General features: G+C 59.9%; 52 protein-coding genes, 1 tRNA gene and 3 pseudogenes (1 of these 56 only partly in view). 21 read left to right on the top strand and 35 right to left on the bottom strand.

Annotated features, from left to right (window positions below):
* Positions 1-1,112 carry the 5' portion of an ABC transporter substrate-binding protein gene (locus EFD56_RS21700; protein WP_037140327.1) on the bottom strand. Its footprint begins 148 nt before the window's first position, so the window shows 1,112 of its 1,260 coding nt (coding positions 1-1,112); the start codon lies at positions 1,110-1,112; the stop codon falls past the left edge of the window.
* Positions 1,113-1,642: 530 nt separating this feature from the next.
* Here EFD56_RS21700 and EFD56_RS21695 point away from each other — a divergent pair.
* Positions 1,643-2,527 carry a glucosamine kinase nucleotide-binding domain-containing protein gene (locus EFD56_RS21695; protein ID WP_064818659.1) on the top strand — a complete coding sequence of 295 codons (885 nt, stop codon included), beginning with the start codon at positions 1,643-1,645 and terminating at the stop codon, positions 2,525-2,527.
* Positions 2,524-3,288 (top strand): GntR family transcriptional regulator, encoded by a 765-nt coding sequence (locus EFD56_RS21690; RefSeq protein ID WP_037140330.1) that lies wholly within the window; start codon positions 2,524-2,526, stop codon positions 3,286-3,288. Before EFD56_RS21695 ends, EFD56_RS21690 begins: the two co-directional genes overlap by 4 nt.
* A 2-nt stretch (positions 3,289-3,290) precedes the next feature.
* Here EFD56_RS21690 and EFD56_RS21685 read toward each other — a convergent pair whose 3' ends face one another.
* From EFD56_RS21685 to metH, 3 genes are all read right to left on the bottom strand, one after another.
* A complete protein-coding gene (locus tag EFD56_RS21685) occupies positions 3,291-3,692 on the bottom strand; it encodes a type II toxin-antitoxin system VapC family toxin (RefSeq protein WP_064828083.1) in 402 nt (133 codons plus the stop codon).
* A complete protein-coding gene (locus EFD56_RS21680) occupies positions 3,689-3,922 on the bottom strand; it encodes a type II toxin-antitoxin system Phd/YefM family antitoxin (RefSeq protein ID WP_085742912.1) in 234 nt (77 codons plus the stop codon). Before EFD56_RS21680 ends, EFD56_RS21685 begins: the two co-directional genes overlap by 4 nt.
* A gap of 197 nt (positions 3,923-4,119) precedes the next feature.
* Complete coding sequence (metH, locus tag EFD56_RS21675) at positions 4,120-7,893, bottom strand: methionine synthase (protein ID WP_085742913.1); 3,774 nt, start codon at positions 7,891-7,893, stop codon at positions 4,120-4,122.
* A gap of 169 nt (positions 7,894-8,062) precedes the next feature.
* Between metH and EFD56_RS21670 the strand changes: the two genes are divergently transcribed.
* On the top strand, positions 8,063-9,322 hold the full coding sequence (locus EFD56_RS21670) for an AGE family epimerase/isomerase (RefSeq protein ID WP_126906252.1): 1,260 nt from the start codon (positions 8,063-8,065) through the stop codon (positions 9,320-9,322).
* 105 nt (positions 9,323-9,427) lie between these two features.
* On the opposite strand, the gene EFD56_RS21665 is transcribed toward EFD56_RS21670, so the two are convergent.
* The 8 genes from EFD56_RS21665 to EFD56_RS21630 form a co-directional block, all read right to left on the bottom strand.
* On the bottom strand, positions 9,428-10,051 hold the full coding sequence (locus EFD56_RS21665) for a DUF2799 domain-containing protein (RefSeq protein ID WP_126906251.1): 624 nt from the start codon (positions 10,049-10,051) through the stop codon (positions 9,428-9,430).
* 135 nt (positions 10,052-10,186) lie between these two features.
* Positions 10,187-10,681, bottom strand: a complete 495-nt coding sequence (locus EFD56_RS21660) for a heme-degrading domain-containing protein (RefSeq protein WP_004678211.1) — start codon at positions 10,679-10,681, stop codon at positions 10,187-10,189.
* A gap of 394 nt (positions 10,682-11,075) precedes the next feature.
* Entirely contained in the window at positions 11,076-11,687 is a 612-nt protein-coding gene (locus tag EFD56_RS21655; protein WP_126906250.1) for a flavin reductase family protein, read from the bottom strand.
* A 3-nt stretch (positions 11,688-11,690) separates the two neighbouring features.
* Entirely contained in the window at positions 11,691-12,434 is a 744-nt protein-coding gene (locus EFD56_RS21650; protein ID WP_126906249.1) for an aspartate/glutamate racemase family protein, read from the bottom strand.
* A 1-nt stretch (position 12,435) separates the two neighbouring features.
* Positions 12,436-13,257, bottom strand: a complete 822-nt coding sequence (locus EFD56_RS21645) for an ABC transporter permease (RefSeq protein WP_097602314.1) — start codon at positions 13,255-13,257, stop codon at positions 12,436-12,438.
* A 1-nt stretch (position 13,258) separates the two neighbouring features.
* On the bottom strand, positions 13,259-14,164 hold the full coding sequence (locus tag EFD56_RS21640) for an ABC transporter permease (RefSeq protein WP_126906248.1): 906 nt from the start codon (positions 14,162-14,164) through the stop codon (positions 13,259-13,261).
* 341 nt (positions 14,165-14,505) lie between these two features.
* Positions 14,506-15,804, bottom strand: coding sequence for an ABC transporter substrate-binding protein (locus EFD56_RS21635; RefSeq protein WP_012484556.1), 1,299 nt, complete (start codon positions 15,802-15,804; stop codon positions 14,506-14,508).
* Positions 15,805-15,855: 51 nt separating this feature from the next.
* Positions 15,856-16,944, bottom strand: a complete 1,089-nt coding sequence (locus tag EFD56_RS21630; RefSeq protein ID WP_126906247.1) for an ABC transporter ATP-binding protein — start codon at positions 16,942-16,944, stop codon at positions 15,856-15,858.
* A gap of 268 nt (positions 16,945-17,212) precedes the next feature.
* Here EFD56_RS21630 and EFD56_RS21625 point away from each other — a divergent pair, with 268 nt between their 5' ends.
* Complete coding sequence (locus EFD56_RS21625; RefSeq protein WP_004674445.1) at positions 17,213-17,923, top strand: GntR family transcriptional regulator; 711 nt, start codon at positions 17,213-17,215, stop codon at positions 17,921-17,923.
* Between the two features lie 42 nt (positions 17,924-17,965).
* Here EFD56_RS21625 and EFD56_RS21620 read toward each other — a convergent pair whose 3' ends face one another.
* Positions 17,966-18,379, bottom strand: a complete 414-nt coding sequence (locus EFD56_RS21620) for a DUF4174 domain-containing protein (protein WP_041683705.1) — start codon at positions 18,377-18,379, stop codon at positions 17,966-17,968.
* A gap of 216 nt (positions 18,380-18,595) precedes the next feature.
* Positions 18,596-18,979, bottom strand: coding sequence for a BRA0787 family protein (locus tag EFD56_RS21615; RefSeq protein ID WP_126906246.1), 384 nt, complete (start codon positions 18,977-18,979; stop codon positions 18,596-18,598).
* Positions 18,980-19,329: 350 nt separating this feature from the next.
* Between EFD56_RS21615 and EFD56_RS21610 the strand changes: the two genes are divergently transcribed.
* The 3 genes from EFD56_RS21610 (at position 19,330) to EFD56_RS21600 (ending at position 20,293) form a co-directional block, all read left to right on the top strand.
* Positions 19,330-19,536 carry a hypothetical protein gene (locus EFD56_RS21610; RefSeq protein ID WP_004674439.1) on the top strand — a complete coding sequence of 69 codons (207 nt, stop codon included), beginning with the start codon at positions 19,330-19,332 and terminating at the stop codon, positions 19,534-19,536.
* 26 nt (positions 19,537-19,562) lie between these two features.
* Positions 19,563-19,802, top strand: a complete 240-nt coding sequence (locus EFD56_RS21605) for a DUF2934 domain-containing protein (RefSeq protein ID WP_126906245.1) — start codon at positions 19,563-19,565, stop codon at positions 19,800-19,802.
* Between the two features lie 194 nt (positions 19,803-19,996).
* The gene (locus EFD56_RS21600) at positions 19,997-20,293 is read left to right on the top strand and encodes a GIY-YIG nuclease family protein (protein WP_037140358.1); all 297 of its coding nucleotides are present in this window, start codon (positions 19,997-19,999) and stop codon (positions 20,291-20,293) included.
* Positions 20,294-20,932: 639 nt separating this feature from the next.
* Here the strand turns inward: EFD56_RS21600 and EFD56_RS21595 are convergent.
* A complete protein-coding gene (locus EFD56_RS21595; protein ID WP_126906244.1) occupies positions 20,933-21,127 on the bottom strand; it encodes a hypothetical protein in 195 nt (64 codons plus the stop codon).
* A gap of 121 nt (positions 21,128-21,248) precedes the next feature.
* Between EFD56_RS21595 and EFD56_RS21590 the strand changes: the two genes are divergently transcribed.
* The 3 genes from EFD56_RS21590 (at position 21,249) to EFD56_RS21580 (ending at position 23,050) form a co-directional block, all read left to right on the top strand.
* Positions 21,249-21,974, top strand: a complete 726-nt coding sequence (locus tag EFD56_RS21590) for a LuxR family transcriptional regulator (RefSeq protein WP_126906243.1) — start codon at positions 21,249-21,251, stop codon at positions 21,972-21,974.
* A gap of 222 nt (positions 21,975-22,196) precedes the next feature.
* Positions 22,197-22,862 carry an acyl-homoserine-lactone synthase gene (locus EFD56_RS21585; RefSeq protein ID WP_097602317.1) on the top strand — a complete coding sequence of 222 codons (666 nt, stop codon included), beginning with the start codon at positions 22,197-22,199 and terminating at the stop codon, positions 22,860-22,862.
* The gene (locus EFD56_RS21580; RefSeq protein WP_004677735.1) at positions 22,859-23,050 is read left to right on the top strand and encodes a hypothetical protein; all 192 of its coding nucleotides are present in this window, start codon (positions 22,859-22,861) and stop codon (positions 23,048-23,050) included. Before EFD56_RS21585 ends, EFD56_RS21580 begins: the two co-directional genes overlap by 4 nt.
* A gap of 120 nt (positions 23,051-23,170) precedes the next feature.
* Here the strand turns inward: EFD56_RS21580 and EFD56_RS21575 are convergent, their stop codons facing one another.
* Complete coding sequence (locus EFD56_RS21575) at positions 23,171-23,539, bottom strand: response regulator (RefSeq protein ID WP_037140362.1); 369 nt, start codon at positions 23,537-23,539, stop codon at positions 23,171-23,173.
* Positions 23,540-23,738: 199 nt separating this feature from the next.
* On the opposite strand from EFD56_RS21575, the gene EFD56_RS21570 reads away from it, so the two are divergent.
* Together EFD56_RS21570 and EFD56_RS21565 are read left to right on the top strand one after the other, a co-directional pair.
* A tRNA-Ile gene (locus tag EFD56_RS21570) sits at positions 23,739-23,814 on the top strand.
* A 1,065-nt stretch (positions 23,815-24,879) separates the two neighbouring features.
* The gene (locus tag EFD56_RS21565; protein WP_126906242.1) at positions 24,880-28,281 is read left to right on the top strand and encodes a TM0106 family RecB-like putative nuclease; all 3,402 of its coding nucleotides are present in this window, start codon (positions 24,880-24,882) and stop codon (positions 28,279-28,281) included.
* 304 nt (positions 28,282-28,585) lie between these two features.
* Here the strand turns inward: EFD56_RS21565 and EFD56_RS21560 are convergent, their stop codons facing one another.
* Both EFD56_RS21560 and EFD56_RS33225 read right to left on the bottom strand, forming a co-directional pair.
* The gene (locus tag EFD56_RS21560) at positions 28,586-28,780 is read right to left on the bottom strand and encodes a hypothetical protein (protein ID WP_126906241.1); all 195 of its coding nucleotides are present in this window, start codon (positions 28,778-28,780) and stop codon (positions 28,586-28,588) included.
* Positions 28,781-29,252: 472 nt separating this feature from the next.
* Positions 29,253-29,792: a hypothetical protein gene (locus EFD56_RS33225; protein WP_245440630.1), complete on the bottom strand. Its 540-nt coding sequence runs from the start codon at positions 29,790-29,792 to the stop codon at positions 29,253-29,255.
* 405 nt (positions 29,793-30,197) lie between these two features.
* Between EFD56_RS33225 and EFD56_RS21550 the strand changes: the two genes are divergently transcribed.
* The gene (locus tag EFD56_RS21550; RefSeq protein WP_126906240.1) at positions 30,198-31,001 is read left to right on the top strand and encodes a hypothetical protein; all 804 of its coding nucleotides are present in this window, start codon (positions 30,198-30,200) and stop codon (positions 30,999-31,001) included.
* Positions 31,002-31,086: 85 nt separating this feature from the next.
* Here the strand turns inward: EFD56_RS21550 and EFD56_RS32955 are convergent, their stop codons facing one another.
* The 7 genes and pseudogenes from EFD56_RS32955 to EFD56_RS33480 all read right to left on the bottom strand — a co-directional run.
* On the bottom strand, positions 31,087-31,638 hold the full coding sequence (locus tag EFD56_RS32955) for an ImmA/IrrE family metallo-endopeptidase (protein ID WP_206513422.1): 552 nt from the start codon (positions 31,636-31,638) through the stop codon (positions 31,087-31,089).
* Positions 31,639-31,724: 86 nt separating this feature from the next.
* Complete coding sequence (locus EFD56_RS21540) at positions 31,725-32,492, bottom strand: competence protein CoiA (protein ID WP_126906239.1); 768 nt, start codon at positions 32,490-32,492, stop codon at positions 31,725-31,727.
* 708 nt (positions 32,493-33,200) lie between these two features.
* Positions 33,201-34,751: an aminoacyl--tRNA ligase-related protein gene (locus EFD56_RS21535; RefSeq protein WP_126906238.1), complete on the bottom strand. Its 1,551-nt coding sequence runs from the start codon at positions 34,749-34,751 to the stop codon at positions 33,201-33,203.
* Between the two features lie 97 nt (positions 34,752-34,848).
* Positions 34,849-35,274, bottom strand: a complete 426-nt coding sequence (locus EFD56_RS21530) for a pyridoxamine 5'-phosphate oxidase family protein (protein WP_126906237.1) — start codon at positions 35,272-35,274, stop codon at positions 34,849-34,851.
* Between the two features lie 232 nt (positions 35,275-35,506).
* A complete protein-coding gene (locus EFD56_RS21525; RefSeq protein ID WP_126906236.1) occupies positions 35,507-36,670 on the bottom strand; it encodes a helix-turn-helix transcriptional regulator in 1,164 nt (387 codons plus the stop codon).
* A 274-nt stretch (positions 36,671-36,944) separates the two neighbouring features.
* Positions 36,945-37,460: an aminotransferase class I/II-fold pyridoxal phosphate-dependent enzyme gene (locus tag EFD56_RS33485; protein WP_126906235.1), complete on the bottom strand. Its 516-nt coding sequence runs from the start codon at positions 37,458-37,460 to the stop codon at positions 36,945-36,947.
* A gap of 109 nt (positions 37,461-37,569) precedes the next feature.
* Positions 37,570-38,172 (bottom strand): annotated as a pseudogene (locus EFD56_RS33480) (aminotransferase class I/II-fold pyridoxal phosphate-dependent enzyme); the annotation flags it as partial.
* Between the two features lie 209 nt (positions 38,173-38,381).
* Here EFD56_RS33480 and EFD56_RS21510 point away from each other — a divergent pair.
* Together EFD56_RS21510 and EFD56_RS21505 are read left to right on the top strand one after the other, a co-directional pair.
* On the top strand, positions 38,382-38,882 hold the full coding sequence (locus EFD56_RS21510; RefSeq protein WP_126906234.1) for a DUF995 domain-containing protein: 501 nt from the start codon (positions 38,382-38,384) through the stop codon (positions 38,880-38,882).
* A gap of 91 nt (positions 38,883-38,973) precedes the next feature.
* Positions 38,974-40,302 (top strand): aminotransferase class I/II-fold pyridoxal phosphate-dependent enzyme, encoded by a 1,329-nt coding sequence (locus tag EFD56_RS21505; RefSeq protein ID WP_126906233.1) that lies wholly within the window; start codon positions 38,974-38,976, stop codon positions 40,300-40,302.
* Between the two features lie 56 nt (positions 40,303-40,358).
* On the opposite strand, the gene EFD56_RS21500 is transcribed toward EFD56_RS21505, so the two are convergent.
* Together EFD56_RS21500 and EFD56_RS21495 are read right to left on the bottom strand one after the other, a co-directional pair.
* The gene (locus EFD56_RS21500; RefSeq protein WP_126906232.1) at positions 40,359-41,090 is read right to left on the bottom strand and encodes a phosphotransferase; all 732 of its coding nucleotides are present in this window, start codon (positions 41,088-41,090) and stop codon (positions 40,359-40,361) included.
* A 111-nt stretch (positions 41,091-41,201) separates the two neighbouring features.
* A complete protein-coding gene (locus EFD56_RS21495; protein WP_126906231.1) occupies positions 41,202-41,483 on the bottom strand; it encodes a DUF982 domain-containing protein in 282 nt (93 codons plus the stop codon).
* A 279-nt stretch (positions 41,484-41,762) separates the two neighbouring features.
* Between EFD56_RS21495 and EFD56_RS21490 the strand changes: the two genes are divergently transcribed.
* The gene (locus tag EFD56_RS21490; RefSeq protein ID WP_126906230.1) at positions 41,763-42,701 is read left to right on the top strand and encodes a sialate O-acetylesterase; all 939 of its coding nucleotides are present in this window, start codon (positions 41,763-41,765) and stop codon (positions 42,699-42,701) included.
* Between the two features lie 178 nt (positions 42,702-42,879).
* Here EFD56_RS21490 and EFD56_RS21485 read toward each other — a convergent pair whose 3' ends face one another.
* Positions 42,880-43,614 (bottom strand): SOS response-associated peptidase, encoded by a 735-nt coding sequence (locus EFD56_RS21485; RefSeq protein WP_126906229.1) that lies wholly within the window; start codon positions 43,612-43,614, stop codon positions 42,880-42,882.
* 238 nt (positions 43,615-43,852) lie between these two features.
* Here EFD56_RS21485 and EFD56_RS21480 point away from each other — a divergent pair, with 238 nt between their 5' ends.
* The 3 genes from EFD56_RS21480 (at position 43,853) to EFD56_RS21470 (ending at position 45,486) form a co-directional block, all read left to right on the top strand.
* Entirely contained in the window at positions 43,853-44,119 is a 267-nt protein-coding gene (locus EFD56_RS21480; protein WP_126906228.1) for a BON domain-containing protein, read from the top strand.
* A gap of 140 nt (positions 44,120-44,259) precedes the next feature.
* The gene (locus EFD56_RS21475) at positions 44,260-44,559 is read left to right on the top strand and encodes a DUF1236 domain-containing protein (RefSeq protein WP_126906227.1); all 300 of its coding nucleotides are present in this window, start codon (positions 44,260-44,262) and stop codon (positions 44,557-44,559) included.
* Between the two features lie 99 nt (positions 44,560-44,658).
* Positions 44,659-45,486, top strand: a complete 828-nt coding sequence (locus tag EFD56_RS21470) for a DUF1236 domain-containing protein (protein WP_126906226.1) — start codon at positions 44,659-44,661, stop codon at positions 45,484-45,486.
* A 310-nt stretch (positions 45,487-45,796) separates the two neighbouring features.
* Here the strand turns inward: EFD56_RS21470 and EFD56_RS21460 are convergent, their stop codons facing one another.
* Positions 45,797-46,531: a metallophosphoesterase gene (locus EFD56_RS21460; protein ID WP_126906224.1), complete on the bottom strand. Its 735-nt coding sequence runs from the start codon at positions 46,529-46,531 to the stop codon at positions 45,797-45,799.
* Between the two features lie 172 nt (positions 46,532-46,703).
* Positions 46,704-47,279: pseudogene (locus EFD56_RS21455) on the bottom strand (protein kinase family protein); the annotation flags it as partial.
* On the opposite strand from EFD56_RS21455, the pseudogene EFD56_RS33725 reads away from it, so the two are divergent.
* Positions 47,280-47,406: pseudogene (locus tag EFD56_RS33725) on the top strand (DUF982 domain-containing protein); the annotation flags it as partial.
* Between the two features lie 316 nt (positions 47,407-47,722).
* Here the strand turns inward: EFD56_RS33725 and EFD56_RS21445 are convergent.
* Together EFD56_RS21445 and EFD56_RS21440 are read right to left on the bottom strand one after the other, a co-directional pair.
* Positions 47,723-48,037, bottom strand: a complete 315-nt coding sequence (locus EFD56_RS21445; RefSeq protein ID WP_126906222.1) for a hypothetical protein — start codon at positions 48,035-48,037, stop codon at positions 47,723-47,725.
* Positions 48,038-48,437: 400 nt separating this feature from the next.
* The gene (locus EFD56_RS21440) at positions 48,438-49,211 is read right to left on the bottom strand and encodes an SOS response-associated peptidase family protein (RefSeq protein ID WP_126906221.1); all 774 of its coding nucleotides are present in this window, start codon (positions 49,209-49,211) and stop codon (positions 48,438-48,440) included.
* Positions 49,212-49,525: 314 nt separating this feature from the next.
* On the opposite strand from EFD56_RS21440, the gene EFD56_RS21435 reads away from it, so the two are divergent.
* The gene (locus EFD56_RS21435) at positions 49,526-50,083 is read left to right on the top strand and encodes a dihydrofolate reductase family protein (protein ID WP_206513424.1); all 558 of its coding nucleotides are present in this window, start codon (positions 49,526-49,528) and stop codon (positions 50,081-50,083) included.
* A gap of 226 nt (positions 50,084-50,309) precedes the next feature.
* Here the strand turns inward: EFD56_RS21435 and EFD56_RS21430 are convergent, their stop codons facing one another.
* From EFD56_RS21430 to EFD56_RS21420, 3 genes are read right to left on the bottom strand one after another with little or no spacing between them, the layout of a single operon-like run.
* A complete protein-coding gene (locus EFD56_RS21430) occupies positions 50,310-53,573 on the bottom strand; it encodes an error-prone DNA polymerase (RefSeq protein ID WP_126906219.1) in 3,264 nt (1,087 codons plus the stop codon).
* A complete protein-coding gene (locus EFD56_RS21425; RefSeq protein ID WP_126906218.1) occupies positions 53,570-55,084 on the bottom strand; it encodes a Y-family DNA polymerase in 1,515 nt (504 codons plus the stop codon). Before EFD56_RS21425 ends, EFD56_RS21430 begins: the two co-directional genes overlap by 4 nt.
* Positions 55,005-55,760: an ImuA family protein gene (locus EFD56_RS21420; protein WP_126906217.1), complete on the bottom strand. Its 756-nt coding sequence runs from the start codon at positions 55,758-55,760 to the stop codon at positions 55,005-55,007. The genes EFD56_RS21425 and EFD56_RS21420 overlap by 80 nt, the downstream gene beginning before the upstream one ends.
* Positions 55,761-56,005: the final 245 nt, after the last annotated feature.

The following is a 56,005-nucleotide window of genomic DNA, read 5'->3' as shown; positions in this document are numbered from 1 at the left end:
GTCGAGCGCACGGTCGACTTGTACGGGCCGCGCCAGGAAACGAATTCCTGAGCGAGCGGATCGGACATCTTGACCGGGTTGGAGTTCAGGCTGAAGAAGCCCGGCAGCGCATTAGCGTATATATCGGCGAATTCAGGCGAAGCGACCCAGCTGAGGAACTTCTTGGCTTCCTCGGCATGCGTGCTCTTCGCGTTCAGGGCGACGCCGATATCGGGATGGTCGGAGATGTAGCCCGTGTCGCCGGCCTTCGGAACCGGCGGCGGGAAGGCGCCCATCTTGAACTGCGCCTGCGTGTTGAAGAGCGCGATTTCCCAGGAACCGGCCGGATAGATCGCGGCGCGGCCGAGCGTGAAGAGGTTCTGGCTGTCCGAGTAGGTCTGGGCTTCGAAACCGTCGCCGAGATAGGGCTTCCACTTGGCAAGTTCTTCGTAGGGCTTTACCCATTCCGGATCGGTCAGCTTCTGCTTGCCGGCGATCAGGGCTTCGCGGCCCTCTTCACCCTTCCAGTAGTTCGGGCCGATGTTCTGGTAGCCCATGGTCGCGGCTTCCCAGAGGTCTTTCGTGCCCATGGCAAGCGGAATGTAGGTGCCGTCGGCCTTGATCTTGTCGAGCGCTGCGAAGAACTCGTCTTCCGTCTTCGGCACCGAGATGCCGAGCTTGTCGAAGGCATCCTTGTTGTAGATGAAGCCGTGAATGACTGAGGCCATCGGTACGCAGAAGGTCGACTTGCCGTCGTCGGTGGTCCAGGCGGCCTTGGCGACGGCTGAGAAATTCTCCATGCCCGGCAGGCTGGTGATGTCGACGAGCTGCTTCTTGTTGAAGAGTTCCAGCGAAGCGTCGAACGGACGGCAGGTGATGATGTCGCCTGCGGAGCCGGCATCGAGCTTGGCGTTCAGCGAGGCATTGTATTCGGTCGGCGCGGTCGGCGAGAAGACGATCTTGATGCCCGGGTTCTTCGCTTCGAAGGCCGGAATGATCTTCTCCTGCCAGATCTGCAGGTCGTCGTTACGCCAGCTTTCGACCGTCAGCGTGACGTCGGCGGCATGCACGAGACCGGCTGACGTCAGCAGGCTGGAGGCAAGCAGCAAGCTTTTCAGAGCAGTGTTTTTCATTTCCCTCTCCTGTGTTTTGAGCGCCGCAAGGCGCTGTTTTCGATCTGAAACAAGCAATTGGTGTGCTTGAGGAAACACCCAACGCCTCTTGGAGGGCCGCCAGCACCTGCCGGCCCCGAAAGCTCGACGGACGCAAAGGCGGATCGCTTGCGGCCGGACTGCGCACTGCCCCATGACCGGCATCGGGCGCGGCAAAATTGATCGGGAAAAGCCGATGGATGCCGAATTTTGCCACCAGCCTGACAGGCGGCGGGTCGTTCTCTCGATCATCCTCGAAGCGGTTCCGGCTTGGCTTTGCTGCCGGTTTTCGCGGGCTTCGATGTGCTGTTCCCTTTTGCCGAATTAAGGCCAAAAAAATACCAATTGTCCAGTCTATTTTAACTTTTCGGCCTTCAAAAATTCATTAAAAAATTTTATCCAGCAAAATCAATTAGATAAAAAGCCGAATTTTCTCAACCATTCCCACTTGGTAAATGGTATTTTTTTGGTATTGTAATAAAAACACAGGGAACGGCGTATTCGGAGGCCCGATGACGGAGCTTGCAATCGGCATAGACGGCGGCGGAACGAGCTGCCGCGCCGCGGTCGCAGACAGAAACGGAAATATCATCGGCCGCGGCAAAGCGGGCCCGGCCAATATCCTGTCCGACCTGGAAAACTCTCTTCTCAACATCGTCGAATCTGCCCGGCAGGCGCTGCGCGATGCCGGGCTTGCAGATGAAACAATCTCCTCTGTCGCTGCTGTCGTCGGTGTCGCCGGCGCCAATGTCACGGATTACGGCGAGCGAATCGAAAAGGCCCTGCCCTTTGCCGAAGGCCGGGTCGTCACCGATGCGCTGATTGCCCTGCAGGGTGCGCTTGGCGACGACGACGGCATCGTCGGCGCCTTCGGCACCGGCTCGGTTTATAATGCCCGCAGGAATGGCCGGCTGAACGGCATCGGCGGCTGGGGCTTCGTCGTCGGCGACCAGGCAAGCGGCGCCCGCCTCGGCCGCGACCTCATGGAACGCTCGCTGCTTGCCCATGATGGCGTGCACCCGGCTTCTGCGATCACCGAAGCGCTGATGACCGAATATGGCGACGACCCTGAGCGCATCGTTGAATTCGCGCATTCGGCAAGACCGACGGATTTTGCTCGCTATGCGCCTGTTGTCTTCGAATATGCGGCCAAGGGCGATGCCGTCGCGGTAGGTATCGTCACGGATGCGGCAACGGCGATCGGCGAAAGCCTCGACGCACTGCTCTGGCCCGAATGCTCGTCGATCTGCCTGCTCGGAGGCCTGGCCGGAGCCTATGAGCCGTGGCTTTCCGAACGTTACAGATCGCGGCTTGCCAGTCCCAAGGGCGATGCCCTGCAGGGTGCGGTGGAACTTGCCGTCAAGCTTTTGAACGACCGGCAGAGAGGTGCGGCATGACTGACGACCTCGCTACCCTTCTTTCCCTGCAACGCCTGCAGGCAGCCGGCACCGGCCCGCTCTACGTCAAACTTCGCCGCACGCTCGAAGAGGCCGTACGCACCGGCACGCTCGGCCACGGCGATGCGCTGCCGCCGGAACGCGACATCGCCGAATTCGCCGCTGTCAGCCGTGTCACCGTGCGCAAGGCGATCGACGAACTCGTTGCCGACGGCCTCTTGGTGCGCCGCCATGGCTCCGGCACCTTCGTCGCCAAACCGGTTTCCAAGGTCGAGCAGCGCCTGTCGCAGCTCACCTCCTTCACCGAGGACATGGCGCGGCGCGGCATGTCTTCCCGCTCCGAATGGCTGCACAAGGGTGTCCACACCCCCTCGCCCGACGAGATGATGATCCTCGGTCTCGGCACCGACGTGAAAGTTTCGCGCCTGTCGCGCCTGCGCATTGCCGACGACCAGCCGCTGGCGATCGAGAATGCCAGCGTCTCCGGTGAATTCCTGCCCGATCCGTCCGTCGTCACCAATTCGCTCTACGCCGAACTGGAACGCCTCCAGGTCCGCCCGGTGCGCGCCGTGCAGCGCATTTCCGCAACCAATATGAAGGAAGCCGACGCCCAGCTTCTCGGCGTCCCCGTCGGCGCCGCCGGCCTGTCGATCGAGCGCATCTCTTATCTCGGCTCCGGCCGCGCCGTGGAATTCACCCGCTCGCTCTATCGCGGCGATGCCTATGACTTCGTCGCGGAGCTGACGATCGCGGTGACCTGAGCCTACCAGAAGCGGGCGATCCAAAGCTGGTTTCCGGCGAGTTCGTCGAAGATCGCATCGGCGGAGATAATCGGTATCCCATTCTGCATGGCGGTCGCCGCAAGAAGCCGGTCGAACGGATCGCGATGCGTCCAGTCCATCATGGCTGCAGCCAGACAGATTTCCGGTGTCAGGCCCGCGGTAATGCCACCCTGTTCCTGCAGCAGTTCCGGCAGCCGGCCGATGAAAGGCTCCATCTCTGGCCATTTGCCGAGACGGACCTTCTGCCCGATTTCAAAAAGGGATATCGGGCTGACGAGAATAGTCTCCGCCTTTTCGACCAGAGCGACCGCCTTGCCCGAAAGCCGCTCGTCGCCGGTCAGCGACCATGCCCAGGCATGCGTGTCGAGCAGAAGCGAATTCACTCGATCCCTTCCCAGGCAGCAAGATCGCTTTCATCCATGGGCTGGAAAAAGTCCGGCCCATTTCCAGCAACCTGTCCCTTGAGTAGTCCGATCTTGAAGGAAGATTGCGCAATCGGAATGATCTTCACGACAGGCTTGTGCCCTTTGGCGATCACCACTTCCTCACCGGAAAGGGCGGCGTCGATCAACTTCGACAGATTGGTCTTCGCGGCATGAATGGTAACCTGCATCGCAGCCCTCATTAGCTAAGTTAGCTAATCATATCATCTCACCGTGAATTCCGCTAGCGAATTCGAAAAGCCAAAATGCGGATGATTATTGAACTATATCAAAAGCATAAAGCCGGAAAGTGAATCACTTCCCGGCTTTCATTCATTGAATCAGTTCCTGAACGCGCCGCCTCAAGCGCCTGCGAAGACTCGCCAAATCAGGCCGCGTCCTCGATCTCCTCGTCCGCCTTGCGCGGCACGTAGTTCAGCACCGGTCCGAGCCAGCGCTCGACTTCGGAAACCTCCATGCCCTTGCGCTTGGCATAGTCTTCCACCTGATCGCGCTCCACCTTGGCGACGCCGAAATAATAGGAGTCGGGGTGGCCGATATAGAGACCCGAGACGGATGAGCCGGGCCACATCGCGTAGCTTTCCGTCAGCTTCACGCCCGCGTTATGTTCCGCATCGAGCAGCTTGAAGAGGGTCTTCTTCTCCGTGTGATCAGGCTGAGCGGGGTATCCGGGCGCCGGACGGATGCCGGCATAGGCCTCGGTGATGAGATCCTCGTTGCTGAGCTGCTCATCCCTCGCATAACCCCAATATTCGCGCCGCACCTGCTCGTGCATGCGCTCGGCGAAAGCTTCGGCGAAGCGGTCGGCCAGCGCCTTGACGAGGATCGAGGAATAGTCGTCGTTCGCCCGCTCAAACCGTTCGGCGATGGCGATCTCCTCGATGCCGGCCGTCACCACGAAGCCGCCGACATAGTCCTGCACGCCGCTTGTGACAGGCGCCACGAAATCCGAGAGCGCCACATTCGCCCGCCCATCGCGCTTCGAAAGCTGCTGGCGCAAGGTGTAGAAGGTGGCAAGCTCCTCGCTGCGGCTTTCATCGGTGAACAGCCGAATGTCGTCGCCGACGGCGCCGGCCGGCCAGAAGCCGATGACGGCGCGCGGCCGGAACCACTTCTCGTCGACGATCTTCTTGAGCATCGCCTGGGCGTCGGCCCAGAGCGACCGCGCTGCCTCGCCCTGCTTCTCGTCTTCGAGAATGGCCGGGAAACGGCCGCGCAGTTCCCAGGTCTGGAAGAACGGCGTCCAGTCGATATACCGTGCAAGCTCGGCCAGATCGTAATCTTCGAACACCCGGGTGCCGAAGAACTGCGGCTTCGTCGGCTTGTAGGCCGGCCAGTCAATCTTGTGCGCATTTTCGCGGGCCCGCGGCAGCGGCAGACGCACCTTCTCGGCTTCGCTGCGGGCATGAGCGGCCGCCACCTTGGCATATTCGGCTCTGACGTCATCGACATAGCCCTGCCGCGTTTCCGGCGACAGCAGCGCCGAGACGACGCCGACAGCGCGGCTCGCATCGGTGACGTAGATCGCCTGGCCCCTGTTGTAGCCGGGATGGATCTTGACCGCCGTGTGCACACGGCTGGTCGTCGCCCCACCGATCAGCAGCGGGATGTCGAAACCCTGCCGTTCCATTTCGGCCGCGACATGCACCATCTCGTCGAGCGACGGCGTGATCAGGCCGGAAAGGCCGATGACGTCGACCTTTTCGGCAATCGCCGTTTCCAAAATCTTCGTCGCCGGCACCATGACGCCGAGGTCGACGATCTCGTAATTGTTGCAGGCAAGCACGACACCGACGATGTTCTTGCCGATATCGTGCACGTCACCCTTGACCGTCGCCATCAGGATCTTGCCGGCCGACTGGCGATCGTCGCCGCCTGTGAGGCGCTTTTCCTCTTCCATGTAGGGCAGCAGCACGGCGACCGCCTGCTTCATGACGCGCGCCGACTTGACCACCTGCGGCAGGAACATCTTGCCCGAACCGAAGAGATCGCCGACCACGTTCATGCCGGCCATCAGCGGCCCTTCGATGACATGCAGCGGCCGGGCGGCCTGCTGGCGCGCCTCCTCGGTATCGGCTTCGATATACTCTGTAATACCGTTGACCAGCGCATGCTCAAGGCGCTTCTCTACGCTCCATTCGCGCCAGGAAAGGTCCTGGATCCGGCCCTCCTTGGCTCCGGCGCCGCGGAAACGCTCGGCCACTTCCAGCAGTCGCTCGGTGCTGTCGGGACGGCGGTTCAGCACCACGTCTTCGCAGGCCTCGCGCAATTCGGGGTCGATGTTGTCGTAGACGGCAAGCTGACCGGCATTGACGATGCCCATGTCCATGCCCGCCTGGATGGCGTGATAGAGGAACACGGCGTGCATCGCCTCGCGCACCGGCTCGTTGCCGCGGAACGAGAAGGACAGGTTCGAAACGCCGCCTGATATATGGACGAGCGGCATGCGCTCGCGGATCGTCCGCGTCGCCTCGATGAAGTCGACGCCGTAATTATTGTGTTCTTCGATGCCGGTGGCGACCGCGAAGATGTTCGGGTCGAAGATGATGTCCTCGGGCGGGAAGCCGATCTTTTCCGTCAAAAGCTTATAGGCGCGGGTGCAGATTTCCACCTTGCGCTGATAATTGTCGGCCTGCCCCGTCTCGTCGAAGGCCATGACGACGACGGCGGCGCCGTAATTGCGCAGGAGCCTCGCCTGGGCGAGGAAATTCTCCTCGCCTTCCTTCAGCGAGATCGAGTTGACGATCGGCTTGCCCTGGACGCGCTTCAGGCCGGATTCGATGATCGAGAATTTCGAACTGTCGATCATCACGGGTACGCGGGCGATATCGGGCTCGGCGGCGATCAGGTTGAGGAACTCGACCATTGCCTTTTCGGAATCGATCAGGCCCTCGTCCATGTTGATGTCGATCACCTGGGCGCCGTTCTCGACCTGGTCGCGCGCGACATCGAGCGCTGCCGTGTAATCGGCATTGGTGATCAGCTTGCGGAACTTCGCCGAGCCGGTGACGTTGGTGCGCTCGCCGACATTGACGAAGGGAATGTCCTTGGTCAGTTCGAAGGGCTCGAGGCCCGACAGCGACATGAAGGGGCGGTGTTCGGGAAGCGGCCGCGGCTTGTACTTGGCGACGGTCTCGGCAATCGCCCGGATGTGCTCCGGCGTCGAGCCACAGCAGCCGCCGACGATATTAACCAGGCCTTCGCGAGCGAAGCTGTCGATCTGCGCCGCCATCAGCTCCGGCGTCTCGTCATACTGGCCGAACTCGTTCGGCAGGCCGGCATTCGGATAGGCGCAGATGAAGGTGTCGGCAACACCCGAAAGCTCCTGCAGATGCGGGCGCATCGCGTTGGCGCCAAGCGCGCAGTTGAGGCCGATCGTGAAGGGATTGGCGTGGCGCACCGAATTCCAGAAGGCCGACGGCGTCTGGCCGGACAGCGTGCGACCGGAAAGGTCGGTGATCGTGCCGGAGATCATCACCGGCAGGCGCACGCCCTTGGCCTCGAAGCGCTCCTCGCAGGCGAAGATCGCCGCCTTGGCGTTCAGCGTGTCGAAGATCGTCTCGATCAGAATGATGTCGGCGCCGCCGTCGATCAGGCCGTCGATCTGCTCGCCATAGGCAGAGCGCAGATCATCGAAGGTGACGGCGCGGAAACCGGGATTGTTGACATCGGGCGAGATCGAGGCGGTGCGGTTGGTCGGGCCGATGGCGCCGGCGACGAAGCGGCGGCGGCCGTCCTCGCGCTCGGCGCGCAGTGCCGCGCGGCGGACGATCTCCGCACCTTCCTTGTTGAGGTCGTAGACCGCATTTTCCATCTCGTAATCGGCTTGGGCGATGCGGGTCGAGGAGAAGGTGTTGGTCTCGAGAATATCGGCGCCGGCCTTGGCGTATTTGTAATGGATCTCTTCGATCGCATCCGGCTGGGTCAGGATCAGAAGGTCGTTATTGCCCTTCTGGTGGCAGGCGCAGCCGATGAAGCGGGTGCCGCGGAACTGGTCTTCGTCATAACCCAGCCCCTGGATCTGCGTGCCCATGGCGCCGTCAAGGACGAGGATGCGCTCGCTGGCGGCTTTGCGCAGCGCTGCGAAAACTTCACTGCCGTCACGTTTGCCCGTTTCCGGACCAAAGAGAGTATCAAACACGGGAGGGCTCCTTGACGTCATAAGACCAGACATCCAAATCACATAAAGATATCTTTATGTCAATATATGCCTGTCGATTTCGTGCTTTGCAAGCCTCGCCAGATGACAGGCTTGAACGGCCTCTATATAGGCAATTGACACGCATTGCCCACCAAATCGGAGGAGTATCATGGCACCCGCAACCGGCAACGCCGCGCTTGGCAACTGGACGAGCCGCGCCTATCACCGCGACTGGCTGCTGGCCCAGGCAAACGGCCTTTTCGATTTCTTCCAGCACAATTCGGTCAACCCGAGGGGCGGCTTCTACGATCTCGACGATAGCGGCGAGCCGCTCGACGCCGAGGGCCAGGTCCGCAACATCCATATCGCCGCGCGCGCCGTGCATTGCTTCGCCATCGGCGCCCTGCTCGGCCGTCCGGGTGCTGCCGACGTCGTCGACCACGGCATGGACTATCTCTGGAACCACCACCGCGACCGCAAGAATGGCGGCTATTTCTGGTCGCTCGACAAGAATGGTCCGGTCGACAGCAACAAGCAGGGCTACGGCCACGCCTTCGTGCTGTTGGCCGCCGCCTCCGCCAAGACCATCGGCCATCCGCTCGCCGACGGCATGCTTGATGACATCACCCAGATTCTCAACACGAAGTTCTGGGAACCGCGCCACGGCGCGATCGCCGAGGAATTCACCGCCGACTGGCAGCCGCTCGACGGCGGCGCCTATCGCGGCCAGAACTCCAACATGCACCTGACCGAAGCACTGATGGCCGCCTTCGAAGCGACCGGCGACAAGGAATACCTCAGCAAGGCCGAAAGCATCGCCGATCTCGTCATCCGCCGCGCCGCCGGCTCGGTCGACTGGCGCGTCGGCGAACATTTCGACGCCGAATGGAAGCTCGACAAGCAATACTATCATCCGAACGAAATGTTCCGCCCGGCCGGCACGACGCCCGGCCACTGGCTGGAATGGGCCCGCCTCATCCTGCAGCTCTGGGTGCTCGGCGGCAAACGCATCGAATGGATGCCGGATGCGGCCAAAGCCCTCTTCGAGCAATCGATGGCGCTCGGCTGGGACAGTGACAAGGGCGGCTTCTTCTATACGCTCGACTGGAACGACAAGCCCGCCAAGCGCAACAAGCTCTGGTGGCCGGCCTGCGAGGGCGCTGCCGCCGCGCATTTCCTCAATGAACATCTGCCGAGCGACTACCACGAGGCATGCTACCGCAAGATCTGGAACGTGATCGAACGCGCCTTCATCGACCACAAGAACGGCGGCTGGCACGAGGAACTGACGGAGGACCTCGTTCCCTCGCATTCGCTGTTCCCCGGCAAGGGCGACATCTATCACGCCCTGCAGGCCTGCCTCATTCCGCTCTTCCCGGCAACCGGCAGCCTGACAAAGGGCATTGCCGAGGCTGGCGGCAGGCTCTAAAGCGTGTCGCGATCTTTCGGATTCGCTTGTCCGCTTTAGGTCATTGTGTGCGCATGTCTTTATCGCAAAAACCGCTGCACACTTTTGCGAGACATGCTCTGAGCGTCAGTAACCCGGCGCCCGCAGTTCGGCAGCCGGGTTGCGCTGGAACCACTCGACATCCTCGTTGACGCGATCGAGATCGTCCTGCACGTCACGCTGGTCGCGGCGAATATCGTGCATGTCGTCCTCCAGATCCTCGATCCGCCGCCGCAGTTCGGACCGGTCGCCATCCTTGGCGTCCTTCAACCTGTCGGAAAGCTCGTCGATCTCAGCCTCCTTAGAGCTGTAATCGTTCTGCATCGAATTGAGGCGCTCCTGCAGGCCGTGCTGCTTTGCTCCGAGATTGAAGCCGCGCAGGAAACCCGAGGCGGCTTCAGGCGGGCAGACATTGGCGTAGCCGCTGCCCGCCTGGCCGCGCGCCAGGCCGCTGAGCGGCGTGCAGTAGCGCACCAGGCCGGTCTGGTATCCCTGGAACCAGATCGTCTGGTCGGGCACGATTTTCACCCGCTCGCAGGATTTCGCATGGGCAGCGAAACGCTGCTGCGGCTCATAGCCGGAAGCGCCATCGCTCTCGCCGATCACCCGCCAGTCGGCGGCGACACATTCCTCCTTGGAGAGCGTGTTGCAAGAGGCAAGGAGAAGGCCGAAGCCGATGGCAGCGGCAAGCGCAAGGAAGAGGCGGATCATGGCGTCCCGGAGGAGTTAAGGAAGGCGATGGCGCACCTTAACCGCAGGATCCGCCCGCGTCACCCGAGCGGCGACGCGAATTTGCAATTTTCATGGCTTTTTTCTGTCAAAATTACGGCAACTCGGAAGGCCCTCTCAGAGCGGCGCCAGCCGCAGCGTATCCAGATCCTTCGCCAGCATCAGCGCCAGGGCCTCGACCACAAGATTATGGTCGTCGCGCTGCGGCAGGCCGGAAACGGTGACGGCGCCGATGCAGCCGGTGCCCTTGACGTTGATCGGGAAACTGCCGCCATGCGGCGCGTAATCGTCGCCGGAAAGGCCGTTGTCCTCGACGGTCTTGCCGTCCTTTTTCAGCTTCAGGCCCGAGGCATAGCTGCTGCGGAAATAGCGGAACACCATATTGCGCTTGCGGCGGACCCAGTTGACGTTGTCGGGCGTCACGCCGGGCAGCGCCGCGTAGAAGACCGGCATCGAGTGCAGGGTCACGTCGATGGCGATGCCGAGGCCGCGCTCGGTGGCGAGTTCCTGCAGCAGTTTGCCGAGCTGCCATGCCGTCGCCAGGTCGAAGGCATCGAAGCTCAGCGCTTTTTCCTGCTCCGCGATCCGGTTGAGATCGTCGTCGAGTGTCATGATAGGGCGCTCCTCTGCCGCAATGATCCGTTGCAGACCATTCTCGCCAGAGGCAAAAAAGTAAAGCAAAACTTGGATCTGTCCGAGAGCCTTTCCTGGTTAGATTGAAGCATTCTGCCGGAGCAGGTTTTCGTCAGGGCAGAGGCGATTGGCGATGGGCATACCCCAAGGTACGTCTGACCCGATCGCCTCTGATCCTGGCGGAAAGATGCCCGGCCCACCGGCCGCACCGCTTCGCCGAGGCGAAGCGATCAGTGCGTCCGGCGCTTCCCAAGTCTTGCAGATTTGCTTGGCAAATCTGCGGGAGGGTTGGCTGAAACGGGCCGCCTGCTCGACCGGCCGACTCCGTTTGAGCCAACAGAATGCTTCAATCTAACCAGGAAAGGCTCTGAGATCAGAGCTTCGGCGTCAGCATCTCGAAACGGTCGCGTATTGTGGCGCAGGTATCGCCGCCGAGCCGCGCGATGGCATCGACCGCGGCCGGATCGACATGCAGCCGCTCCGGATCGACGACGCCGTCGCGGTAATGTGCATAGACGATCTCGCCCATGACGATCTGCCGCGAGCGACCGAGTTCCAGCGTCACATGCCGCCGGCATTCGAAGGCGGCCGGCGCCTCGGCGATATACGGCGAAGCCACCTTCTCGCCTGATATCGCCGTCAAGCCTGCCTCCCTCAACTCGTCGACGCCGCGCGGATATTTGGCGCCGCAGACATGCATGGCCTCGGCAATCGCGAAGGAGACGATGTTGACGGTAAAAACCTCGGTCATGCGGATATTGTGGCCGGTGTCCTTGAACGACATGTCGGCATTGTTCTCGACCCCGATCGCGAGAATCGGCGGATCGGCCGACAGGCAGTTGAAGAAGCTGAAGGGGGCGGCGTTGATCCGGCCGTGTTCATCGACCGTCGTCACCAGCGCGATCGGCCGCGGAATGATCGTGCCGATCATCAGCTTGTAACGCTCGCGCTCGGAAAGCTCTTTGAAGTCGAAGGAAACGGCCATGGCTCAGCCGTGCTTCCCGGCCGGCGAGAAGGCGCTCATCGCGCCGGTGAAGGGTTTCGGCAACGGCGAGGCATAGGAGCCACGCTTGCTGGTGGAAAGCCCGAGCGAGACCAGCGCCTCGGCCTGCTTGACGGCGGCCGAGACACCGTCGACGACGGGCACGCCGTAAAAATCCTGCAGTTGACGCGCCAGATCGGTCATGCCGGCGCAGCCGAGCACGATCGCCTCGGCGCCGTCTTCTTCAAGCGCTCGCTCGATCTCTGCCCTGAGCTTGCCGATCGCGCCCGATGCCGCATCTTCGAGCTCCAGCACCGGAATGTCGGAGGCGCGCACCTTGGCGCGCGCGCCCATGCCGTAGCGGCGCACCAGATTGTCGATCAACACCCGCGAGCGTTCCAGCGTTGTCACCACGGTAAAGCGCTGCGCCAGGAAACCCGCCGTCGCGACGGCGGATTCGCAAAGCCCGAGGATCGGGACCTCGGCGAAACTCCGCGCCGCTTCGAGCCCGGTATCGTCGAAGCAGGCGATGACAGCTGCGTCGTAGCCGGCCGCCTGCCGTTCCTTCAGTTCGGCAAGCAGGCCCGGGATCGCCAGCGCCCCGTCATAATGGCCCTCGATGGAGACAGGCCCCATGCGTGAGGTGGCGGCGATGATCTCGGTGCCGGATGCGGCCACCGCGCGCGCGGCGGTCGCCGCCTTCTCGGTCATGGAGGCGGTGGTATTGGGATTGACGATGAGAATGCGCATGTCAGTTGATCTTTGCCTGTCGCCGGCTGAGCATGGTCATGATGCCGAGCGCAATGAGAATGATGGTGAAGGAAAACAGTGTCGTCACCGTGCCGAGCGCATAGAGCACCGGCGTCGTGACATTCGTCGTCATGCCGTAGATTTCGAGCGGCAGCGTATTGTAAGTGCCCGACGTCATCAACGTCCGGGCGAACTCGTCATAGGAGAGCGTGAAGCCGAACAGGCCGACGCCGATCAGGCTCGGCGCGATCATCGGCAGCACGACATGGCGGAAGGTCTGCCAGGATGTGGCGCCGAGGTCGCGAGCCGCCTCCTCATAGGCCGGCGAGAAACGGTTGAAGACGGCGAACATGATCAGCACGCCGAAGGGCAGCGTCCAGGTGAGATGCGCGCCGAAGGCCGAGGAATACCAGGCGGGTTTGAGCCCGCCCTCCTGGAAGACGACGCCGATGCCGAGCGAGACGATGATCGACGGCACGACCAGGCTGGCGACGGTGGCATAGAACAACACGGTCGAACCGCGGAAACGGCGGCGGAAGGCAAGCCCGGCAAGCAGCGACACGATGACGGTCACGACCATGACCATCAGCCCGAGCGAAAAGGAGCGCCGGAAGGAGGCGCCGAAATCGCCGACCGCCTGCTTTTCGAACAGGTTGAAGAACCAGTGCGTGGAGACGCCGTTCATCGGGAAGGTCAGGCCGCCGTCCGGTCCCTGGAAGGAGAGGATCAGGATCGCCGAGAGCGGGCCGTAAAGGAACAGCACGAAGACGACGAAGAAGATCGCCAGCAGATAGAATTCGAGGCCGCGTTTTTCGTGGTTCATCTCAAAGCTCCTTGCGGATATCGACGACGCGCAGGATCGCCGCGACCATCAGCAGCACGACGGCAAGCAGCACGACGGCATTGGCCGCCGCCGCCGGATATTGCAGCAGCGACATCTGGTTCTTCATCATCAGCGCCACCGAGGCGCTCTGGCCGCCGGACATCACCTGCACCGTCGAGAAATCGGCCATGACGAGCGTGACGACGAAGATCGTGCCGATCGCCATGCCGGGTTTGGCAAGCGGAATGACGACATTCCACAGCACCTGCCAGCCGGATGCGCCGGCATCGCGCGCCGCCTCGAACAGCGATCGGTCGATGCGCATCAGCGTGTTGAAGATCGGCGTCACCATGAACAGCGTGTAGAGATGCACCATGGCGAGCACGACAGCGAAATCGGAATAGAGCAGCCATTCGATCGGCTGCGGGATGATGCCCATCTCGATCAGCGTCGAATTGACCAGGCCGTTGCGCCCGAGCACCGGGATCCACGAGATCATGCGGATGATGTTCGAGGTCATGAACGGCACAGTGCAGACGAGAAAGAGGATCATCTGCGTCGAGGTCTTGCGGATGTGGAAGGCCAGGAAATAGGCGGCCCAAAAGCCGATGACGAGCGTCAGCGCCCAAACGATGGCGGTGAATTTCAGCGTGTTGAGATAGGTCTTCCAGGTTACCCACGAACCGAGCGTATCGGTGTAGTTCATCGTCAGGAAGTCGGGATAGAGGCCGGCGAAGTCGTAATCCCAGAAGCTGACGACCGCGATCATAGCGATCGGCAGCAGGAAGAAGAAGCCGAGAATGGCGATCAGCGGCGTCGCCTGGAGATAGGAGATGGCTGAGGGGGAGAGGCGGAAGGCGCGGCTGCGGCGGCTGTGCTCTTCCGTGTCTATTGCGATAGTTGCCATATCCCGTTCTCCGTTCTGATTACGTCAGGTTGGACGAAGGCGCGTGCCGCCCCCTCATCCGCCTGCCGGCACCTTTACCTGGGTCGAGCCGCTGGTCTCGACCCGTCCTCCGGACCCCCGCTGGGGAGAAGAGAATCGTGGCAGCGTCCCGGCCACCGCGAACCTTGCTTTCGAATGGGAAGGTTCAAAGACCCCTCCCCAACCCTCCCCACATTGCCGCACCCTCGCCGGGCTCCCCCTTCTCCCCAGCGGGGAGAAGATGCCGGAAGGGCAGATGAGGGGGCGGAGCGAAGCGACGTCTTGAGCGTCAGCGAAAGACAAGGCTGCCCCGCCCTGAAACATCAGGCAGCGATGAACTCGTTCCAGCGGCGGACCATGTAGCGGTCTTCGTCCATCACCGAGTTCCAGCAGGCAACCGCACCCATGCGGGCTTCGAAGGCGCCGCCGTCGCGCACGGCTCCGGCCTTTTCCATGACCTTGCCCTCGGGCGACAGGATATCGCCCTGCGCCGGCTTGCCCTCGATCCAGTATCCCCACTCGTCTGCCGTCATGAAGTTCTTGGCGGTTTCCATGCAGGCGGAATAGTAGCCCTGGCGGTTGAGGTAGCCGCCGACCCAGCCCGACGTGTACCAGTTGATATATTCATAGGCCGCGTCGAGTTCGGCGCCCTTGAGGTGCGAGGCAAGGCCGAGGCCGCCGCCCCAGGCGCGGTAGCCTTCCTTGAGCGGCTGATACTTGCAGGCGATGCCCTTGGAGCGGACGGCGGCCACGGCCGGCGACCACATGGACTGGATGACGACTTCGCCCGAGGCCATCAGGTTGACCGACTCGTCGAAGCTCTTCCAGAAGGCGCGGAACTGACCGTCGCCCTTGGCCTTGATCAGGAATTCGATCGTCTTGTCGATCTCTTCCTTGGTCATGTTGCCCTTGTCGGCATATTTGATGTTGCCCATGGCTTCCATGATCATCGCCGCATCCATGATGCCGATCGACGGGATGTTGAGGATCGAGGTCTTGCCCTTGAACTTCGGGTCCATGATATCGGCCCAGCTGGTGATGTCGCGGCCGACGAGATCCGGGCGGATGCCGAGCGTATCGGCGTTGTAGATGGTCGGAACCATCGTCATCCACTGCGTCGGCTCCTTGGCGAACTTCTTGGAATCCTGCCCCTCGACGAAGCCGACCGTGTGCGGCGCGGTGCCCTGGGCGATGACGCTGTCCGGCTTCATCTTGCCGTTGATGAACAGCGGCACGATCTTGTCGTAATATTTGAGCTTCTTGACGTCCATCGGCTGCAGCACGCCCGTCGGGAACACCTTCTTGGCGATCCAGTATTCGATGTCGGCAATGTCGTAGCTGTCGGGCTGGGTGACGGCGCGCTGGGCGGCGGCGTCGGAATCGGTTGCCGTCATCTCCAGCGTGATGCCGAGATCGGCTTTGCACTTCTCGGCGATGGCATTGATATTCGAAACACCGGTGCCGAACTGGCGAAGCGTGATGTTGGTCTTCGCCCAAATGGTGGGAAAGCCGGTGAGAGCGCCGGAGCCGGCAATGGCGCCGACGGCGGCAGCACCCGTCTTCAACAGGGTGCGGCGGGAAAGACCATTCGCGGCCTTGGTCGATGTCGTTTCAGTCGTCATGTCAGTTCCCCTTTTTGTTGATGCGGAAGGCTGGTTGTTGATGGTGATGGTTCATGCGGAAGAGCGGCCGAGAAGCACGGCGTCATCGAGTTCCCAGCTGAGCGAGACCGCCTCGCCGACGGCCACCGGGCGGGCGAAATAGTCGCTGTCGTCTGATATGACGGTGAAGTCGTCGCTGCCGGCGCCGAGCACGGTGATCTTCACGGAGGAGCCGCGATATTCGACGTTGGAGACGATGCCGTTGAAGCCGAGCGTCCATTCGCTCGCCACCTGCAGGCGCACGCGGTCGGTGCGAATGCCGATATCGACAGCTTCGCCGACTGCCCTGCCCGCGCCGCGCACGGAAAAGCTCTGCCCCTCCGGCACGGTCATGACGAGCACGCCGTTGCCACTCGACGTCACCCGGCCGCTGAGCACATTGTGATCGCCCATGAAGCGGGCGACGAAGGCAGTCGCCGGCTTCTCGAAGACCTCGCGCGGGGCCGCCGCCTGCTCGATCCGGCCGTCATTCATGATGACCATGATGTCGGCCAGCGCCATCGCCTCTTCCTGGCTGTGGGTGACGTGCACGAAGGTGATGCCGAGCGACTTCTGCAGCTTCTTGAGTTCGGCGCGCATGCGGATCTTCAGGAACGGATCGAGCGCCGACAGCGGCTCGTCGAGCAGCAGCGCCTCCGGATCGGTGATCAGCGCACGCGCCAGCGCCACACGCTGCTGCTGGCCGCCGGAAAGCTGGGCCGGCCGCCTGTTGGCATAGGGCTCCATCTGCATCAGCTTCAGCATCTCGAGCGCCTTGGCCCGCCGCTCGGCCTTGTCGACGCCCTTCATCTTCAGGCTGAAGGCGACATTGTCGATGAGGTCGAGATGCGGAAACAGCGCATAGGACTGAAACATCATCGCCGTGCCGCGTTTGGCCGGCGGAAAATCGGTGACGACGGTATTGCCGAGCCGGATATCGCCGGACGAAATGCTCTCGTGGCCGGCGATCATGCGCAGCGTCGAGGTCTTGCCGCAGCCCGACGGACCGAGGAAGCAGCAATAGGAGCCGGCCGGAATCTTCAGGCTGATCCCATGGACGGCCGTCGTCGCCCCATAGACCTTCGAAACGGATACTATATCGATCTCTGCCGCTTTCGACATCATGCCTTCCCCTGTTCGAAGAAGATGATGCATCTGCCGTGCCAATCCGATTTCAGCAGCTCAAACCATTGTAAATAAATGAATTTGGCCAGAAGGAGCGTGCAAGAGCAAATTATGAGCATGGCATCGTCTGCACATGATTTAGGCTATTGTCTGCAATTTACGCAAAAAATCGTATACAATTTAGCTGCCGCTTCGGCCACAAATTCCGTTTAACTTTTGCCGCGAAGCCGGATATGGTTTGCCCGTCATCAGGGAACAGAATTTCATGAAATCCGCCGCCAAGGCTGCGCAAGCCGAAGACTCCGCCGAAACCGGCGCGCAGCAGATCCGCGACGCCATTCGCGAAGCGATCGTCGAGCGCAGGCTTTCTCCCGGCACCAAGCTTTCCGAGAGCGATGTCGGCAACCTGTTCAACGTCAGTCGCACGCTTGCCCGCGCGGCGCTGCAGGCGCTCTCCTATGAAGGTCTCGTCAGCGTCGAGAAGAACCGCGGCGCCTTCGTCGCCTATCCCTCCCCCGACGAGGCCCGCCAGATCTTCGCCGCCCGCCGCCTGGTCGAGCCGGGCATATTGCGCGAGGCAGCAGCGCGGATCACGCCCGGCGACATCGCCCAGTTGAGACAGCTGCTGCTCGAGGAAGGCCGGCTGATGAGCGAGCGCGGCCAGACGGCGCGGCGCGCCGAGATCAAGGCGTCGGGCGATTTCCATCTGATGTTGGCGGAAATCTCCGGCAATGCGATCATGCAGCGCTTCATGGAGGAGCTCGTCGCCCGCTCGTCGCTGGTGATCGCGCTCTACGGCCAGTCGACCGCCTCAAGCTGCGGCCATTCCGAACATGGCGATATCATCGCGGCGATCGAGAACGACGAACTCGACCGCGCCTGCCAGCTGATGCTGCATCACATCGCCCATATCGAGGCCGATCTCGATCTGCGTGAACGCAAGAGCCTCGGTCTCAAGGAAGCCTTCGAACTCTGACGGGAGCGCCGGCGCGGCTGCCTTTGCCACGCCGGGTCGCAGTCACCAGGGCGTCGTCTTCGGCAGGCTGTCCAGGGCCTCGAAAATCTCCTCCGCGGTGCGCGGTTCGCTGGAGCGCAGCTTCACCGTCCCGTCGCGGCCGATCAGGATCAGCCCGAACTCGCCCGACGGCGGTCCCTGCAGCCGCTCTCTGACATCGTCGGCATCAAGATCCCAGTCGTCGTCGAACAGCGAGAAGGCGCCGCCGCCGGCGATGATGAACACTTCGACATCTTCCTCAATGAGACGCATATGGGCGTTGCGCAACCATTCGTCTTGGATCACCGCGCGATCGTCCTGCGCATCGGCGAAGATGATCAGCACCCGCTTGCTGTCGCGAAACTGTTCGAGCGATTGCGGAAGTTCCGGCTCACGCCGCGGTGTGCCGATGATTTCTTGAACGATGGATTTCAGCATGGTGCTATTCCTCGCCCGTCATCATGCTACGGGCTGTGTCTGCGCATTCCAGCGCCTGCGCGCAAACGGCGCGGAGAACGCTGTAACGCGCTGAATGACTGAATAATTCCCAATCCGGTGCGAATTGGAAACATGGAAAGAAACGGCTGGGAATAAGGGAGGTTCCGCCGAAACAGAAAAGGATCGCAGCCCTAAAGCGCCGCGATCCTTCTCCTGTCAGTCACGGCTCTGGTCTTCGGCCAAATGCGAGGAAACGGCGACGAGATCCGCCGTGCCGTTGGCGAGAAGACGTTTGCGCACCAGCACGCGCATGACGCGTGCCGCCGTCGAGAAGGTCATCTGGTCGAGCGGACCTTCGCCTTCCCACGGCTTGGTCAGCCGCTCGGTGACGGCGCCGACGATATTCATCGGCACGATGTCGGTGCATTCGCGCATGGCTTCGAAAACGAAGCTGATCGGGATGACCCGGCCTTCGTGGGTCACGATCGGTTCGGTCAATTCACTGTCCCATTCCTCGAAGGCGTAAAGTGCCTCGCGAAACAGCTGCTGGAGGGTAAACGGCGCGTGGCCGTTATGAAGTGGCGGCAGGGCATTCATCATGTCTGTCTCCTCTTGATGGATTGAAGCCAAAGTCCTCCTGGATCGGTCGGCATCGACGCGGGGAACGCAGCTTTTTGCCCCTCGCAGACCGAATAACACGATTGATTCTATAGAGTAACACGCGAGGGATAAAGCCCATTTCTCCGCCGGAACGGAAGCCATTTGCTTAAGAGCATGAAATTCCTGCATGTTTTAGGCGAAATTTTCTCATCACACGCAGTTCTTGAAAATCCATGCCGGTCGCATCGCACTTGGGCAAAAGGCCGGAAAAACCGTGAAAAATCACGGAACTTTTGCGGCTGTAATCTGTTTTGTTCTCACTTTGCAAAAAGCAGATGGGGTTACCACCAATGACGCAAATCCGTGAACCGGAGCGGCGGACCAGGGTTCTGCGTGGCCGTCCATATAGTCTTGACGAATTCGCCTCCAAATATGGCCTGCGCAGCGAGCAGGCCGAAAGCCTGTTCACCCGTTTCGGGCCCTCCTCGATCGAACTCGACTTGCTGATGGCAGCCAAGCGCCGCGCGCCTGTGCCGCCGGACAGAATTGCCGAATAACGCCTTTTCACCAACGGAACGGACAAATGAGCGACAGACGCCACGATTGGATCAGCAAGCGAGCCTACGCAATCTGGGAAAAGCAGGGCCGCCCTGACGGCCGCGACGACGAACATTGGCGCCAGGCGGTCGCCGAGCGTGATGCCCTGGAGCGCACGCAGGCCTCGGTCGACGGCCGCGAGGTGCTGGTAAAATTCCGCCCGAAGCCGCCACGGCCGGAACTGCCGAGCCAGGACTGGATCAATCCGACGACAAAGGTCGGTTGAGGCGGCCGCGCGGCTTAACGATCAGCTCACCTGCCGGGCAGCACTCCGATCAGCCCTCATCCTGAGGTGCGCAGGCCGAAGGCCGGAGCCTCGAAGGACGAGGTCGGCCACCGCAGGCCCAAGACCGGTGGGTGGCTGGGCGATCCAACGCCGCCCGATTGCTGGCCGTTCACCCGCCATGCTAGCCTGCCGCCATGGAAGTCACCGTCTATATCCTCCGCTGCAGCGACGGCTCATACTATACCGGCCTCACCAAGCAGGAGATCGAGGCGCGTGTCTGGGAGCACAATGCCGGAACCTATGACGGCTACACCGCCAAGCGCCTCCCCGTCGAACTCGTCTTTACCGAAACCTATGACCGCATCATCGACGCCATTGCCCGCGAGCGGCAGATCAAGGGCTGGTCGCGCCGCAAGAAGGAGGCGTTGATCGCCTTGGATTACGAGGCCTTGCCGGAACTGTCGAAACGAGGACCGGTCAGGGCTGAGTGAGCGGGGTGGCCGACCCTCGTCCTTCGAGGCCCCTGCGGGGCACCTCAGGATGAGGGCGGAGAGAGGGCGCGGCCCGCTTCAACGGGAGGCGGAGCGGCAGGCCGATGACTCAGTCCGGATGCATGGCAGGTCGCGGTGGCGAGGATGAGGGCGAAGAGACCGATCAGCCCACCAGCCACACGGCACACCGATCAGCCCTCATCCTGAGGTGCGTAGGCCGCAGGCCGGAGCCTCGAAGGACGGGGGCGGGTGGCTCGGCGTTTCCAGCCGCATCCAGTGCCGAGGAGATACCGGTGGCCGACCCTCATCCTTCGAGGCCCCTGCGGGGCACCTCAGGATGAGGGCGGGGAGAGAGAATGCCCGTAATGGCACAGTGCAGCCGCCTCCCCGACCGCCGACTGTTCCGGCTCTAAACGCTTCATCAAGCATATTGGCACAAAGACGGGGATAAGGGCTATCCCCCTCCCCGCCGGCGACATTGTCGCTCGACACCCTCTTTGCAAAATCGGAAACGGTTGGACATGAAACCGGCTCGTGGGCGGAGCGCGGATTTCATTTCGCCGGGGGGCCGGGTTCGATGCCAGGCGATGCTGTTCATACTCAGGAAAAAGACGGAAATCGTCCGCCGGGGCAGACCTGTCAGAAAACCTTGTGTTCCTGGCAAAGCGCCCGATGGACCTCGGTCCAGAACAGCGCCAGCGGGCTGTCGCCGTTGCGTTCGGCAACGAGGGCGCGGATCAACGCTTCGGAACCTGCCATGTCCTGCCAGCTGGATTTGAGGCCGTTGGCGGCCTGTTGGCATTCGGCAATCTCGAATGGTCTCTTGCTGTCCATATGAGGTCTCCTCATGAAGGCGCTAGCAGGTGGTGCCCGGATTGTCACTCCCGCATATGTGGGGATGCCTTGTATTTTAGACGGTCCTCACGGTAGGATTGAGCGAATTGGGACGATGGAAATGATTGAGAATGCTTACAGCGACAAGTTCGAACCCGCTTTCGAACAGATCAAGGCTGCGCCCAATGTGGATGCGGCCATTCGTATTCTCCAGGCGGAATATGGCCTCGATTTCGTCACCTACCATCTCGCCCAGACGATCGCGAGCAAGATCGATTCGCCCTTCGTTCGCACCACCTATCCCGATGCCTGGGTCTCCCGCTATCTTCTGAACAGCTATGTGAAGGTCGATCCGATCGTCAAGCAGGGCTTCGAACGCCAGCTGCCCTTCGACTGGAGCGAAGTCGAGCCGACGCCGGAGGCCTATGCCATGCTGGTCGACGCCCAGAAGCACGGCATCGGCGGCAACGGCTACTCCATTCCCGTTGCCGACAAGGCGCAGCGCCGGGCGCTGCTGTCGATGAACGCCCGCATCCCGGCCGACGACTGGGCCGAACTCGTGCGGCGCTGCCGCAACGAATGGATCGAGATCGCCCATCTGATCCATCAGAAGGCCGTCTACGAACTGTACGGCGAAAACGATCCGGTGCCGGCCTTGTCGCCGCGCGAGATCGAGTGCCTGCACTGGACCGCACTCGGCAAGGATTACAAGGATATCTCGGTGATCCTGGGAATTTCCGAGCACACCACCCGCGACTATCTGAAGACTGCCCGCTTCAAACTCGGCTGCGCCACGATTTCGGCCGCCGCCTCGCGGGCGGTGCAGCTGCGCATCATCAATCCATAGAGCATTTTTCGTTTTCTTCGATCCACGACCCTGTTTCGCAAGCCAGATTCAAGGCGCTGAAGCGTTGCCGCGCTTCAGCGCCTTGGTGTGTGCAGGGCATAACCCCAATCCTCATACTTTTGGGCTAATCCCCCCATCTGTGGGGGCCCATCTGAGGGAATTTCCGACGCGGCCTGCCTGAACCATTCTGCTCTCCACGAACTGCAAACGCTGGAGGGCAAAATGTTCGTTATCATTCAGGCACATGAGTATCAGAAATACGCTGCCGTACTCGATCAGATGTTCCGCCTGCGCAAGAAGGTCTTCGCCGACACGCTCGGCTGGGACGTTCCCGTCATCGGCCCCTACGAACGCGACAGCTATGATGCGCTCGCCCCGGCCTATCTCGTCTGGTGCAACGACAGCCGCACGCGCCTTTATGGCGGCATGCGCCTGATGCCGACGACCGGCCCGACCCTTCTCTACGACGTCTTCCGCGAGACGTTTCCCGCTGCCGCCGATCTCGTCGCACCAGGCATCTGGGAGGGCACGCGCATGTGCATCGACGAAGCGGCGATCGCCAAGGATTTCCCCAATATCGATGCCGGCCGCGCCTTTTCGATGATGCTGCTCGCGCTGTGCGAATGCGCGCTCGACCACGGCATCCATACGATGATTTCCAACTACGAACCCTATCTCAAGCGCGTCTACAAGCGCGCAGGCGCCGAAGTGGAAGAACTCGGCCGCGCAGACGGCTATGGCAAGTACCCCGTCTGCTGCGGCGCCTTCGAAGTGTCGGATCGCGTGCTGCGCAGGATGCGCGCCGCCCTCGGCCTGACCCTACCCCTTTATGTCAGACACGTTCCGACCCGCTCGGTCGTGACGCAATTCCTGGAGATGGCAGCATGAACCGCCTCGCTGAAACCACAACGCAGAAAGATATCAGCGCGCTCGAGCGCCACGTGCTCGCATCCCGCGACATCGCCACGCAGATAGGAGATCCCTTCCTCTCCTATCTGCTCTCGATGGCGCTGTTTACGATCTACGAGAAGAAGGCCCAGCACGAGAACGAGGCGCTGAAGAGCAGCTTCAGCTGAGGGCGCGGTTCCCCTCCGCCCGCCTGAAGGGGAGCATGTCTCCCGGCGCCTCGCGCGCAGCCGCAAAACTTGTCCCCGTTTTGCGGCTGCGCGCCCCTGTCTTGTCGCCAGGCCATCCGCTCACGCCATCAGGGAATCGATCGTCGAGATCAGCGTATCGTGCATGTATGGTTTCGGCAGGAAGGCTGCGTTGGCGGGCAGCGCCATCGGATCGAGCCGCACCATGCCCGAGGTGATGATGATGCCGATATTCGGCCGCATCGCCCTCACCCGCTTGGCAAGCTGGATGCCGTCCATCGAACCGGCCATGTTGACGTCGGTGAACAGGATATCGACATCCTGCCGGCCCTTCAGCACCACCAATGCCTCATCGGCATTCGCCGCCTCCAGCGCCACGTGCCCCACATCCTCCAGCACATCGAGGATATTGAACCGGATCAGCGGCTCATCCTCCACGATGAGCACCACGGCACTGTTCGAAGCGACCATCTGCAAACGCCCTTTTCATGCGGAATATGATTCGAATAAGTGTATCCCGCGCGGCAAGGTTCCAGTGCTTTTGCCCATGAAATATGCATCATCCACAGATGTTGCCCTGCCCGCTTGTGGCTCCCTGCAATTTGGGCTAGAGCGAACCGGTGCTGCGGGAACCATTGCCCCGGCATCACGGTGCCGATCTTCGGCGTCAGGGCCTGTAGCTCAATGGTTAGAGCCGGCGGCTCATAACCGCTTGGTTGGGGGTTCGAGTCCCTCCGGGCCCACCATCAATTTCCGGGGTTTACGCCGCCTTCGCCCGATTCGCGGACTTTCCCGGGCGACAGATCAAAGACTTTCATTGAGCCTTCCGTCGTCATAAATTATATCAAAAAGTGAGTTCGTTTCAACCAGTTACAGCAAAAATTCCTCGGGCGTCACTTCATCGGGGCGGCAGTCAAACCCGCGAGCAGACGGTTATCGGCCGAGGGGCAGCAGGTTTAGAGCGGATTTTTAAAGCGTGTAGCGGTGGCACATTTCATTGCGAAATCTTTATAGCTCCCCCGCGCGGGCAGCAATTCGGGCAGCAACGCCCCTTTTAAACGGGCGAAGGACCGGAAGCTATTCGGGGCCGACGAGCAGCGAGTTCTTATTTTTACCACCTGCAAGCGATACCGCCAAGGCAACCGTATTTTCTGAGCCTATGAAGCTCGCTAGCTCGGCCCGAAGCCCGTCATTTCCTCAACCGACGCGAACGGTTCCTCGCGTTCAAAGCCTCTGCCAGTGACCGTCCCCCTGCGACGTCTGCGAATGTGTTGATAACAGAACCCTTGCATTGGCCTATCCTGCGAGTAGCATCAGCGATCGACGGGGGGACGCATGACAATCGAGGAACTTATCGATCTCCAGGAGCCGGGAGCCCGGGTGCTCGACTTGGCCGGCCACGAAAATCCATATCCGAGCGAGTAGAATGTTCCCAAAGACAACAGCGACGCTCGCAGCGACTGGCTGGCACATGACCTCTGGAAATTCGGATGGAAACTGAGAATGCCAGTGAGGGCGCATGCTCCATGTGATATGCTGCTTGGCAACGCCATTCTTCGTGTCACCAGGTTGGATGTGTGTTTGCAGCAGGGCGGCTTCGACAGTCACAATGAACGGCATTGCGCTTGATTGCGAAGATTGCAGCCGGCTCGCCTTGAAATACGGAGACCGTCTCGAAGTTCGCGAGCAGCGACCTCTCGCGGTGTTAGTCTCGATTGATGCTGGGTTTTCCAGTGCACCTCTGCACAGGTGCGACGACGCACTGTGCCCGAAGATTCGACAAGCTGCTTCGCACTCCTTACAGTTGAATCATGCAGCGAATCGGCACCCAACTCATCCTCAGCGCGCATGATCTGATCGGGCATCTGAGCTGTCGCCATTTGACGGCGCTCGATCTCAAGGTTGCGGAAGGAGTGCTCGCAAAACCAGTGCGCTGGGACCCCCTGCTCGAGGTCCTAAGGGAGCGAGGCCTGAAGCATGAACAGGGATTCCTCGATAATCTGAAAACGCAAGGCCTCGATGCTACCGTCATAGGCGGCATTGACGTGAACGATGACAACGTCGGCGCGACCATGGACGCGATGCGTTCAGGGCAGCAGATCGTGGTGCAGGCGGCGCTTCGCGACGGCCGATGGATCGGGAGGGCGGACGTTCTGCGGAGGGTGGAACGAACCAGTGACTTGGGTCCGTGGTCGTACGAGATCATCGATACTAAGCTCTCCCGAGAGACCAAAGGCGGTACGGTACTTCAGCTAAGCCTCTACGCCGAACTTCTCCATACTATGCAGGGTATTGCGCCGGAGTTTGTGCATGTCGTTGTGCCCTGGTCCAACTTCGAGCCGCAAACCTTCCGCGTCTCTGACTTTGCCGCTTTTTTCAGAAAAGTGAGGAGGGCCACCGAAGAGGCTACGGCTGCCGGACGGGGCGATCATTACCCGGAGCCGACGGAACATTGCGACATTTGCAGATGGGCAGAGCAGTGCGATGCCCGGAGACGCGACGACGACCATCTGTGCCTTGTCGCCAATATATCGAAAACCCAGATTGCGGAATTGCGGGCGCACTCTGTTACGACGACAAAGGCGTTCGCGGACCTCCCCTCGCCGATGCCGTGGAAGCCTGAACGCGGTTATCCGGCGAGCTTCGAAAAAGCGAGAGCCCAGGCCCACATCCAGGTGTGCGCCCGGGAGGCTGGCGAGCGGCAATACGAACTGCTCGAAGTGATACCGGCCACCGGGCTCTGCCGGCTGCCCGAACCATCGCCCGGCGACATTTTCTTCGATATCGAAGGCGATCCCTTCATCGGCGAGCACGGGCTCGAGTACCTGTTCGGATATCATTATCGTGACGAGGCAGGCAATTTGGTTCGCACTGCCGATTGGGCGTTTGACCGAAACTCCGAGAAGGTTGTTTTCGAGCGGTTCATGGGCTTCGTCACGGAACGCCGCACACAATTCCCGGACCTCCACATCTATCACTATGCTCCATATGAGCCGGCCACATTGAAGCGGCTCATGGGGCGCTATGCCACGCGCGAAAGCGAGGTAGACAATCTCCTGCGCGCCAACGTGCTCGTCGATCTCTACAGCGTCGTTCGCAATGCCATTCGGGCAAGCGTCGAGAGCTACTCGATCAAGAAGTTGGAGCCGTTTTACGGATTCGAGCGCTCGACACCGTTGAGAGATGCGAACATCGCGCTCTCCGCACTTCAGGTGGCTTTGGAACTCGACGACGGCCGCTCGATATCTGACGACACAAAAACGGTGGTTGCCGCCTACAACGACGACGACTGCCGATCAACAGAAGCATTGCGGGGCTGGCTCGAACGGCTCCGCACCGATGCCATCGCTTCAGGCACCGTCATCGACCGCCCCTCCCCCGAGAGTGAAGAACCAAGCGAAAGCGTCTCAGAGCGCGACGCGCGCGTCGCGGAACTCATCGAGCGGCTGACACGGGATGTGCCGGTCGACGCCGCGGAAAGAACACCCGCCGAGCACGGGAGGTGGATTCTCGCCCACAGCCTCGGCTGGCACCGCCGGGAGGCGAAGGCAGGCTGGTGGGAGTACTTCCGGCTTTGCGACCTGACCGCGGAGGAACTGCTGGACGAAAAGGCGGCGTTGGGCGGGCTGCGGTTCGTAGGCACGGTCGAGCGGACAAAGGGCGGTATCCCGACCGACCGCTATGAATTCGATATGCAGGACACGGAAATCCGTGAGGAGGACGAGCTTCGCGCCGCTGGCGGAGAGACCTTTGGCAAAGTGGTGGCGACTTCGCAGGATGCTCGAACGCTTGATGTCAGGAAGAGCAAGAAGTCCGCTGATCTCCATCCTGACGGGGTCTTTGCTCACACGCTCATCCGCACCCCCGAGCAAGAAAACTCGCTCTTGCGGCTCGGCGAGTATGTTGCCGACCATGGCATTGAGGGAATCGGACCTAATCAAGCTGCCCGCGATCTGCTTCTGTGCCAATCGCCTCGGGTCGCAGAGCCCCTACATAGGGATGGGGAAGACACCCTGACCTGCGCGGTCCGCATCGCGCCACAGCTTCAGGGTGGCGTGCTTCCAATCCAGGGGCCACCGGGGACCGGGAAGTCATTCACGGCCGCGCATATGATCTTCACTCTGCTGAAACTGGGTAAGCGGGTCGGAATCACGGCCAACAGCCACAAGGTCATCCGCCACCTGATCGACAAAACGATCGAGGTCGCCAAGGAAGAAGGCACCAAGGTGCAAGCGGGCCAGAAACTCTCTTCAAAGGTGGAGGACACTGACGACGTCCGGTTCTACGTGGACAATGCGACGGCGGTAATGGCGGTCGCGTCTGGCGATGTGCAGTTGATGGGCGGTACTTCCTTCTTCTGGGCCCGCGAGGACACCGTAGCCAGCGTTGACGTGCTGTTCGTGGACGAAGCCGCGCAGATGGCGCTAGCGAACGTGCTGGCGGTCTCGCAAGCAGGATCGACACTCGTCCTCCTTGGCGATCCTCAACAATTGGAGCAACCAATGCAAGGCTCCCATCCTGATGGCACCGGAGTATCCGCACTTGACCATCTTCTGCGGGGACAGAAGACAATCGCACCTGAGCAGGGTCTTTTCCTCGAGAAGACTTGGCGGCTCCACCCCGACATCACGGCCTTCAACTCCGAACTGTTCTACGAAGGCAAACTCGACTCCGAGAAGGCCTGCAGCGTCCAGGGGACATCTTCGGCAGGCCCGTTTAAGGGCACTGGCTTGCGCTATGTCCCAGTTCGCCATTCTGGCAACCAGTCGCGTTCCATCGAAGAAGCAGACGCCGTTGCTCAGATCGTCGAAACAATGCTGGGATCACAAATGTATTGGACCGACCGCAAGGGCGTAACCAGTCCTCTGGCGCTCGGAGACATCATCATCATCGCACCCTACAACGCTCACGTGTTCGAGATTCAGAAACGCATTCCCGGCGCGCACGTCGGGACCGTCGACAAGTTTCAGGGTCAAGAAGCCCCGATCGCGATCTACTCGACGGCCACGTCCAGCTACGCAGACGCACCTCGGGGAATGGAGTTTCTCTACAGTTCGAACCGATTGAACGTGGCCATCAGCCGAGCGAAATGCATGGCCATCCTGATCGCGTCGCCAGAGCTGTTCGAGGTAGAGTGCAAGACGCCTCGCCAAATTCAGCTCGCAAACGCGTTCTGCAGGTACCTCGAGGTGGCTGAGGTCGTGGAGATTTAGAGATTGGCCCTTTGGAGAATGACCCCAACTCACGCCTTTCTAGGTGTCGCACGCCAAGGCGATCCACTAGCCAAAATGTCCCTTAGTTTCGCATAAGAGCGGCTTTTGTCTGTCATTTTCGCATAAGAATGCGCATGCCAACCGAAATGTCTACCATTTTCGCCTAAGAAGCAGTTTTGTCTGTCACCTTCGCATACGGTGGCTCCAGAGAATATCTTGCAGCCCGTCAATGGCCGCGTGGACGCAAATTAGCGAAGTCTCGTAGCGGAGTTGTGCAGTGGCGTTGAAGAATATCTCCTACCACTCAGTGAGAGGTGATCGCACGACCGCTGGACGCGAGATGCTCTGTAATGGCGCGCCGGATTTCGGTAACCGTGTCGAAGAGCCTGTTGTCCAGGTCGATGACATTAAAGCGGACAGCGATGAATTTGAGGCGGTTTTCGGCAGGGACCGCGATCCCGACTTCCTGACCGTTGAATACGACAGCTTGCCTTTGCATAGCAGACCTCGGGCGCGCCACACAGGAGCACCATCTTAGAAAAGTGGAACAAAGGGGTACGACGCGTCAGATTGCCGCCGTAGGTCGGTATCGGATCGAGACGAGATCACGCATTCGCTACACCATTACGAAGAACCGAGGACAAATAACGTCATCATCCTCCCTCCAAGGAAGGTCAAACGACCGCTGAATATCGCCGGCGAGGGCCGGGTGTATCGGAACTTTTCTGTAAAAAACGTAGTCGAGAAACTTCGAGTAAGCAACTGATTTTTGTTATTATTTAGCCATTTGAATCGTATGATAATTACCGCAGGTGCGAAGTAACGAATGATGTACGTTCGTCCGACCCATCGTCGAAGGCCCGTCAACCGGCTTTACTCGGCGATATTGCAATCGCCACTGAGCGCAGGTGCCAGGTCGGCTGGACCAAAGAGTCCGATTCCGCTCCCACGTGGCTTCCGGACGGGGGGCTTCAGAAGTACCTAATCACCGCATAACCAGCGACATATCCAAGAGGGAACATTGCCGCTACAATGTAGCCAGATCGATAGTTCGACGTCATGGAAATGATGCTGGTTACCAGCCCGGCTGCAATTCCAACCGCGAGGACAGTTGGAAGGGCATCCGCCGCGAACGCGCCTGGGCCATCCCCCGATCCTAGGGAAAAGAGATAGACGACCATCATTGCGATGGTTGCCGCCGTAAGCGTCCACCCCTGTCGCCAGAACGCAAGCGCGACGAAACCGACGATGTATGGCAAAACAAAAAGGATAAAGAACAACATAATCGTACCAACTCTTGCTATTTCGGACAAAAGGACGCCAATACCACTCCGTAGAACTCGACCCTCCGCGGCCCCCACACCATCGCGCAAATTGAAGCGTATAGTACTCCAGTCGGCGAATTTTAGCAGGGCGAGGCCGATTGGGAGATCAGACGTGCTCTTGCCTTGGGTGGAGCCACGATATGTCTCTAAACCACTTAAATCTTCCGGCCTCTCCGAACGGGACATAGAGATTCTCGCGAAGGTAATGGCCGACTCTGATCCTTTGGTTGTATTAGGCAAACGTAGTCTGCGAAATTGCAAACCTTTGCTGCGAAGGACATTCAGTGTCCTTCGCAGCAAACGTTTGCATAAGGCATGCTTGTAATCATTCGTTTTTCCATGCGCTTTCGCAGCATGCGTTCAACATCTTCGCAACATACCCTTGCTCAGCTCTAGGGCTTTCGCGGCATACCTATGTTCAACTTTACAACCAAGAGATGCTCGTGAACTTCGACCAATATGACCTCCCCTGCTGGAGCCAGGCTGGTGACATGAGATGGCGATCGGGATCGTTGAAAGGGCCGCGTCTATCGCAGGCTCGACAGCCTGGGGGCCGATAGATAAATTGAGCGCGACAACTTGCAGGTGCCAATGAGCATAGACCTTTGGGATATCGAGACTCTCCCACCCGAGACCAAGAAATATTTGGTCGAAGGGGACGATCTGCTCGCCAAGTTCTGTGCAGAAGAGATCGCCATCGAGTCATCAAGGCCAACGGGCCGAGTCTTCTGGCAGCGGCCGGCGAATAAATTCGCCCAGTCGAAGGCCGAACTGGAAGCGGACATCGGCTACATGATCTCGGGAGAGAGCATCCGCTGCTTTCACTACGCGCGGATGACCGATGAAGAAATCGACCTCATCGGTAAGCGGGGGATTGTCCTGTCGTCAGCACCATTCCTCAAGGAGCGCCTCGATGGATTGGTAGCCGCCCAGCATATCAACCGAGTCCAAGCCGATCAGATATATGCGGCAAGCCCTCTCATGACCGGAGAATTGTACGGTCGAAGGGATGGGCTCTTCTGGACATGTGCCATTCCGCAGCCAGTCTCCGACAGTGGTGTAGAACGCCTCCTCCGAATTTGGGGAGGTGAAGTCGCATCATGGACACTGGTGGACGCTGGTGCATCCTTTGGCCTCGCCGGAATAGGAAAGCCGCGCATTCTGGAAATCGAGATACCAATCAGTACTGCTATGGAAGGACGAGCGGCCGGCACGATAGGTGCGTGGCTGGTGGCCCGACGGATGGTCGATCTCGGTCTCAGTGATTACCAGAGCGGGATTGACGTCTATACCGATATTGCCCTCCCTCCTGACGCGCTGCTGACGGTGCACACGGAGGGCGATGAGAATTTTATGGCGATGGCCAACGGATATCCGTCCTCATACAGCAACTGAATGCCCTCGGAGCTTAACCGGCCTGCAATGGAACGCTCTGATCGGCTGGCTACGGGTGTTTGCCGGCATAGCTGAGCCTTGTGCCTCAGCATTTCTTCCCGATTGCCGGATCGTTCCAGCCTTCGGTGATCGCCTTAACCCGATCCGCCCTCCCCGGATGTGATTTCGACGGACGCTCGTCGAGAATCGGAACCGCACTGAGTGCGGCATCAAGGCTCATTTTGGATAGCCGCATCGCAGCCCCGGCGAACCGATCCGCTGCCAGTTCTTTCCGGGGATCGGCGGCCGTTCCCAGGTGGTGACAATAATGGTGCCCAAGCTCATGGGCGATGACCATCATCGCGCCTTCATACCCGATCTGCGGGGAGAGGGTTCGGTCGTAGACGATGATGCGATTTCCATCCTGGACCGTCGCGATGGCGTTGCCGCCTAGCGAGGCGTTCATGGGGTAGATGTTGCACTGGTCTTTGACGTCGAGACCCATAGCGTCACAGAGGTCGAAGAACATGTACATGTAATCTTCGAACGCCGGTTCCGCGAAGACGTCCTGGTCTCCGGCGGGTATGTGAAGCGCCGGACTGTCTTTGCCGAGATGCAAGACAACGCCGTCTTCCGCGAAGGCATTCGTGATCTGCAAGCCGGCTGCAGGGATGAGGCAGAGAGCCATCCAGATGCTGGCGAATGCTCTCGCGACTGCTTGATGCATGCTGTGCCTCACGAAGTTTAGAATCTGGGCCGACGCGCCCGTGTCCTCATAAGATGGGCCTGGAAGCCAGGCAATGGCGATCTGGGCGGTGGAACCGGCATTGGCCTCGCAAACCCCTGGATCGGCGTGCCCGATAGCAGGTGGTCAACGACGCTCTGTCGGAGGACGGGGGTCACGACCACTCGCTCGCGTGGAAGATAATTCAGCAGCCAGAGCACTCCCGTCGCAGGCAACCAAGGCAACGGAAATTCAGCGTTGCCAAAATCTAGAAACAAGGGGCGGCTCCCTCGCCGCCAGCGTTCGATGATCGCCGAGGCGCGATCCCTCAAGAGCCAGGCTCGGGTTTTAGTCACGTCCGATGGGGAGCAAGTGGTGATCTCCTGGCGGAACGAGGATAGGTCCCGTTTGAGACGCGTGCCGTCGACAATCCAGACCATGGGATCATAGAACGCCTCTCGCGACACCCTCTCCTGCGGCGTGATCGGCGAGTGTTGGAATTCGATAACGGTGCCGCTCGCGGTCTTGACGTCGGCAATGTGAATCTCGCCATCGAGAGCCCGATGATGGACTTCCTGCCATTCCGTCGGAAACAGGTTCTTCCACGCCCGATGCCATTCGGTCTCGGGCTCCCACCAACGGTCACAAACAGCGGTGCTCACGTGGGCCCAGTGATGCAGCCGCTTGATGCCGCACTTGGCTAGCGTCGGCGAGCCGCAACCAGGGCAAGTTCCACGGGTGCCGGTCGTCGCTTCCTGGCGGATTCCATTTACGAAGGCAAATTTCATTCTCATCTCCAAACAGCCGTGAGCGCGCCATGAGCGACGCAAGTTCGGTTCCTAGCAGGGAAGTTGGCGGGCGGCTTGGTTGCCGCTTGGAGGTTCTTCGGGCAGTTTCGGCTGCCTCATGTTCTTATTCGTCTGGTCCGCCCGACGAACAAGCTCAGGCTATTGTGCCATTCGTCAGAAATCAACTGCATAGACGGCGTTATGCACTGATCAGTATTGGCGATGCGGTCGTTCTTTATCCATCGGAGGCTGAATTGTATTAGGAACCATCGCAAGGCCAGGGAGTTAATGCTTCAGTCGGGCGTAAGCGTAATCGGAGCGCGGCGCTCTCCTCATTCCTCGGGTATCCGAGGTTGCTTCCAGCTTGCGAGCTGTGACGCGGGGTTCGAATCCCTGCCCCGACAACCATATCCCATACAAAGCCGGCGATTTCTCGTCGGGCGAGCCTGACGTCGACAACCCCTTCTCCGCGGATTCCTTGTCACCTCGCCATCGAACTGCGCCGCCACGAGCTTGATGAGTTTCGATTCGATCCGTCGCCAAGGGCACCCCGCCCCGTTGTCTGCCGGGTGAAGATGATGTCCGTTCTTTGAGAGGTCAGCGTTATCTCCACGCTCCGGCCATCGTCGTCCGGAAAGCGTACTTGAACGCGATCGTCACCAACTCGTCGACAATCAGGGCTATGGACGAGGCCTTTCTGGCGATGGACTAATACGCACGAGCGACAATTATCTCCTCTAACCCAGCTTGCCCGGTGAACAGGCATCGCTTGAACGATGTGGGTTGGTCGAGTGGAGCGTTGCGGATTGTGAGTTTCAACGTTTTGAGGAGGTCGACTATTTTTGCGAGGTCATCGCCGGTAGGCCTGGACCACGAGCATCGCACCCATCCTTTCGCATCGCTGGAATCATCGCCATCGCCGGATGCTTCTCCAAAATAGGACTTTAGTGCCTCAAAGGAGTCGATATCGGTTCGGATATTGGCGTGAAGCCGAGTTTTTGCTTCGTCGAAAAGAGCCTGCTGAATATCAACGAGAAGCGATGGCACGGCATCGATGAACTCGGCCAACGACACGGTTTCGGATGCCATCGCGCCACCGCCGCGGAGTTTGTCCCGCCGCATGAAGCTCACCAGCCGACCAGCGGTGTCGCGAGGTCCGATTTCGCAAACAATCGGTGCGCCGCGTTTGACCCAGGTCCAGCGCTTGTCGGCGCTTTTGGTGAGACTTTTGTCTACAAACGCGCGGACGGACATACCGAAACACGATTGCGACCGAAGGCCACGCAGAATCTCGTCACAGAACGCGAGAACCGCCTCGTCTTCCGGCGTATCGCGAAGGATCGGCACTATGACCACCTGACGGGGGGCAACTGCCGGAGGGCAACGAAGGCCATCATCATCACCATGGGTCATAATGATGCCGCCAATCATCCTCGTCGAGAGCCCCCAACTTGAAGTATGGCAATAGCTGTCGCCGCCATCCTTGTTCTGGAACTTGATGTTTTGCGCCGTAGCGAAATGGATTCCCAGATAATGAGCGGTGCCAGCTTGAAGCGCCTTGCCGTCCTGCATCATCGCTTCGATTGAATAGGTGTTGTCGGCCCCTGGGAAGCGCTCGTGCTCCGGTTTTTCGCCTGCTACCACCGGAATCGCAAGGACCCTTTCGGCGAAGTCGCGATACAACTCAAGCGCATTGCGGGTGCTTTCCCGCGCCTCCGCTTCCTCCGCATGGGCGGAGTGGCCCTCCTGCCAGAGAAATTCGGCCGTCCGGAGAAACAGGCGCGTTCTCATTTCCCAACGGACAACATTTGCCCACTGGTTGATGCACAGCGGGAGGTCGCGATAGCTCTGAATCCATCTCTGGAATGAATCCCCGATGATTGTCTCAGACGTCGGTCGAACAATCAGCGGGTCTTCGAGTTTGGCGTCGGGGTCAAGCTCTAGCTTGCCATCAGTGTTTTTAATCCTGTGGTGCGTGACCACCGCCATTTCCTTGGCGAATCCTTCGACGTGTTCCGCCTCCTTGGCAATGAAGCTCATTGGGATGAACAGAGGGAAGTAGCAGTTCTCAAATCCAAAAGCCTTGATACGGTCATCAAGCTGGCGCTGCAAAAGCTCCCAAATGCCGTAGCCCCATGGCTTGATGACCATGCAGCCCCGCACCGGGGAAAGTTCGGCCATGTCGGCATCGCGAACGACCGACTGATACCATTCGGGGAAGTTTTGGGTGCGGGTTACTTTAAGCGCGAACTTCTGCATTCCGTGAAAATCCAAATTGGATTGGGAAGGTGACAACATCGCACAGGTGCTACGCAGCCGACGCCTTCGGACGGCGACCCGAAGCCCGTTGCGTCTGTCAGAATTGAATCACGATCTGCTCAGGAGGCTCTTTGTTGAAATCGGAATATCGAATCCACCGCGGGGTGGCTTTGAACATCACGGCCCCCCTCTCGATGAACGGCCTGGCAGCCGGAACGCTGTTGAGATAAGCTTCCTGATATTGTTCGATATCCGTGGCCGGAACCTTTGTTGCCTCACCCTCGTATTGAACCGTGATGTTGTCGTTCCATCCGACTACGAACGCGACGCCGGGACGCTCCGCGAGATTGTCGAACTTTCGCGTTTCCTTGAAAGTGCTGAACACGGCCTCAAGATTGTCGCGCACCGAGAAGTCGATCGTAGCAGCCTCCGGCGTTCCATTACGATGGCAGGTCGCGATGACCGCCAAGCTGTGCTTTCTCAGGAATTCAAGGATCATGCGTTTCGTCTGAAAATCGTCCATTGTCTTGTCCCCTCGGTGAGTATTCTCGATTTTTACGCAGTCCCACTCGACAGCCCGCCGACCTCAGCGGCGTCTGGCCGCCAGCGCCGCGAGCTTGCGAGATATGCTTCACCACCCGACCCAGCCATTGGTGCATCCATTCTAATTTCGTGCCTTCCAGGATGATTAAGACGGCAAGAAAAAGGTCTGAGTATCTTAGCCATTCGAGATCGGCGCGAGCTTCGAACGCGGGTTACGTGGCTCCTGTTGAGAGGCTGTGCATGCAGATGACCAGTTCCGACTGCCGCGACACTCCTGTCTTGCGGAAGATCGACTTCAGTTGCTGCCTGGCAGTGCCTTCAGCGATCCCCAGGGAACCGGCAGCCTCCCGTACCGATGCGCCACGGCCGAGGGCATCCGCCAGCCTGAGTTCTGCCGGGGTCAATCTGAAACGGTGCGCGAAGCTTGCAATGCCGGCGGAACTGTACCAGCTAGCCGTGTCGATGATGATCGCCACAGCCGGGCCTCCGAAAAAATCGGTGAGCGCGTCCCTACAAATCTTCGCTAGGGTGACCTTAGTCGGACCTTGAGAGGTCGTGATGACGTAGGAGTGCAGCCTTGGCCCAGCCGCTATCCCATCGACCATTTCACGCAAGACGCCATGGGCAGTCCTATCCCTGAGGGTCACCCTGCCGACAGGCGAAAGTCCGACGAGTTCCCCGGCTTCGAGGTGACGACCTCCCAAGGAGTTGGTACGTCTGAGCACTCCGCCTTCTCCGACAACCACAACCCCGATGTCGGCGTGATCGAGGATGGTTATTTGGTTCTCGGCCTTGCCCCCTTGTGTCTGCCCGCGATAGAAACGGAACGCCTTGTGGAGATGCGGGGAGAGTCCCGTGAGCACCTTGGCGGCGGCCATGTTGTCATCTGGATCGGGATTTGCGGTGAGCGTACTTAAAGCGAACAGCCTCCCGTTTTCGCGGGTAATCGTCACTCCGACGGCAGCCTCGCAATCGACATGCCGCAGGAAATCACAATAGTATTCTGTCTGGACGAGGTCGGCTCTCTCAAGCATTTGTTCGGAAACAACCCCCAATCCAATAGGACGGATCGCTGCACCTCTCATCCACGGGTTGATTTTCGAATAGTGCTGGGAATACGCGATGAGATCGTCCTCGCGGAGCCCGGATGCCAATGAAAAAGAACCCATGTGCCTGACGGTGTCATGCAACAGAAACAGCGATTTCCCTCCGGGGAGTAAGCTGTTCAACTCGTCAAGGAAGCGCTGCCAAGTGGCCTCACCGAGAAGGCAGGCATAGATAAGGTCGACAAGATGATCAGTCGTCCGTTCGACGTTGACAACGTGGTACGCCATGTTTTGCGCTGGGTCGCCCCGTCCCTGCGGTTTGGAAAACACCTAGTATCGTCGATCATGCAACCATTATATTCGAAACTATGCTTATATAAGCACGTTATTGGTGCGAAGTCGACAGTAACCGCCGAGGTCGATACTGGTATTGGCGGGCTCAGGACGAATGTTTTTTGTTATAGGCTAGTGCACTTTCAGCTACCAACCGATCATACAACTCTGCCCGCGGCTTATCGCAGATGGGAGACGACATCGCTTGGGGCCGCAGTTTCCGGCTCGCTTGGAAAGGTGCGAGGGTATGGGTAGGCTGTTTGCGCCTCTCTCACTCCGCAAGAAGCGACAGCAATCTGTCACCGCCTGACGATACCGCATCGCGCGCCGCCACGGCAGTTATTACGAAGGCGTCTATCTGCTCGCGCGTATGATTATGCATCAGCTGCACCCGCCAACGACATCCGTTCTTGGCGACTGCCGGATACTCGACGAGGTTCACGATCGCTCCGTTGTTTAGCATGTATGAGGTCATCTCCCGCGACAGGCCGTTGGAGCCGAGGACGACCGGAACGATGGCGCTCGGCTCTCCGAGGACTTGAAATCCGGCGTTTTGGAGGGATGAGCGCATGTGCATGACGTTGCCCATCAAGCGCTTCCTCCGACGCTCGCCTTCGGGACTGTCGACGATAGCGAGACAGGAAAGCACCGCGGCTGCCTGCATCGGCGATATCGCGTTGGTGAAGGTCAGGGGACCGCACCCGTATCGGAGCGCGAGTTTCAGTTCCGTCCTGTTCGAGGCGACGAAACCACCGTTGGAACCGAATGTTTTGGAGAAGCTCCCCATAACGATGTCGACGTTTCAACGCACCCTGCAACTCGAGATAACCACGGCCGCAAGGACCGATCGCTCCGAGGTCGTGGGCGACGTCGACCATCAAGGTCGCTTCGTACCGGGAGCAGATCGCATGCAGTCCGGCGATGTCGGGAACGTCGCTGTCCATGGAGAAAACGGTTTCGGTGACGACCAGGATGCCCGCACCCGGGTTTTCGGCCCGGATGCGGGCAAGCCTCCGCTCGACGCCCTCGTTCGAGCAGTGTGGGAACCGGTGAACGTTGCCCGTCGCAGCGGCGGCTCCCTCCTGTAGGCAGGCATGTGCAAGAACGTCGATGACGACATGGTCCTCGCGTCGAACCAGTGTTCTGATAAGGCCATAGCCAGCTCCCCAGCCGGTCGGGAACACGGCGCATCGGCGAGCCCCAGAAAGGTGGCGAGCTTTCTCTCCAGTTCGATCGTCATCTCCGTAAGCCCCATCAAGGCGGACGATCCCGCGCTGTGGACTCCATAGCGCTCGGCGGCTTCGGTCGCCGCATTGATGACGCGTTTCTCCGTTGCGAGGTTCAGGTAGTCCTGGGATGCGAAGTTCACGCCAGGGAGAGGTTCCCCGTTCCTCGCGTAAGCGACAATTTCGGTGTCGATCCGGGCGGCGGTGTATTTGCTGTAGGGGTCGAGACCGTTCCGCATCCTCGCGTCCCACCAGCCCGTCATGGGCTTCCATCGACCAGGGAGGTCGACAGCTGCCTGGTCGTAGTAGTCGGTTGTCACTCCACCAAAGACGTCGAATTCCGCGCTGTCCACCGTGGTACCCCCCCAAGCCGTGCGATCCGTAGGATAAGGAGGCGTTGGGAACGGGTCATATCCCATCTGGGATATGTGGGGACGTACGTCGCAGCGTAGCATTGACCTTAGAAACTGGAGGGAAATCCTATGAACCGCGTGATTTCGTTCGCGATTGCCGCAAGCTTGGCCATTGCCACATTATCTGGCCTTGCCCAGGCCAACATGAAGCTGCCAAAAAACGCCAAGGCGCTGACGGCCGAGGAAACAACAAAACTTTACGTTGGCAACACCGTCATATGGGACACCGATGGGGGGAAGGTGAGTTACACATGGACAGCGGATGGCAACGTGCTCGGCATTATGGACAAGAAGGACGGCAAGAAGGCTTGGGCCGAAGGTAAGTGGACCGTCAAGGATAACGAATTCTGCTATGACGTAGTTTGGCGAGGCAAAAAGAGCGGAGACGGCACCAAGTGGGCCCCGTGCGTTTCCTGGTTCAAGGTAGGGAAGGTTTTTTGGAGCAAGAACGGACCAGGAAACGGAGAATGGACCGGCAACGTCTGTGATTGCGAATTCAGGGACAGCTTCAAGATGGGCGACAAGGTTTCTGGGCGAATAGAGACGGTCAAGGCATCTCTACCAGATTAGACCTGTGGCCGTCAGCGTGATCTGAGTGCGGAACCGCGACGTCTGTTGCCCACCGCCAGGGCTCATCGCAATACCAAACCGGGAGACCGTGATGGCGACGAGAGATTGCCACCCACTCAACAAAAGCAACGCGCATTTCGCCTCGCCGAAAGGCCCGTCTCTTTCCGATCGGCTTGAAAACTACTCCACCTGGATCGAAGCACGCATAAGCAACGGTTATTGGCCATACGCCAGGAATCTTGCGACGCCTCCCGAACCAACCGCGAAGATCGCATATACTGGACGCACGGCCCACAAAGGGATCAATCTCGCGGTCCAGGATTACCTGGCGCTCTCGACCCACCCCGAAATTAAGGAGGCTGCGATCTCTGCAACCAGGGACTTCGGTGTCCATAGCGCCGGCTCGGCCATGCTGCTCGGTAACAATCCGCTGTCACTGCAGCTCGAGGCGGCCCTATCCGATTTGCTCCATCTGGATCATATCCTCCTGTTCCCGACCGGCTGGGCGGCCGGCTATGGCACGGTAACGGGTTTGATCAGGGATTATGATCATATCGTCATGGACCAGCTCGCGCATGCATGCCTACAAGGAGGCGCTGCCGCGGCAACTAAGAACGTTCACCGCTACCGCCACCTCGACGTGGCCCACGCTGCAGAAATCCTTGGCAGGATACGGTCGACGGACACGCAAAACGCCATACTCGTGATTGCGGAGGGTGTCTACTCGATGGATTCGGACAGTCCAGACTTGGCCGCACTGCATGCGTCCTGTCGGGAGTTCAGAGCAACGCTGCTTGTCGACGTCGCCCATGATCTCGGTTGTTTGGGTGACGGCACAGGACAGATCGGGATGCAGGGCATGCTCGGCAAGGTCGACATCGTCATGGGCGCGTTCTCTAAAACCTTCGCCTCGAATGGCGGGTTCGTTGCGACGAGCGATCCGAGAATAAAGCGATACCTCCAGTGGTTTGCAAATCCTCACACGTTTTCCAACGCACTCTCGCCAGTCCAGTGCGCGGTCGTCATTAAGGCGATATCCGTAATTCGATCTCAGGAAGGGGAAACTAGGCGACGTGGCTTGCTTCACGCGTCGACCTTCTTCCGGGCGCGGCTCAGACAACACGGACTGGAAACGCTCGGATCGCCGTCGGCGATCGTTCCAGTGATGCTCGGTAAGGATGCCTTCGCCCGTGAGGCTAGCAAGGCGGTGGCTGATAGCGGCACATTCGTAAATCTGGTTGAATTTCCGGCTGTCGGGCTAGGGGCAGCGAGGTTCCGCTGCCAGCTAATGGCAACCCACACCGACGAGCAGCTGGTGCAGGCGGCACAGGATATTTACGACGCCGTCCTGTCGGCAGGATCGAAACTAAACAGGCGATCCGACCAAACAGATGCGCAGATTTCGGTGCTTGATGGTTGACGAGCGATTGACGCCAACGCCCCACGCTCAAAGTCGCTCTGGTGCCCAGGCCGGAATTAGTGGGCATGGCCCTCAGCGTCCGATGGTTCGAATACGTTGTAGAGGTGCCTGGTGGTCCACTCAAGGCAATTGGCCGCCCAGCGTTCCATAGGCGCGTCGCCAATGCGCCGCCCTTGCGCAATGAGAATCCGTTGGCGAAGCACGACAAAATTGACGACACGCGACAAGTCCACATCGGCATCGTACGCCCTGCAGAACATGGTCAACCGACGTCGTTGGAGGTCAGGCTCAATATCGTCTTCACCGAGATCGAGCCACATCCAGGCGGCGTAGCCAAGATCGTGCATTCGGGGTCCGGGTGATGCGCTGTCAAAGTCGATGATTGCCACCGGTCGTCCCGAACGAAATACGAAATTGCAAGGCGACAGGTCGTTTTGGCAGACCACTTCAAGGCCAACGGCCTGGGCAGCCTCTGACGCTACAAGCCCTACCGTCGCATCGTGATATCGGCGTATCAACTCCGCGGCCTCGATCAAGACATCATCGCTGTGCCAGGATAGGTCCCGTGGCACGTCACCTTCAATGTAGGAGAACACGTCGCGCCCGAATTCGTCACAACCGAGCGAGCGTGGGGCACCTACGAACCCGGCAAATTCGATATGCTTCAAGAGCTTGTGGATAAACGGTGAGCTGTATGTAGGCGGACGCCGAACAGTGTCACCAACCCGCACAATTCCTTGAGTCACGCGACCACCGTTCAGCGGTATTTCGCTTTCGGACCGGTCCATAGACTTCGCTCAACTCCCTCGCTGGCTCCAAAAGCGTCAACGTTGACGGCTTTGCATGCTCTGTTCACTGGAGCGGATTTCCGGGTTTCTACGCTTGGCGCGGGCAAACCATCAATGAACGGCGGCAATCACTGGGATGCCGGCTTCCTCCGCGGCGCGAATGAGTGCGTCACGAGCGGCCTCGGCCGGGATATTGCCGTAGATGGCATCCAGGCACGTCTTCACAGCATCCATATACTCCTTGCCATCGTCGCCCGGCCAAGCGACGATGAGAGCCTTGGCGACCTCGCCGAGTGATCGCACCAGCCTGTTCTTTTCCTGGCCATTCATCACCAGCACCAACGGAGCGAAGTCATCGTTCCTTCGCCAGTTCACTAAGCCGAGCCTCGGCATACTACGAGTCCCTCTTATTCTCGCAAGGAGCGTTCGCCGTCTGCTGCGAAAATTCCTTAAAACCTTCCCGATGGCATTTCAACAAAGACGAGGGGCATTACATCGGCTGACGCCCGGTGGTATCCCGGACTTAGGTCGGGGTGGCAGCCAGACGATCTCTTTCTTAGGATGCCCGAGCAAGCAGATGTTGCTGAGGTAAAAGTAACCTTCATGGCGTGAGCAGCTTTGACAGGGTCAAACTAGGCTCAACGTCCTCGGATGATCTTTAAAGGTAACGACATGCGCAAAACAATAGTAGTCGGTCTGGCGGCTTTGATCGCCCTGTACTTTGTCGGCGGCGAGAGCGCGAGACATGAGATATTTCCTTGGCCGCAACTTTCCGCGCTGAAGAAAACAGTTGGCGGCGAGAAGCCGGCGGCTCCAAGCCGTTATACCTTCGACGACAAGGAGCGACTCATCGGCGATGAAACAAAATCGGCTGTGCCCTGCCCGGTTCAAACCGATCGAACTGCTGTCCTACTCATTCTAGGCCAATCGAACGCCGCCAACGACGGTGGGCAACGGTACCGGTCAAATTATGGCGCTCGCGTTGTAAACGCCTTTGACAAGCGGTGCTTCGTCGCGGCCTCGCCACTTCTTGGATCGACCGATACCAAGGGAGAGTATTGGACGCGTCTTGGGAACGAACTGATCGCCTCGGGCCAAAATGACAGCGTCATCCTCGTACCGCTCGCCTATTCCGGCTCCGAGGTCGCACGATGGGCGAAAGGCGGTGACCTCAATCCAGTGCTGGTCGATACAATGAAACAGCTTCAGGATTCCGGCCACCGGGTAACGAGCGTCCTCTGGGTGCAAGGAGAAAAAGACCTCGTTATGGGCACCACCACGGAGGCCTATCAGGACCAGTTCATGTCGATGGTCGACACATTGCGTCAGCACGGCATCGAAGCACCCGTTTACATTTCGATCGCATCGAAATGCCTCGAACCGAGCAACGGCGGCTTCAAGGAGCATATTCCGGACAATGCGATCGTGCGGGCGCAGCTGGCCCTGTCGAAAAGCGGCCACGGCATCCGAGAGGGCGTGGATTCTGACGCGCTGCTCGATGGAGACGACCGCTACGACGATTGCCACATCGGGGGCTCCGGCGCGGAGAAAGTATCGCTGGCCTGGCTGGACCTTCTGAGCGGCGACCGCCGCCTTGAAAGCTCGAGATAGTCTTGTCGGCGATTGCACGCTCTGGTCCCTGCGAAATCGTCCTGAATTGCCGGCACCCGAAACGACAAGATGCCCCGCAGAAGGGGGCATCTTGCATCAGGGTGATGCCGCCTTATTAGCGATGCGGCACCGAGGGGCGGATAGGTAGCAGGATGACACAGTTCGGAAGATCGTCAATTTATCTGAACTTAGTAATCCTACTGCGAACCTGGTTGGCGCTCAGGTCAACGGGATTTATGACCTCCGGCCCTACCCTTCTGATAGTCAATACGCGCCGGGCAATAGGCCACATCGTCATCGCGTCGTCATCGAAGGGCTTCATTAGCTCGCTTGGGTTTGGGTCTGGTGACAGCCAGCGCCTGTAATCCTCGGGACGAAGCACGACAGGCATCCGATCGTGGATCGTCGCCATCATCTCATTCGCGGGGCAGGTGACGACGGCGAAGCTTCGGATATCGATGCCGGCAGGATGACGCCATATGTCCCAAATGCCTGCCAGCGCGAACATCGACCGGTCTTTCATGGCGATCGCGTAGGGTTGTTTCTTGTCAGTCCCGGAGATGTCCAGCCATTCGAAGAAACCGCTTACCGGGATCAGGCAGCGGCGCGATCGGTAAGCGTCCTGGAATAGCTCGTTCAAAGCTATATCTTCACTCCGAGCGTGGACGGGCGGCTGACGACGCGGCCGGTCCATCCATGACGGAATGAAGCCCCAACGAGCAATGGCGATGGCAGGCTTTGGACGATCCCGCTGGCGCTCAGCGTCTTGAATGATGACATGGTACACCTCTGCGGGGCCACCGTTGTATCTCGGCAGTCGGCCGCCAAGATCGTCGACGTTACCTCGCCTAGCGAAGCTAAAACTTTCGGCCAGCTCTTCAAACGAACGATTGATATAGACGCGACGGCACATTCGAAAATCTCGTACTTATTCCTGGGCGGCCGATCTGGCTGTCGGTGCTCCACGTCAATAGATGGCGGTCTTCAGCATTTTCCAATCTCCCCTGTGGTCATTCGGGCATTCGCCACAGATTATGGTCACTCAGACGGGGGACCTAAGTCGGGCTGGCAACCTTACGGCCGCTACACATATTGTTTTTGAGGCAAAATGAGGGTCCATGGGAGGGGCACGGCGGAACAGGAACGAGAAAATGAAGTTTGGCCCCAACAATCATGGGGAGCACTGTCCGGAAGGCCACAGTACGGCGGCGACAATCGCGACCATCTCGGCAACCCTTGCCGCCGATCCGGATGTTGACAGCAGCGCCGTCGAAATCAGAATGCTCGGCCCCGTCGTTCTGCTCGAAGGCTACATATCAAAGGCCGCGGATCGCGACAAAATCATCGCGATTGCAGCGACGATCGTAGGGTCGGAAAATGTCCAGGACAGAATGTTGAGCCGCTTCCCACCGCCCTAATGATGTCAGTGCCCGGCGCTCAATAGGACCAGGGACCAAGGTCGGGCCAAGCCCCGGTACGAAGTCCCACCCCGGGAACACTTCCTCCCTTTCCCGGTTCGGCCTAGAGCGGACCTAACCGCATCAAGGAGGAAGATCAGATGAAAATCAAAGCACTAGGAATTTCCGTCGGTGTCCTGTTGGCGTCGGCATCCGCCTTTGCGCAATCTACGACAGTCATTGCAACACCGCCGGAGAAGGTTGTGACCTTTGTTCAAAAGGCTCCCGCCCCGACTGAACGCGTCGTGGTGAAGGAGAAGGTTGTCGTCGGGCAGCCGCTGCCGGAAACGGTGGTCGTGACGCCAATTCCCGATGACCCGACATATGCATACGCGATCGTCAACGATGAGCGTGTGATCGTCGAGCCTTCCACGCGGAAGGTGATCCAGGTCGTCAAGTGACCGACCGGCGGCTCGAGCCGCCCCTTCCAACAACAAGGGCACGCATGCACCGCACGAGAATGCGGATTGCATCGCGTGTCCAAATCTCGGAGATCGATCATGAAAAGCAGCCATCTCGCCATTCTGATCGCGGCGCTCTCGCTCGGCGTATCGCCGCTCGCAACGCTGCCGGCCACAGCCCAGCAGGACACACAGAAGACCGGCCAGGCCCAGTCCGGCTCGCAGTCGGACACACAATCCGGCTCTGGTACCAGCGGCAAGAGCACCGGCACCGACTGTACGCCAGACGCTTCGGGAGCCTGCCCGCAGGGCAAGGGTCAGTCATCGCAGCAGAAAGCAGGTCAAGGTTCCGACACGCAAAAGAGCGCCCAGCAACCTTCGAACGACAACACGTCGACGAGCGGAAGCGCGTCCGGGAAGTCTTCGACAGAAACCAAGCCAGGTTCGACAGACGCCAGCGGGAGCACGACTACAGAACAGAAAGCCACCACCAAGTCTGGCACTACGGACACCAGTGGCTCGGCCACCACAGGCTCGAAGAGCAGCACGCAGAATGCCAAGCCGGCTGAGGGAACGAGCAGTGGCAGCACCACGCAAAGCGGTGATGCATCGAAGCAGTCAACCGATCAGAACGCGTCGACGACCAGCAAGAGTTCTTCCGAAACCAACGTCAACATCTCCGTCGAGCAGCAGACCGAAATTCGAACGGTGGTGAAGGAAGTTCATGTTGCTCCGGTGAAGGAAGTCGATTTCACGGTCTCTGTCGGAACGAAAATACCGAAGAAGGTCCGCCTTGAAAGGCTGCCGCCGCGCGTTGTGAAGATAGTCCCGCAATACGAAGGCTACCGATTCTTCGTCCTTGCGGATGGTCGGATCGTCATTGTCGATCCTGATGCGCTGACGATTGTCTACATTATCGAGGTATAACCGGCTGTTCCCCGGCGGGGCTTTTGCCGCCGCCGGGGACGGGAGTATTCAATGATCTATCATGAAGAAAAACGGTCTCGCATCGGCTTCCCGATCGTCGTCATCTTGATCGCTATGGCCGCCATTGTCGGCAGTCTCGCACTTTCATCAGGTCCCCGTGCGCCAGCACGGGTTTGGGTTCCCCAGAGTTCGACGGGACATTTATCCCATCGTGGCGGCGTCAACGCTTTGAGTGTGGACGCTATGACTGGGGCGTTGCCGGTGAACCACCGAGGAACTCTCGTTGCTCGTCCATGAAGTCGATTGCCGTTCAGACGGCGACGTGACTGCTTACCAGTCCATCGCCAGTGAGACGATGAACCATGATCATCGGTGGCTCGTTCACGCCGGGAATATTCCGGCCCCCGAACCATAGCGGGTTAGCTGGGCAGATCGAGCCACAGATATGTGCTGGGATTCCCGCCAACATGGCACTCATTGGCCGATGGACATGGCCCGAGGATATAGCGATTGGCGCAAGAGAGCGCCGGGTCAACAAGTCACCAAGCTCGGCTTTACCCTCCGCGATCACCGCATCCATCGGCGCGATTCCGCTTGGCACGAAGTGGTGATGCGCGAAGAGAAGCGTGGGGCATGAGGCTGGCTCCTCCAGTACTCGTTCTAGCCAAGCAAGATGCTGGACAACGTCGCCCGCCGAAGTACCGGGTAGGCAGGTGTCAATTCCCACTAACCCGAGCCCTCCGATCTGCGCGCGGAAATGCATGGCGTCGCAGTCGTCAACCGCTCCATAACGTGTCGCGAAAGCGGTTCGCATGAATTGCCGATCGTCGGAGTTACCCGGCACCAACATGAACGGACAATTCAAGGCTTCAAGACGGGCTGCTATCGCAGCGTAACCATCGGTCCAGTCATCATCAATTAGGTCTCCCGACACGACAAGCGCATCCGGCTCAAGCGCGGAAAGCCACGACAATGCGCGGTTGAGCCGCAGCAGGTTGTCGTTACTCGGTGCAGCGTGAATATCGGAAATCTGCGCTACGATCATTGGCACCTCCGTACATCCCTCTTTCATGGTCGTACCCTACGGCCGAACATGCGGTTTCGGAAGATGAAGTAAAGCTGGAGAAAGGCCACTCGCCTGTCACAGCGGTGATCTTCGAAACGGCACAACGGGCGTGGTGAAGGTGCGAGGCAAAAGGCGCTTACGCCGAAACTGCTCAGACCGCTCGAACTTCGGCGAGTCGCTTGACGGAGTACTCGTCTTGCCAGCAGACGGTGGCCTCCCATGCGGCTGACGCTTGCGCGGCGTTGTCGTGCCCACCATCGTCGAGACCGGCGGCGTTCCCGGGCAGGACCAGGTCGAGGTCGGGCACGTCGACATGTGACTCGTGCCAGTCGATCAACGCCACCCGATCGGCGGTCATGCGAACGTTGGCAGGACTGTTGGGGTTGCCGTGGACAACGCATGTCTGACGCCCGATGAGCCGCGCCCACGCTGCCCGGCATCGGATAACGCCCTCGGGCGGCATTGCGGAAAGGTCGATCCTCGTTCCGGTTTCGGCATGCAGGAGATCGGTCGACGATCGCCAGCCTGGGCGCTGCGGCCAGCCCTGTGTCAACCGATGCAGCTCGCGGAGCGTGTCGGTCACGCGACGCCAGTCGGACTGCGTCTCGGGCGGTCCGCCCTCCATGTATTTCATCACCACCAGACCGTCCACGAACAGCCGGCCGCAGTCGTCGGGATCGGCACTGGAACGTGCATTGCCTTCACTGTCGAGGTAGTGGATCAGTTCGGTCAGATCGCTCCGGAGCAATTTCGGGACGCGTTCCTGCGTGCGGCCCATGAGGCGGGTATCGCAGCGCTCACTGTCGTCGAGCAGCCAGTGCCCGTGGAGGCCGGTCGCGTCGCTCCGAGGGTAGCAAGTCCTCGGTCGCGGCTCATCTGCTGCCATCTCCGCGAGTAACCATGTTTTGGATTTCGTATGACAGGCCGTCGCCGACGCCGTAACTGCGGTCGGCGTGGCCAGTTCCCTCTTTCTGACCAGATGGAAGCACGACAAGGCTGTCGATTAGTCGAGATCATCGGTTGCCTATTCCAACGCGGAAGGCAACCCCACTAGAACCGGACCGCGCGGGGGCTTCAATTTCGTCCAGCCGCCTTTGAACTTGGGAACCTTGCTGATTGGAAACCAGTGCTTATTGTCCATCTCCTCGAGTTCGGAGACATGCCAAAACGTCATCCACGAAGGCGTGTCGCTGAGGGCGGACGGAACTTCTCTTCGGGGTGTCGGCCGTCATCATTCCACACCTGACCCACATACCAGCCACGCCATTTCACCATGTAGCTTGGTTGGGCCTCGGCACCCTCGTGAGAGACGTAGATCAGAACGCGTACCCGGTTGCCATCCCTAAGCCCATCCACCTTGTTGAATACCTCGTAGCTATTGGAACCGAACGCGACCGACACCTGCGCGACCAGCACCTCCGCGCTGGATTCAAGGTGAACCAAAGGGACAGGGGCGAGAATTGCGAAAGGCTGCGGTTCTGGCATGATATGCTCCCGTAGCGGGGTTGCGAGACGCTAACAGTACTACTCAGTGGTTTGGCGGAGCAACATCCCCATGTTGCCGTTTCGAGGTCTGCCCTTGCCCCCAAAATCGAAGATCAATGCCTCGCCGGAAAGGCGGGCGATCCCCCATTGCCGATCAGGTTCTGAATCACCTTCGAACAAGAAACTTCCATTACTGAGGAGCTTTCAACAGGCTGGCCGTCAACCGTCGCCAATGCAATTGCCTTAAAACGGACCGTTGCGCTCACGCCCCGGCATCCCATGAGCGGAAGCGAAACCAATAAAGCAGTGAGTGGCCTTCGCGGATACAAGGCAAGCGGCTCCGAGATGGAAGCACACTATTAATCGATCCCGGCAAGAGATCGCTTAACGACGTGCGGGCTCAGAAAAGTGTCGGCTCCGACGCCGGCTCCCCCGAAGTGGTGACAATGGTCGAACCATAAGGCTCCCGTGACGTTACCATAATCTGTTCGTTCCCCAGCGGCCGGGCCAGCGCCTTCGCTTCCTCCCAAGGTGCATGCATCCAAACATCAACCTCTTCCTGTGTCAGCAGGAGAACTGGCATCGCCTTCTGATGGATCGGCTTGACGACGTCGTTGGGATCGGTCGTCAAGAAGGCATAGAGATCGTCGGTCGTCAGGCCGTCCTTCACCTTCCTGACGCTTTGCCATTGGGAGACGTGCACACCCGCAAAGAACATGAGCGGCTTGCTCTCATCACGAGCGAACCAAGCGTTCGGGGTGTTTCCGCCGTCCTGTTTGCTGGCAGGGTCCGGTTCGGCGAAGCTGGTCACCGGAACGATGCAGCGGCTCTGGACGCCGAACCATTTCTTCCAATGCGGAAGATTGAGATTTCGGATGTTGGTGGTCCCCTTATCGGGCTCCATCCGGATGAGCATTTCCATATCGACGGGCTTGCCCTTCTGCCGCAATTTCTCGGCCCGGGCTTCAGCTGCCTGCTTGATCGCGAAAAACGGCGACGGCATTCCCCACCGCGCATGCACAAGCTGCTTGCGGTCGTCGGCGGTGTTACGCACGATCGGGCCAATCTGGTCCGGGTTCATCTGGTATGCGGGCATCAGATTGATCAGGCTTTCGGCGTCCTGGGCCCATTTGCTGACCCAGTCCTTGTCCTCCATGCGGTAGAGATTGCACATGCGGCGGCCTCCGTTGCGCGTTTGCGGACAGCCTATGCGTTTCCGGCTGGAGGTCAAATTGCCGCTAATCACGCCCAAGCTGTCTGGTCCCATTGTGGTGATGGAATAGGGTTCGCTGGTTATGAGCCGGACCAAACCAGTCGGCTCGACATGGTTCGGCTCCTGGTGAGATAGGGCAGTACTCAAAATAAGTATTCGGGATGTCGGCGTCAGCGTCGCGAGAGCGTCCTTGGCACATCAAGACCGCCCGCGAGAGCGAATTCCCGCCGCCCCAATTCGCAAAAAGACCACAGGAGATCAAAGTGTCTAAATCAGTGCTCTTCATGTCCATGTCAGTGGACGGGTATATCGCGGGACCCAACGATGAAGTGGGCAATCCTGGCGGCGACGACTTTATGCGGCTGCACGATTGGTACGGGGATTTTTCCCGGCCAACCGGGCCGGTCGGAGAATTGTGGGACGAGTGGAACGCCCCAGGTGCGATTTTGGCGGGTCGGCGAACCATCGAGCAAGTCGATCACTGGGGCGGCGACAATAACGGTGTCCCGATCTTCGTGCCCAGTCACAGGCCGCCCGGGCCATCCGTCGCGAATTATCCGTTGGTCAAATACCTAAGCGACGGGATCGCGAGCGCAATGGCGCAGGCGAAGGCCGCCGCCGGGCACCGGGACGTGTTGGTGCTTGGCGCGTATACGGCGCAACGGGCACTGGAAGCTGGCGTGCTCGACGAACTGCAAATACACCAGGTTCCAGTCTTGTTCGGATGTGGCCGCCGAATGTTCGAAGTCTTACCATCGCGCGTCGAGTTGGAGATCGTTCGGGTGATCGATACACCCGAGGCCACGCACATCCGCTACCGCGTCCGCCGCTGAGCCCGCCGACCCATGCCACCAGCGTTCACGAACCCCAAAAGCTGCACTTCGAGAAAGGGCATGAGCCGTTGATCCGTCGCATCCTCTCCCGTCTCGCGTTGACGTACGGGCCCCTTGTGCTGATAAATGACGCTGACTCGGTCCCTGAGGTCATTGGAGCGGATGGGTAAAGTCGCTATTGGGCGACAGCCGAGAAATGGCCAGCTTGCTCAGTAAACGTTGGGACCTAGTGAAAATTGCGGCTCTTCACTTTCAGCTGATCGATATGCAGGTCAGGAATGAAGATGTCCCGTGACTTCATCCCTTGCCCCGACCGCTCACGCGAATCCGGCCTGCCTAGCGTGCCATGTCCGAATTCATCGCCCCTCCCCGTCGGCAGCCTGAATTCCAGATCGCGATCGGCAAGGCCCGTCAAGTCTCCCGACAGATCAAACAGCTGCTGCGCGACGAGATGCACGACGTCGCCTTCTCTCTGGATGCGGCCGTTGATCGCCATCATCGAGGCACCGAGCGCGATCCGACGTGATCGTTCGAACAGCTTCGGCCAGATGACGACGTTGGCGACGCCCGTCTCGTCTTCAATGGTCATGAAGATCACGCCTTTCGCCGACCCCGGCCGCTGGCGGACGAGAACCAGACCAGCCGCCATCAGCCAGTGGCCCTCGCGGGCCGACATCGCTTCGGCACAGGTAACGACACGGCGCTCGACCAATTCCTTGCGAAGGAAGCTGACGGGGTGTTCCCGCAGTGTCAGGCCGGTATGCCCGTAATCGAGGACGACGTTGTGCCCCTGGGTCATCTGCCGCAGCTCGACCGTCGGCTCCTGCTGCTCGGCAATCGTTCGTGCCTCGCGTTCGGCCGCGGCCGCAAAGAGAGGCAGCGGCTCATCCCGGAGCGCCTTGATAGCCCACAGCGCATCACGCCGTTCCAGCCCGAGAGATGGCAGGAAGGCATCTGCTTCGGCAAGTTCCACCAACGAGCCAGCGGGAACACCAGACCGTCGCCACATGTCATCGACGCTGTCGAAGGGCTGATCTGCCCGGGCAGCAACGATCCGAGCCGCATCCGCCGTTGCCAAGCCTCGCACCAGGCGCATCCCGAGCCGAACAGCATGCCGAGCCGAGCCATCGATAGCTTCCAGCGTGCAGTCCCATCGCGATTGGTTCACGCAAACCGGCCAAACCTCGACACCGTGCTCCCGCCCATCCCGAACAATTTGGGCCGGTGCGTAGAAGCCCATCGGCTGACTATTCAGCAGTGCCGCACAAAAGACGTCTGGGAAATGGCATTTGATGTAGCTCGACGCATACGCGATCAGGGCGAAACTCGCCGCATGGCTTTCCGGGAAGCCGTAGGAGCCAAAGCCCTCTAGCTGACCGAACGTCCGCTTCGCGAATTCCGGTGAATACCCGTTTCGGATCATGCCGGAGACGAGCTTGTCCTCGAACTTGCTGACGCCACCCGTGAACTTGAAGGTCGCCATTGCCCGACGCAACTGGTCCGCCTCCCCGCCTGAGAATCCCGCGCAGACCATCGCCACCTTCATCGCCGATTCCTGGAATAGCGGAACGCCAAGCGTCTTGTGGAGGACTGCCTCCAGCTCCGGCGTCGGGTATTCAACCTTCTCCTTCCCTTCCCGGCGACGAAGGTAGGGATGCACCATGTCACCCTGGATCGGTCCCGGCCGCACGATGGCGACCTGGATGACGAGGTCGTAAAAGGTCCTTGGCTTCATGCGGGGCAGCATGCTCATCTGCGCCCGGCTCTCGATCTGGAAGGTGCCCAACGTGTCGGCCTTGCGGATCATCGAATAGGTGGCCGGGTCCTCCTGAGGAATGGTCGCGAGATCGAGATCGATGCCCTTCTCCTGCGCGAGGAACGCAAAGCTCTTGGCCATGCAGGTCAGCATCCCGAGTGCCAACACGTCGACCTTCATGAATTTGAGGGCTTCAACGTCGTCCTTGTCCCATTCGATCACCTGACGATCCGCCATCGAGGCCGGTTCGATTGGAACCAGATCGTCAAGACGATCGTGCGTGAGGACGAAACCGCCAGGGTGCTGCCCAAGATGGCGTGGCGCTCCCATCAGCTGCTGGGCAAGCTGGAGAGTCAGAGCGAGACGCCGATCCTCGGGATTGAGGTTGAGGTCCCTGACTTGCTTTTCGCCGACCGCCTCTGACCAGGCCCAGACGCCGGACGACAATGCCTTGATCAGGTCCTCCGGCAAGCCGAGCGCCTTGCCGACATCCCGGATCGCACCCTTTGTGCGATAGCGGGTGATCGTCGAACAGAGCGCCGCCTTGTGATGGCCGCATGTCTTGTAAATCCACTGGATGACCTCCTCGCGTCGCTCGTGTTCGAAATCAACGTCGATGTCGGGTGGTTCGTCTCGTTCCTGCGAAACGAAGCGCTCGAACAGCAGGTCGTTGGTATCCGGATCGATGGAGGTGATGCCGAGCACGAAACAGACGGCCGAGTTGGCGGCGGAACCCCGCCCCTGACAGAGGATATCCTGAGATCGGGCGAACCGGACGATGGAGAAAACCGTCAAAAAATAGGGGGCATACCGCATGGTCTCGATCAGCGCCAATTCATGGCGGATGATCTTTTCCACGTGGGCAGGCAGCCCCTCTGGATAACGGTTGGGCATGCATTCCCAGACATAATGCTCCAACGACTGCTGGGCGGTCATGCCGGGGACGATGGCCTCCTCTGGATACTGGTAGGTCAACTCTTCCATGCTGAAGCGACAGCGCTCGACGATCTCCATCGTCCGGGCGAGCGCTTCCGGATAGCGACCGAAGAGACGCTCCATCTCTTCCGGCGGCTTGAGGAACCTATCGGCATGCCGTTCGCGCTCGAAACCGACGTCGTCGATTGTGCTTCCCGTGCGGATGCAGGTCACCACGTCCTGCAACTGGCGGCGGCCGGGCTCGTGGAACAGGACATCATTGGTGACGACCGTCTTCACCCGGTGCCGGACTGCCATGTTGGAAATTTCGTGCAGCCGCACCTGGTCGTTCGGTCGCCGGCGCAGACATAGCGAAACATAGGCCCGGTCACCGAAAACCTCGGCCATCTTCCGGAGCTGGATCGCACAGGTTTCGTCAGGCAGGTCGGGCGCGAGGATGCCGATGAGGCCATCGGAATAGATGGCGACGTCGTCGAGGGTCAGAATGCAGTTGGCTTTGCCGCCTCTGCCTTTGCCGAGCGTCAGCAGCCGGGTTAGCCTCGAATAGGCGGCCCGGTCCGTAGGGTAGACAAGGATCGACATACCGTCCTGCAGATCAAGGCGACAGCCGACGACCAGCCGTAGGCCGGTGGCACGAGACGCCTCGAGCGCCCGCACGATGCCAGCGAGCGAATTGCGGTCGACGATGCCAAGCGCCTCGATGCCCAGTTCCTTCGCCGTCGCGAACAGCTCTTCCGCCGAGGATGCGCCTCTGAGGAAGCTGAAATGCGTCGTCACCTGGAGTTCCGCGTATCTCATGCGAACGTCCCGTGAATAAACCATCGATGGGAGCCGGTATCGAGATCGACGCCGTCACCGGACCGGTAAATCCAATAACGTTCGCCGGTCTCGTCCTCGACGGTGAAATAGTCGCGGACGGCAGCCCATTCCGACGTTCGTTGCCACCATTCTCCGAAGATGCGCTCCGGTCCGTCCGCCCGCTTCACACGCCGCCGTTTGCCACGCCAGGTAAACCAGACGGGCGGATGATCAGGTAGCAGAGCCATGACTTCGATCAGTTCGGGACGGCCCATCAGGCGCACCGGGCGGGGCCAGATCATCGGCCAGGTTTTTCCAACCTCGGCGGCCACCGGCGATACGCGTTGGACCGATCGTTCCGGAACGTCGCTGGCGACCGGTGCCACGCGATAGATGCGATAGGTTCCCCGGTTGCCCAGGACATCGACGAAAGCACCGACATCGACCGCGGCATCTTCTACCAGGCTGGAAGCAATTTGCTTGTCCTCGAGTGGCTCGACCATGGTGGCGGCGAGACTGAGTTTCTCGATGCCGAAACCGGGATCGATGCGTTCGATGCGATCACGCAGCAGCTTGGTCAACCAAACAACGTCGCGCACCGGCTTTGCCGTCCCGGCCCTGAGTGCCTGGATCGTGTTGTCGACGCGGTGGACGATCAGGTCCGTGCGGCGGACGCCCAGCCCCTTTGCCTGGAGTTCCAGACAGAGCTTCGTCACGAGCCGCGCGATGTATTTTCCGATGGTCTCGGCCGCACCGATCGGCTCGGCGAAGGCACGGTGGACTTCGATGATCTCTGGGCAACGGATCGGATCAATCGGCTCGGCAACCCGGCCCATCATTTGGTCGACACGGCGACCGATTTCGGGGCCAAAGCGAAGGGCCAACGGCGCACGCGGTGTCGCGGCCAGCTCGCCGACGGTTTGGAAGCCAAGCGTATGCAGACTGATCACCGTCTCGGGATTGAGCCGCAGCGACGAGAGCGGAAGCCGCGCAACTGCATCAGCTGTCCGCCCAGTGGGAATGACCTTGGTCTCGGCCATCATGGATCGCGCCAGCCCATATGCGGCTCCCCAGGTGTCGGCAACGACGGCGCGAGCTGGCAGTCCCCGTGCGCGAAACCGGTTCACGAGACCGGATAGCATCAGCTCTTCGCCTCCCCGAAGATGATCGGCTCCCTCGGTGTCCATGACGATGCCATCCGGCGGATCGGCTGCCACCACCGGCGAATATTGAGACAGCGCCCAGAGCGTCAGGCGTTCGAGGGCTGTACGATCAGCGGCGGGATCGGCATCGACCATTTGGAGGCCCTGTACCAAGGCCTGTGCTTTGGCGGCCGCCATGCCAACGTGCAGGCCAAGCCTGGCGGCGTTCGAATCGACAGCGGATAGCCATCGTTTCGAGCCGCTCCTGGCGACAACGACCAGCGGACCGTCAACCGCTATGGACGGATCGGCGCGTCTGATCCGATCCGTCGCCAGCGTCGGAAAGAAGACTGATACGACCCTGGGCATCGCATGCACCTATTTCGAAATCTGCGCTTTCACCTGCCTTGACCCTGATCAGCTCCGCCAGCCATCGCGCTCGCCCAACGCCCGGAACTGGAAGCGGTTCGGACGGCAGGACCGATATTCGCCATCGCGTGGCCGCTGCCGTCGGATGCCCGAAATCACCGGCCTCGGTCTGCCGTCGCCATCGTCGGATGATCAGACCGATAGTGCCGGAACCTTCGGCGGCCAGCTGCAGGCGGCGCGAAATCACCATCGGCAAACGCACCGTTTCGGCGACGACCGCGCCCAGTCCACGGAACCGCAAGGCCTCTTCGAAGGCTTCAAGGACATATTCCTCTTTGATCGCTTCGACATAGATGACGCGATCAGGATGGAGACCCACCTGAGCCAGCGCCGGAGCGAACAGGTCCGGCCGAGCCAGGCACCAGACGACCATGCCCTTCGTCCGGGCCGCGATCCCAGCAACAAAGAGCGCAGCCGCCGCCCCATCAACGGCCCCTGCTCCGCCTCCGGCGAACTCATGGACAGCGCCATGGACTAACCCGCCACCCGGAAGGCGTTCGTCGATTTCGGCCAGCCCGAATGGAATGACCGACTTGGATCGCGCGACTGCCCCTTCGAGGTGCTGAATGCGATCTCGAAGATCGGAGATAATTAGGTTCGCGGCGGTCTGCGCCATTCGGGGCCCTTGTCAAAATCAGGTTTTCATCTCGTTCAAAAGCGAGTATGTTCCCTATTTGTTCCCGAATGAAATGTGAGTCAATGCGCATATACGGGCGAGCAGCTCTCGAACTGCAACCCAGCGGCATGGTCGGAAGCCGAAGATCGAATGGATTCAAACAAGTACGGATGAACTGTCGACAGGCTCTAAAATGTCATCGATAAGAAAAAATTCCTGTCGAAAACTCCCAGCGCTACTCGTTC

Origin of the sequence: Rhizobium phaseoli (genome assembly GCF_003985125.1) — a bacterium.
Classification (GTDB): domain Bacteria; phylum Pseudomonadota; class Alphaproteobacteria; order Rhizobiales; family Rhizobiaceae; genus Rhizobium; species Rhizobium phaseoli.
This window is presented reverse-complemented; position numbering and strand designations above follow the sequence as displayed.

Coding starts and splice junctions, on each gene's coding strand:
- EFD56_RS21695 (WP_064818659.1), top strand. CDS start 1,643: ATGACGGAGCTTGCAATCGGCATAGACGGCGGCGGAACGAGCTGCCGC.
- EFD56_RS21690 (WP_037140330.1), top strand. CDS start 2,524: ATGACTGACGACCTCGCTACCCTTCTTTCCCTGCAACGCCTGCAGGCA.
- EFD56_RS21680 (WP_085742912.1), bottom strand. CDS start 3,922: ATGCAGGTTACCATTCATGCCGCGAAGACCAATCTGTCGAAGTTGATC.
- EFD56_RS21670 (WP_126906252.1), top strand. CDS start 8,063: ATGGCACCCGCAACCGGCAACGCCGCGCTTGGCAACTGGACGAGCCGC.
- EFD56_RS21665 (WP_126906251.1), bottom strand. CDS start 10,051: ATGATCCGCCTCTTCCTTGCGCTTGCCGCTGCCATCGGCTTCGGCCTT.
- EFD56_RS21660 (WP_004678211.1), bottom strand. CDS start 10,681: ATGACACTCGACGACGATCTCAACCGGATCGCGGAGCAGGAAAAAGCG.
- EFD56_RS21655 (WP_126906250.1), bottom strand. CDS start 11,687: ATGGCCGTTTCCTTCGACTTCAAAGAGCTTTCCGAGCGCGAGCGTTAC.
- EFD56_RS21650 (WP_126906249.1), bottom strand. CDS start 12,434: ATGCGCATTCTCATCGTCAATCCCAATACCACCGCCTCCATGACCGAG.
- EFD56_RS21645 (WP_097602314.1), bottom strand. CDS start 13,257: ATGAACCACGAAAAACGCGGCCTCGAATTCTATCTGCTGGCGATCTTC.
- EFD56_RS21640 (WP_126906248.1), bottom strand. CDS start 14,164: ATGGCAACTATCGCAATAGACACGGAAGAGCACAGCCGCCGCAGCCGC.
- EFD56_RS21635 (WP_012484556.1), bottom strand. CDS start 15,804: ATGACGACTGAAACGACATCGACCAAGGCCGCGAATGGTCTTTCCCGC.
- EFD56_RS21630 (WP_126906247.1), bottom strand. CDS start 16,944: ATGTCGAAAGCGGCAGAGATCGATATAGTATCCGTTTCGAAGGTCTAT.
- EFD56_RS21625 (WP_004674445.1), top strand. CDS start 17,213: ATGAAATCCGCCGCCAAGGCTGCGCAAGCCGAAGACTCCGCCGAAACC.
- EFD56_RS21620 (WP_041683705.1), bottom strand. CDS start 18,379: ATGCTGAAATCCATCGTTCAAGAAATCATCGGCACACCGCGGCGTGAG.
- EFD56_RS21615 (WP_126906246.1), bottom strand. CDS start 18,979: ATGATGAATGCCCTGCCGCCACTTCATAACGGCCACGCGCCGTTTACC.
- EFD56_RS21610 (WP_004674439.1), top strand. CDS start 19,330: ATGACGCAAATCCGTGAACCGGAGCGGCGGACCAGGGTTCTGCGTGGC.
- EFD56_RS21605 (WP_126906245.1), top strand. CDS start 19,563: ATGAGCGACAGACGCCACGATTGGATCAGCAAGCGAGCCTACGCAATC.
- EFD56_RS21600 (WP_037140358.1), top strand. CDS start 19,997: ATGGAAGTCACCGTCTATATCCTCCGCTGCAGCGACGGCTCATACTAT.
- EFD56_RS21595 (WP_126906244.1), bottom strand. CDS start 21,127: ATGGACAGCAAGAGACCATTCGAGATTGCCGAATGCCAACAGGCCGCC.
- EFD56_RS21590 (WP_126906243.1), top strand. CDS start 21,249: ATGATTGAGAATGCTTACAGCGACAAGTTCGAACCCGCTTTCGAACAG.
- EFD56_RS21585 (WP_097602317.1), top strand. CDS start 22,197: ATGTTCGTTATCATTCAGGCACATGAGTATCAGAAATACGCTGCCGTA.
- EFD56_RS21580 (WP_004677735.1), top strand. CDS start 22,859: ATGAACCGCCTCGCTGAAACCACAACGCAGAAAGATATCAGCGCGCTC.
- EFD56_RS21575 (WP_037140362.1), bottom strand. CDS start 23,539: ATGGTCGCTTCGAACAGTGCCGTGGTGCTCATCGTGGAGGATGAGCCG.
- EFD56_RS21565 (WP_126906242.1), top strand. CDS start 24,880: ATGCAGCGAATCGGCACCCAACTCATCCTCAGCGCGCATGATCTGATC.
- EFD56_RS21560 (WP_126906241.1), bottom strand. CDS start 28,780: ATGCAAAGGCAAGCTGTCGTATTCAACGGTCAGGAAGTCGGGATCGCG.
- EFD56_RS33225 (WP_245440630.1), bottom strand. CDS start 29,792: ATGTCCCGTTCGGAGAGGCCGGAAGATTTAAGTGGTTTAGAGACATAT.
- EFD56_RS21550 (WP_126906240.1), top strand. CDS start 30,198: ATGAGCATAGACCTTTGGGATATCGAGACTCTCCCACCCGAGACCAAG.
- EFD56_RS21540 (WP_126906239.1), bottom strand. CDS start 32,492: ATGAAATTTGCCTTCGTAAATGGAATCCGCCAGGAAGCGACGACCGGC.
- EFD56_RS21535 (WP_126906238.1), bottom strand. CDS start 34,751: ATGCAGAAGTTCGCGCTTAAAGTAACCCGCACCCAAAACTTCCCCGAA.
- EFD56_RS21530 (WP_126906237.1), bottom strand. CDS start 35,274: ATGGACGATTTTCAGACGAAACGCATGATCCTTGAATTCCTGAGAAAG.
- EFD56_RS33485 (WP_126906235.1), bottom strand. CDS start 37,460: ATGGGGAGCTTCTCCAAAACATTCGGTTCCAACGGTGGTTTCGTCGCC.
- EFD56_RS21510 (WP_126906234.1), top strand. CDS start 38,382: ATGAACCGCGTGATTTCGTTCGCGATTGCCGCAAGCTTGGCCATTGCC.
- EFD56_RS21505 (WP_126906233.1), top strand. CDS start 38,974: ATGGCGACGAGAGATTGCCACCCACTCAACAAAAGCAACGCGCATTTC.
- EFD56_RS21500 (WP_126906232.1), bottom strand. CDS start 41,090: ATGGACCGGTCCGAAAGCGAAATACCGCTGAACGGTGGTCGCGTGACT.
- EFD56_RS21495 (WP_126906231.1), bottom strand. CDS start 41,483: ATGCCGAGGCTCGGCTTAGTGAACTGGCGAAGGAACGATGACTTCGCT.
- EFD56_RS21490 (WP_126906230.1), top strand. CDS start 41,763: ATGCGCAAAACAATAGTAGTCGGTCTGGCGGCTTTGATCGCCCTGTAC.
- EFD56_RS21485 (WP_126906229.1), bottom strand. CDS start 43,614: ATGTGCCGTCGCGTCTATATCAATCGTTCGTTTGAAGAGCTGGCCGAA.
- EFD56_RS21480 (WP_126906228.1), top strand. CDS start 43,853: ATGAAGTTTGGCCCCAACAATCATGGGGAGCACTGTCCGGAAGGCCAC.
- EFD56_RS21475 (WP_126906227.1), top strand. CDS start 44,260: ATGAAAATCAAAGCACTAGGAATTTCCGTCGGTGTCCTGTTGGCGTCG.
- EFD56_RS21470 (WP_126906226.1), top strand. CDS start 44,659: ATGAAAAGCAGCCATCTCGCCATTCTGATCGCGGCGCTCTCGCTCGGC.
- EFD56_RS21460 (WP_126906224.1), bottom strand. CDS start 46,531: ATGATCGTAGCGCAGATTTCCGATATTCACGCTGCACCGAGTAACGAC.
- EFD56_RS21445 (WP_126906222.1), bottom strand. CDS start 48,037: ATGCCAGAACCGCAGCCTTTCGCAATTCTCGCCCCTGTCCCTTTGGTT.
- EFD56_RS21440 (WP_126906221.1), bottom strand. CDS start 49,211: ATGTGCAATCTCTACCGCATGGAGGACAAGGACTGGGTCAGCAAATGG.
- EFD56_RS21430 (WP_126906219.1), bottom strand. CDS start 53,573: ATGAGATACGCGGAACTCCAGGTGACGACGCATTTCAGCTTCCTCAGA.
- EFD56_RS21425 (WP_126906218.1), bottom strand. CDS start 55,084: ATGCCCAGGGTCGTATCAGTCTTCTTTCCGACGCTGGCGACGGATCGG.
- EFD56_RS21420 (WP_126906217.1), bottom strand. CDS start 55,760: ATGGCGCAGACCGCCGCGAACCTAATTATCTCCGATCTTCGAGATCGC.